A 57671-nucleotide genomic window follows, 5' to 3' on the forward strand; every position below is an offset into this window, starting at 1 on the left:
ATGAATTCCAAAGAGTAGCTTTGGCTCACGAAAATTTAGAATTTTCACTCTATCATAATGATGAGGTGATTTTTAACCTTAGAAAAGGGAGCCAAATGCAGAGAATTGTAGATATTTTCGGTAGAAAATTGCATCCACTTTTGGTTCCTATCAAAGAAGATTTAGGTTGGGTAAAACTCAACGGTTTTGTAGGAAAACCAGAAGCGGCTAAAAAATCTAGAGGCGAACAGTTTTTCTTTGTCAATGGAAGATATTTTAGAAGTCCGTACTTAAACAGAGCGGTTCAGGAAGCTTTTGAAGGACTGTTGCAAAGCAATTACAGCCCGAGTTTTTTCTTGTATTTGGAACTTGACCCAGAAAAAATAGATGTCAACATACATCCGCAAAAAACAGAGGTAAAATTTGAAGATGAGAACCTTATTTTTGCATTGATTCGTTCTACGATTAAGAAATCTTTGGGAATTTATAATGTAGCACCAAGTCTAGATTTTGAGCGAAATGAACAAATGGATTCATTTTTTCCACCAAAAGTAGATGCTGCGAAAAGTTATAACGCTCCAGGAATTCATATCGATAGAAATTTTAATCCGTTTAAAGACCAAATTCCTTCTAAAATTAATGATACAGCGATGGTAAATCTTACCGAAATGTATCAACAAGAATCATCAGCTTTGCCATCTAAAATTAACCTTTTTGATGATGAAGACGAGGATTTAGAAGAAGATTTGCTCAGATTGCCAAATGGTTATTGGCTTTTTAATAAAGACCACAGAACGTTGATGCTCGATTTGGGAAGAATTCACCAAATTGTCTTAGCAGAAAACCGTAAAAATGTTTCTAAAAGTAAGAAAAGTCAAAGTTTGCTGTTTTCTTTAGAATATCATTTAAATGAAATTGAGAAAAATAAGTTTCGTTCGATAAAAAAATACTTGCCAGATTTAGGTTTCGATATTGTTTTGGCACAAGATAATGTACTGAGAATAAATGCAGTACCCGAAGATGTGAAAGAATCTCAAGTGATTAAATTTTTAGAAAATCTCTTCGAAATTTTAGAATATAAAACCGAAGAAGAATTTTTAGAAAATTATGATAGTCAGTGGATTAGAACCAATGCGAAATCTAAGTTTGATTTTCTGTATAAAGCTGAAGTGGAACAAATTTTGAAGGATTTCATTAAGTTAGGTTTCCCAGAGTTTACACCAAACGGAAACAGGACCTATGTAGAAGTGCCTACAGAAGAATTGAAAAATAAATTTTAACACACCAAAACAATATGTTTCAAAATATAACACCCATCACCAAAAATATTATCATCCTGAATGTGATTGTTTTCATTCTAGCGATGCTTATTCCGCAATCTTATCATTATTTAGCGGCTTTTTTCCCAACATCTCCTTATTTTAAATCTTGGCAAATCATCACACACATGTTTATGCACGGAGGTTTTATGCATATTGCTTTTAATATGTTGACTTTCGCGAGTTTCGGACCAGTTTTAGAGCGATTTTTAGGAGAAAAGAAATTTGTTATTTTATATTTTCTTTCTGGTTTAGGTGCTTTCGTTTTGTTTAATCTTTGGGAATATTATCAGTTATACCAAGATGCTCAACCGCTTATTGTAGAAGGTTTACAGTTTTCGGATATTTTAAAGGGTGATTTTGAAAAATTTCCAGTAAGATTAGAAGGAAATGCACAGAATATCGTAAACATACTTTCTACACCGATGGTTGGAGCTTCTGGAGCTATTTTCGGAGTAATTGCTGCATTTTCTTTGCTCTATCCAAATGCGGAAATGTTCATTATGTTTATTCCGTTTCCGATTAAAGCAAAGGTTTTATTTCCTATTACTATTATAGTTTCTCTATATCTAGGTTTTTCTGGAAGTGGAGGAAATATTGCACATTTCGCACATATCGGTGGCGCTTTAGTAGGCTATATTTTAGTGAAAGTTTGGGGTAGAAACAGATATAGAATTAATTAATCAGTGGGGATTTTTAGAAGTATTTTTACCGTTGCTCATGTAGTAATTGTGTTGCTTTTAGGAGCAACCATGCTTAATGCTTATATCCCTCCAAAAGTATTTCCTTTACTCAATTTATTATCATTGGCATTTCCTTTTTTAATGATTGCCAATCTATTACTCTGCGTTTTCTGGATTTTTTCTTGGCGTAAAAGAGCCTTTGTTTTTTTGCTGATTTCCACATTATTTTTAACTCCAGTAAGAAGATGGATTAATTATTCTGAGCCAAAGAGTGAGAAGGCAGATTTTAAAGTTCTTACCTTTAATAATAAGTATAATGATTATGGTTTAGAAGAAGTAAAAAATTATATTAAATCTTTTAATGCTGATGTAATATTTTTACAAGAATCAGGTTATTCAGGGTTAGGAAATTCTGATTTTGAGGAAATGAAATATTCACTTCATAATAGAAGAATTAGTTTTTTTTCTAAATATCAAATTGTAGAACAAGACACCATTCCACTAATAGATAAAGGGAAATCTGTATATGCAGATGTAATAATAAAAGGAAAAAGAATACGCTTCATAAATGTTTATTTAGAGCCATTTCAGTTGCATAAATCTATGGTAAAGCCTACCGAAGATTTTGAGGAGAACGGAACAAAAGCCAAAAGTCTCGTGCGTAGATTTATGCCAATTTTCAAAAAACACGAAGAGCAAGTACAAATTTTGAAAAGTTTTATAGAGAAATCTCCTTATCCTGTTATTTTGGCTGGTGATTTTAACTCGGTTCCTAATTCGTATGAGTATTACACTATTTCGGGAGTTTTGAAAGACTGTTTTTTAGAATCTGGGAAAGGATTTGGAACAAGTTTCCATGACTATAAAATTCCTATCAGAATAGATTATGTATTTTCTTCGGAGAATTTAAAATCTACCTATTACCAAGTTGACCGAAGTCAAAAACTGTCAGACCATTACCCCGTTTTAGTGAAATTTAGTTTAAAGGATTAAAGCATGAAGAAATTAACCTTTTTATTAACCAGTTTTATGTTACTTTCTTGTTGGAAAAACAACAAAGAAGAAGAGCAATTTTATGCAGAAGACAATTCTCCTATTGATACTACTTTGGTAGATTCTGTAGTGGGGCAAACTTCTTTTTCTGCAATTAATTCGGCAATTGAAGATGCTAAAAAAGCGCCTGTTTTAAAACAAGATACCACTAAAAGTCCCGAACAGAAATTGGCAGAGGAAAAGAAAAAAATAGAACAAAAAAAGAAATCAGAGCTAGAGAAAAAATTGGCTGAACAAAACGCTGCTAAAAATGCGGAAAAAGAAAAAGCTCAGCAAGAAAAAAAAGTAAATGAATTAGTTACTCCAGAATAAGAATAGTAATTCTCTAAAATTTCAAGTTCTTTAAAAAAACAAAAAGTCTCAATTTCATGAGACTTTTTTTGATGTGATGTGAAAATTAACCCTAAAATTTATTTTAGATATATGATTTTGTTGAAGGTGTTTTCGCCTTTTTCTACACTGATTACATACGCATCAGCATTTTCTGGGTTTAAATCAAATTGTACAACCAATTCGCCATTATTTGGAGTTAAGGTTTGGTTATAATAAACCGTATTCGTGAAATCTTGAACAGAAACTGTTACTCCATCAGTTAATTTAGGCATCACTAATTTTACATGATTGCCTTCAATAGTGTATTCTGGTTTGAAAATTTCAGAAACTGGTGTCTTCTCAATTGAAGCATTAGTTTCGTCAATAGTAATTTTATATTTTTCGATTTTAGAATCAGATTCCGCTACTAAATAATACGTTCCAGCAGGAAAGTTTTTCAAGTCATACGTTCTAGAAACCTCATCTTGTTTTCTTACTTTTTCAGCAAAAAGTTCTCCTTGCTTGTCATTGTAAACATATAGCGCTACATTTTTTGCATTCGTCATCTGAAAGCTTAGTTTTTTAGCATTGATGTTGTCAATAGAGATAGAGAAATCTTTGTCATTGGCCATTACATTTGCCGAAATAAATAGAAATCCTATAAGGAAGCTGAATTTTAATAAATTTTTCATAATTATAATTGTTAGTGTGTTAGTCAATTAAGTACAGTGCAAATCTAGACTTGAATTTTGGGTTATTTTACAAGATAATTTTCTTATATGTGTTCTATTTTAACATTAATACAAAATTAACATTCACTTAAAGATAAAATAGTATATTTGTAAATCGAAATAGAACAAAATGAAGCAGACAAGTCCTACATATGAAGCAGTTAACCCCAATATTGGCAGTAGTTTTTCTTGTTTCAAATTCCTTCAAAATGAAAATTTAAAATCTAATTTTTGGCACTACCACCCAGAAATAGAATTGGTTTTTGTAGGTGGAGGTTCAGGAAAAAGACAAATAGGAAGCACCATTTCTTATTTTACTAAAGGAGATTTGGTTTTAATAGGCAGTAATTTACCGCATTGCGGTTTAACCAATGAAAATACCAGAAATGAGTATGAAATTGTAGTTCAGTTTTTGCCTGATTTTTTAGGAGCTCACATCTGGAAAACTCCTGAAATGAAGAAAATCACGAATTTATTAGATGCTTCAAAAGGTGGAATTGTGTTTGGTGAATCGGTTAAAAAGTCTTTAGAAAGTAAAATTTTAGAAATGTATGAGGCAACTTCACTGGACAAGTTGATTAAATTTTTAGAAATTTTAAATGTTCTTGCCAATACCGAAGATTTCAAAATTCTAAATGCTGGAAATTTCTATATTCAAACTCAAGTGGAAGATAATGAGAGAATTAACCTCATTTTCAATCACGTGAAAAATAAATTTAAAGAGCAGATTACTTTAGAAGAAGTGGCCAATCTCGCCAATATGACGGAGCCTTCTTTTTGCAGGTATTTTAAAAAAATTACCAATAAAACGTTTACACAATTCGTAAATGAATATCGCATCATTCACTCTATGAAATTGTTGGCAGAGAAACCATTGAGTATTAATGAGATATGTTACGAAAGCGGATTTAATAATTTCAGTTATTTCAATAAAACTTTTAAAGAATATACGCAGAAAAGTCCTTCTCAATATCGAAAAGAGTTTAAAAATATTATTGAATAAAACTTTTAAAAGCTATAAAAAACTCCCGAAAATCATTTTCGGGAGTTTTTATTTATATCAAATTATATTTGAAATTTTTAAAATTTACATCAGCATTCTTTGAGCCTTTTTTACCCCTTCTACTAAAGCATCTACTTCTTCTAAAGTGTTATACACCGCAAAACTCGCTCTCACCGTTCCTGCAATCTTGAAAAATTCCATAATAGGCTGAGTACAATGATGCCCCGTTCTTACAGCAATTCCCAGTTTATCCAGAATCATTCCTACATCCGAAGCAATTCCTATTCCTTCTAAATTAAAAGAAACTACGCTGGTTCTATTCGCTTTTTCACCGTAAATTTTGAGACCATCTATTTCTAGAAGTCTTTTTTGGGCATAATTTAGCAGTTCATTTTCATGATTTCTGATATTTTCTACGCCTACTTTTTTCATAAAATCTATGGCGGCTCCTATTGCAATATTTCCGCCAACATTTGGTGTTCCCGCTTCGAATTTAAAGGGAAGTGCAGCATAAGTGGTTTTCTCAAAACTACAAGTAGCAATCATCTCACCACCGCCATGAAAAGGCGCTAATTTTTCTAAAATTTCTTCCTTTCCGTAGAGAATTCCAACTCCCATTGGTGCGTACATTTTGTGACCAGAAAATGCAAAAAAATCACAGTCTAATTTCTGAACATCAATCTCGAAATGTGGTACAGATTGCGCTCCGTCAATCATCATGAGTGCAGAAGAATTTTTTCTCACTTTTGTGATGATCTCTTCAATAGGATTGATGATTCCTAATGCGTTAGAAACATGATTTACAGATACGATTTTTGTTTTTTCTGAAAGGTTTTTGTCTAAAAAATCGAGTTGAAGGATTCCGTTTTCGTTCATCGGAATTACTTTCAATTTTGCTCCCGTTCTTTCGCAAAGCATTTGCCAAGGAACAATATTGGAGTGATGTTCTAAATAACCGATGATGATTTCGTCATCTTTTTTTAAGAAATTAGAATTTCCCAAAGCATAAGCAACCAAGTTGATGCTTTCGGTGGTTCCTCTGGTGAAAATCACCTCATAATCATGCTTTGCATTAATGAAATGTTGTACTTTTTTTCTGGAATTTTCCATTTCTTCTGTTGCCAATTGAGACAAAGTGTGAATTCCTCTGTGTACATTGGCATTGATTTCTTCGTAATATCTTTTCCATGTTTCAAGTACAGAAACTGGCTTTTGAGAAGAAGCTGCATTGTCTAAATAAACCAATGGTTTACCATTAACTTCCTGCTGAAGAATAGGAAACTGATTGCGTATTTCTTTTATATTAAACATTGTAAATTTTCTTTAAACCGCAAAAGCAACAAATTTTTTATTTTTAAGTTTTTACAAAAGAAGAAAAAGCGAATTGAATTTCACTTTTTTTACTTTTGAATTGCTTGTTTTCAATATTTTCTTTTGTCTCTTTTGTGGTAAATCATTTAAGTAAAAAATAAAACCACTCTAAAACTTGTTTAGAATGGTTCAAAATTACGGAATTAATTATTAAAAATTCTAATAATTTCTTCTATTGCTTTAATTGGCAAACGTTTTCACAGCATTTTCGGCTAAAAACGCAGCTTGTACAGAACGGCCTTTATCGTCTTTGGCTTCATTGTTAAACTTGCCAGTTCTCACCACGACCATATTTTTTTCAGGAATTACAATGATTAATTGGCTGGTAAATCCCCAGAAATGATAATATTTATAAGGCGCGTCATTATTAATCCAAATTCCCAAACCATAGATTCCGCCAGAATTTTTAGTTGGCGTAATCATTTTTTGAATGTAGCTAGAATCAATCAGTTGTTTTCCGTTCCAATTTCCTTTTTGGAGCATCAATTGTCCTAATTTTGCATAATCACGAGGAATAGCATTGATACAACAGAACGTTTTTTCCATTTTATTGTCTTCATCTATATTCCAATAAGCGTCTGATTCCATTCCCAGAGGTTTCCAAAGTTTTTGAGAAGCATACGCAGAAAGCGGAATATTTACAGCCTTTCTAATCGCAAATCCCAATAATTGTGTAGCACCCGATTGATATTCGAATCTGCTTCCAGGTTTTGCCTCAAATTGAGGAGATTTTAAGAGTGCTTCTGCCATGTTTTTACCGTAATAAATTCTAGGATTTTGTAAAAACGGATTTCTGTAATCTTCATCCCAATAATAGCCAGCTTCCATTGCGGCTAAATCTCTTAAGGTTAACTCGTTACCGTGTTCTACTTCGTTAAAATTAGGATAAAAATCTGCAAATTTTTGATTTTCTGATTGTATTTTGTGGTCTTCTATTGCCAATCCCATCAATAAAACGGTGATGGCTTTTGCAATAGAAAAAGAATTGGTTTGCGTGGTAGGTTTGTACTCTCCGAAGTATTCTTCATGGACTAATTTTCCATCTTTTATGACCAAAAATGAAGCAGAATTGGTAGATTTTAAATTATCAACGATGTTTTTCGGTAAAGAAATTTTATTGTATAAAGAATCTTTTTGCCAAGGTTGTGCAACTCCTTTTTCTATATTTCTAGACGGGAAATCTACACCATCATCTATGGTAGCACTGGTTTCTCCTTTGAGATATGTAAGTGCGATAGCATTAAAAAGATGTTGATAATTAAAAGCATAAGCCAGCGCAATAACTGCTGCTATAAAAAGTAGAATTCCAAAAAAGAGGTTCTTTAGCGTTTTCATAAATCATTTTTTTCAAATTTAAAAAATATTTCGAAGCAAAATTATTTTCACCATAAATATGATAAAACTCAGTGATATAAATCATTTTGGGCGTTATACTGAAAATAATATCTTAGCCACCATAACAAACAAAAAAAATAACAATGAGAAAATTACTATTTTTAGCTGGGTTATTATTTACCGTAAGCTTAAGTGCCCAAAATTGGCAAGTTAGATTAAGAGGTGTAGCTGTTCAGCCAAACGAAAAATCTGAAGTAAGCGCAATTGGAGGAGATGTTAATATTTCTAATTCATTTATTCCAGAATTGGATTTCACTTATTTCTTTAACAAAAACTTTGCTGCGGAATTAATCTTAGGAACTACAAAACACGATGTAGTAGATGAAAAATCTGCTCTAGGAGATGTAGACTTAGGAAGTGTTTGGTTATTGCCTCCAACTCTTACTTTACAGTATCATTTTTATCCAACTAAAACTTTAAAACCTTATCTTGGTGCTGGTCTTAATTATACTATTTTTTATAGTGTAGATGAAGGTTCTGTTGTAAAAGGATTAGATTATGACAATGCTGTAGGTTTTGCTCTACAAGGCGGTTTAGACTATATGTTAAACGATAAATATTTTCTAAACTTTGACATTAAAAAACTATTTTTAAAAACAGATGTTAATGTAGATGCTACTAATCTTGCATCTGGTTTAAAAATTCCAGCAGAAGTAAACATCGATCCTCTTTTAATTGGCTTTGGTGTAGGAATGAAATTCTAATATTTCGCTATAAACTAAATTATGAAAAAATCCCGAAGAATTTTCTTCGGGATTTTTGATAATTATCAATCCTTAAAGGTTTTTAAAACCTTTAAGGATTCTATATTTTAGAAAGCAAAGTTCTAAAGTTCACTTTTTCATCAATAATTCTTCTTAAATCTTCTACTTTCACACGCTCTTGTTTCATGGTGTCTCTTTCTCTTAAAGTTACCGTTCCATCTGCTAAAGAATCGTGGTCAACAGTAATACAGAAAGGTGTTCCGATAGCATCTTGTCTTCTGTAACGTTTACCAATGCTGTCTTTTTCTTCAGAAATTACATTGAAATCATATTTTAAATCATTGAAGATTTTTTCTGCAAATTCTGGCAATCCATCTTTTTTCACCAAAGGCAAAATCGCTGCTTTTACAGGTGCTAAAGCTGGCGGAAGTGATAAAACTGTTCTTTCTGAACCATCTTCTAAAACTTCATCTTTCAGACAATTAGAGAATAAAGCCAAGAACATTCTGTCTAAACCAATAGAAGTTTCTACTACGTAAGGAACATAGCTTTCATTTCTTTCTGGGTCGAAATATTGTAGTTTTCTACCAGAATGTTGCTCGTGTGCAGATAAATCGAAGTCAGTTCTTGAGTGAATTCCTTCTAATTCTTTAAAACCAAATGGGAATTTAAATTCAATATCAGCAGCAGCATTCGCATAGTGCGCCAGTTTTTCGTGGTCATGGAATTTATAATTTTCTTGTCCTAAACCAAGTGCAAGATGCCAGTTCAGACGTTTTTGTTTCCATTCTTCGTAGAATTTCAATTCTGTTCCTGGTGGAACGAAAAATTGCATTTCCATTTGTTCAAACTCTCTCATTCTGAAGATAAATTGTCTTGCAACAATCTCATTTCTAAATGCTTTACCAATCTGTGCAATCCCGAAAGGTAATTTATGACGAGAAGTTTTTTGTACGTTTAAGAAATTTACAAAAATTCCTTGAGCGGTTTCCGGACGAAGATATAAATCCATTGCATTTTCCGCAGAAGCTCCTAATTTAGTCCCGAACATAAGGTTGAATTGTCTTACATCCGTCCAGTTTTTAGAACCCGTGTCAGGATCAGCAATTTCTAATTCTTCAATGAGTGCTTTTACATCTGTTAAATCATTGTTTTCCAGAGATTTTGCCATTCTTGCAAGAATGGTTTTTTGTTTTTCTCTGTATTCTAAAACTCTAGGATTGGTAGCCTCAAACTGTGCTTTATCAAAAGCATCACCAAATCTTTTTGCCGCTTTTTCGATTTCTTTTTGCGCTTTATCTTCTAGTTTTGCACAGTAATCTTCAATTAAAACATCTGCACGAAAACGCTTTTTAGAATCTTTATTGTCAATCAATGGGTCGTTAAAAGCATCCACGTGTCCAGAAGCCTTCCAAGTAGTTGGGTGCATCAGGATTGCAGAATCCAATCCCACAATATTCTCGTTCAGTTGCACCATTGCTTTCCACCAATATTGCTTGATGTTATTTTTCAGTTCTGCACCATTTTGTCCATAATCGTAAACCGCCGAAAGTCCGTCATAAATTTCAGAACTCGGGAAAATAAAACCATATTCTTTTGCGTGAGAAACTACCTTCTTGAAAACGTCTTCTTGTTTTGCCATAACTTTTGAATTGAATTGCAAAAATAGGGAATTTATAGCAATTTTCTACATTTTTAAGGAGCAAGACATTTCGTAAATTTATAGAAACACAGTCCTGCTTTCCGTTGCAATTCCTCGTTCCATTACTTAACCCAAAGCTTACTGCGGGATTCCACTGCAATCAGAGCTAAAAACACCTTTCAGTTTTTCATTCACTGAAAAATCTGCAAAATCAGCGAGAACTGTCTTCATCATAAATTTTCAAAAATCTTTGCACACTTTGCGACATTGCGTGAAAAAAACTTTAAAATATTTCTTCCACTAAAATCTGCATCATCTGCAAAATCAGCGAGAACTTTCTTCATCATAAACTTTCAAAAACCTTCGCGTACTTAGCGAAATACTTAGCGACTTTGCGTGAAAACAAAATACAAACACAACTCTTAAAATCAGCGTTCTATACAAAAGAAAAAAAACACTAAATTTGTAAAACCTTTTTTCAAAAATGTACAAATCATTTCTTCGTCCGATTTTTTTCAAATTTGATCCTGAAAAAGTCCATCATTTTACCTTTTTTATCCTTAAAAACTTAGGTTTTTTAACCAAATTATTTTTCCCAAAACCCATTGAAGACAAACGTCTCGAACGAGAATTATTCGGCTTGAAATTCAAAAATCCAGTAGGTTTAGCTGCTGGTTTTGACAAAAATGCAGTGCTGTTTAATGAATTAGCAGATTTAGGATTCGGATTTGTAGAAATAGGAACCGTAACACCAAAAGCACAATCTGGTAATCCGAAAAAACGTCTTTTCAGATTGATAGAAGACGGCGGAATTATCAACAGAATGGGTTTTAACAATGAAGGTTTAGCAAAAATTGTAGAAAATCTTAAAAAATCTCCTCACAAAGTAATCATTGGCGGAAATATTGGTAAAAACACAAACACTTTACCCGAAAATTACACCGCAGATTATGTAGAATGTTTCCGAGGTTTGCACGATTTTGTAGATTATTTTGTACTGAATGTGAGTTGCCCAAATGTTTCTAGTCACGCCAAGTTAGAAGACGCAGATTATTTAAAGGAACTGATTACAGAAATTCAGAAAGTGAATGCTGAATATGCTCATCCAAAACCTGTTCTTCTGAAAATCGCTCCAGATCTCAATAAAATTCAGCTAGATGAAATTGTAGAATTGGTAGCAGAAACCAAAATTGATGGCGTAATTGCAACCAACACTTCTATTTCAAGAGAAAATTTAAAAACCTCAAAAGAAACTTTAGAAAAAATAGGAAATGGCGGACTTTCAGGGAAACCTATTCGCGAAAAAAGTACAGAAGTCATCAGATATTTGGCTGAAAAGTCTAACAAATCTTTCCCAATCATTGGAGTTGGCGGAATTCACAGTGCTGAAGATGCTTTAGAGAAATTAGAAGCAGGCGCAAGTTTGGTGCAAATTTACACGGGTTTTATTTATGAAGGAGCAGAGTTGATTAATAAAATTAATGAGAAAATTTTACAGTCCGAAGTTTGAAGTCCGAAGTCCGAAGTTTTTTCGCGCCGTCTTTGCGAGTAATTAAGTATAACGAACTGATGAAACAATCTTTTTCTTAAATTTGAAAAAAACTATAAAAATGATTTCAGAATTAAGCATTAATGAATTTCATAGAACGTTAAATGAAATGACTGTTGAAGGAACGCCTTCTTATAAAGGAAGTTTTTTTGCTTTTTTCACCATAAATTTTTCTAACAAACCTTTTTACGGATATGTTTCTAAAAGTGAATTTGCAATTAGCAAGAATTCAAATATTAAATTAGTCCCTTTTACAATTCGCGGAAATTATAAAAAAAACGGAGATAAAACAGAAGTTGATTATGAAATCCAACCCATTAAATTTGGAAATTATTGGATTAAATTTATGCCAATTTCAGTGCTTTTAATTTCTATTTTTTTGTTTTTGCTAAACATTAACAATAAAGATTTTGTAAATTCTCAATTAATTATTTTTATTTTATTTACATTGTTTTTTTCAATCTTTGCAAATGTAGATTTGTATTTAAAGAAAAAAAACTTTGAAAAGTTATTCTTGAAAACCTTGAAAATCAATAACATTTAATTTTTTCTCACAATCATTTAATCTTCGGACTTCTGTCTCCCAACTTCTAAATCAACTGCGCAATACTGTAAATCAACAAACCAACCAATCCACCAACCAAAGTCCCGTTAATTCTAATAAATTGTAAGTCTTTCCCAACTTCTAATTCTAGTTTTTCGGAGAGTTCTTTTCCTTGCCAGTTTCCTACAGTATCTGCAATTAAATCCCCAAATTTATTGGTGTTTCGCAAGATGTATTTATAAGCAGTAACTCTTACCCAATGGTCAATTTTATGCTGTAGTTTTTCGTCAGTTCTTAGGTTTTCCGAAAATTCTGCAATGTTTTTGTGGAGATAATTTTTGAGCGAAGAATGTTCTTGTATCAATTCTTCCGTCAATATTTTTTTCAAAGAAACCCAAATATCATGGGAATATTGATGAATTTTTTCTGGTTGCAGAAAATCATCTTTTATCGCATTGAGTTCTTGTTCGTATTGAGGATTGATTTTGATTTCATAAGAAAAATCAAATAATTTTTGGGTGATTTCTTTTCTCAAAGCGTGGTTTGGGTCTTGCTCTACTTCTTCAAAATATTTAGAAAGTCCAGAAGTGATTTTCTCTGCAATTTTATCATCTACAAAACTCGGAATAAGAGAAAAACTCTCTTTTTTCACACGTTCTCTCACCATTTCGTGGTGTTCCAGAATATAGTTTTTGATTTGTGCAGAAAGACTGGTAATGAGTTTTTGGTGGTCATTTTTTTCGAGAAGATATTCCATTCCATTTCCTAGAATTTGGTTGATTTTAAAATCTCCCGTCATTTCTTTTGCTTTTTTGCTGATGAAATTTACCACAGCGTCATCTTCTAATTTTTGAAGAATATCTAACACAATTTCTGATAAATTTTTCACCAAAATATTCGAATTTTTCTTTTTTTGAAGCCATTCTCCAATGAAATGAGAAATCTTCAAATTCTGTATGTAAGGTCTTATATTTTGCGGCGAAAGAAAATTATTAACCACGAAATTTCCCAGATTATCACCGATTCTCTCCTTGGATTGTTCAATTAAATTGGTGTGCGGAATTTTTAAACCAAGTGGATGATGAAAAAGTGCTGTCACCGCGAACCAATCTGCTAAAGCTCCTACCATCGCTGCTTCAGAAAAGGCTTTCACATAACCTACCCAATGTCCGAAATTTTGATATTTCTGAAGATAAGTCATCGTCAAAAAAATACAAGTCATCAAAACAAAAAGTCCTGTTGCGAGCATTTTATGATTTCTGAGTTGGCGTTTTTTTATTTCTTCATTCATCTCAATAATGATTATCGAAATTTTTTATAAAGATACGAATCCTAAAAATTGTTTTCTTTCTATTTTTACCAAACTTTATTATAAAATTAAAATAACAACAAGCCAAGAGTTTAATTTAATGAACTTAATTTCTTAATGTTAAAATTTTACCATTAAGAATACGTTAAGGTGTTAAGGAAATTAAGTTTTCCGAAAATCAAAGATTTTCTTATGAATAAAATTTTAAAAATATTATTTTGCTTGTTATTTCTGCAAAGTTGTTCACAAACACAAAAACCAAAATCAATGGAAAATCAAAGCGTTAAAAACCCATATTATTCTAGAACAGATAAAACGAAACTGAATGTTTCTAATGAAGAATGGAAAAAAATTCTTCCTACGGATTTATATTATGTAGCGAGAGAAGCAGATACAGAGCGTCCTTTTACAGGCAAGTACAATGATTTCGATGAAATAGGAGAATATTATTGTGCAGTTTGCGGAAATCATTTATTCAGAAGTTCTTCTAAGTTTGCATCAACTTGTGGATGGCCAAGTTTCTTCGAAGCAGATAAAGAAGGCGTTTCTTACAAGAGAGATTCATCTCATGGAATGGAAAGAATAGAAGTGCTTTGCAAGCGTTGTGATTCGCATCTTGGTCATGTTTTTAATGACGGTCCAGAACCTACAGGAATGCGCTATTGTATGAACTCTGTGAGTTTAGATTTTCAAAGAGATTCTGAGAAAAAATAGAATTTCTATAATTTTAGTTTCTTTATATTATGTTAAATAGAGTTAAATAAAAGTTAATTAATTTTAATTTAATTTGTTGGTTTATAGTGTTTTGTATTTTTGCCCGACTAAAAATACCAAAACCAAAATCGATGAAGAAATTACTATTACTACTCACGGCAATTTTGATGATTGCCACGTCATTTTATAAAAAAACAAACGCAGAAGCTCATTCTAAAAAACCGGTGCCGACCAAAGCTGAAAAGAATTCTGTTGCTTTAACAGAATTCAGCGAAGCTGAAACTTTATACCATGCTATAGAATTCAATAACTCCAATAAACTTGAATTAGATGTTTTTGAAAAAGCAATTTTAGGTTTCAATAATTTAAAAAAAGCTGGGAAAATAGATGAAGACAGTCATCTTTTAACTGTTTGTGACTTTTCGCTTTCATCAACTCAAAAAAGACTTTGGGTAATTGATTTAAATGAAAAAAAAATATTGTTTAACTCTTTGGTAGCCCACGGAAAAAACACGGGTGAAGAATTTGCCAGAAAATTTTCGAATACAGAAAGTTCATTGCAAAGTAGCCTTGGTTTTTACGTTACAGAATCTACTTATAACGGAAGTAATGGGTTTTCACTAAAGCTTCACGGAATGGATAAAGGCTTTAATGACCGAGCTTTACAACGTGCAATAGTGATGCATGGAGCAGATTATGTGAGCGAAGATTTTATAAAATCTCAGCGTAGAATTGGTAGAAGTTGGGGTTGTCCAGCTGTTCCTACAGCGCTAGCAAAACCAATTATCAATACGATTAAAGATAAAAACGTAATATTTATTTATTATCCAGACGAAAATTATCTTTCATCTTCAGTGTGGCTAAATGCTTAGTAATTGATATAAAAGAAAAAGGATTTCAAAATTTTGAAATCCTTTTTTATTTGTTTAAAAATTTACATCAAATCCTACATAAAAATTGGCAGGCATAATGGGCGCATAAACCATTCCTCCGTCAAAATAATTTCCGAAAGGATTTTGTGCATCTACAATCGGATTTTTTTGTCGAGTTCCAGTCAGGTTTTCCCCACCGAAATACGCTCTGATGTTTTTATTGAAATTGTGAGCAATCTGTGCATTCCAAGTCATGTAAGCATCAGAAAATTCTGGCAACTGTAAATTCGTTGGATTAGAAGCTGTATTCGGAATTCTCTGTTTTCCCACGTATTGAACGGTTGTATCAAAGGTCCAAAAAGCATCTTTTCCTTCTTTTTTAGTGCTATAAGCTGCGTTGAAAAACCCTCTGTTTTTAGCCATGAAAGGAATTTCTTTTCTTCCGTCAGCAAAATCTGCTTGTACATCATAGTACTTATACGCTACTCTGAAATCTAGATTTTTTGCTACGCTAAAGTCTAATTGCGTTTGCAGTGAATTGGCAAATGATTTTCCATCCAAATTATAGAAAACGATTTTCTGTGGATTTTCTAAATCTACTAAAACTTGATTTTGGAAATCTGTTCTAAAGAAATCTGTAATCCAACTTGCTTTTTTGCCAAAAAGTTTGAAATCTTGTTGTAGGCTTGCTCCATAATTCCAAGCGATTTCTGGTTTTAGACCGTATATTTTCCCTCCGTTTTGTGAAATTTCTACACTTCTGTTTGATGCAAAAAACTGTTGGTTTTCTGCAAAAATATTGGCCGTTCTAAAGCCTTTTCCAGCAGAAAGTCTCAAAATGGTTTTTGGCGAAAAGTCATATTTGAAATTAATTCTCGGCGTGAATTGTGTTCCCGCTAAATTGTGAAAATCTACACGCGAACCCGCTACTAAAGTGTATTTAAGTCCCGTTAAAGTATATTCGAAAAACAATCCAGGAACGGTTTCTGTTCTTTGGAAATTTTGAGCTAAATAATCTTCGTTATAGTCATCATATAAAAAACTTGCTCCTGTTTTATATTTATGATTGGTATTTCCAAAAATTGACTCAAAAATCAAGTTAGAATAATAGGTTTTCTGTTCTCCAAAATAATTTCTAAGACCAAAAAAGCTATTTTGTTTATGATAAGTAAATTGGTTCATCAAACCGATGCTTTGGTAAGGTTTTCCTTTGAAAATGTAACCTGTTTTGTTCCAAACCTGAAAACGATTGATGTCAATATTCACTCCATATTTGTTCTGTGAAATTTGCGGAAGTTTGTCATCAAAACCAACTTGTCCTGCAATTCTTTTGTCTACCAAATATTGAATTCCAAAATGTGAACCAAAGCCATAGTTTTCTAAATCATTGTAATCCAATAAATAAGCTGCATTAATTTGGTTTCCTTTTGGTCTGTCAAGAAAGGTGTCATTGTTATCATCCATTTCGCCCACGGTTGCATTTCCGTGCAATAAAATAGATTGTCCCCATTTTCCATTCAATTTAGAAGTAGAAACAATGTTCGCTTCGTATCTTCCGTTAAAATCAGCAAAAAGATTTACAGAATTTTCTGGTTCTTTATTGAATTTTACAAATTCTGTATTGATTTGTCCTGTAATGCTTTCGTAGCCATTGACTACGGTACTTCCTCCCTTTGTTAATTGAATCCCTGAAATCCAACGACCGGGAATGAAATTCAAACCATAAGCTGAAGCTAATCCTCTAATTTCGGGCAAAAGTTCTTTGGTTAAAGCGGTGTATTTTTGATCTAAACCGAGCATTTTCAACTGTTTGGTTCCAGTAACAGCGTTCGAAAAAGAAACATCTACTGTTGCATTGGTTTCGAAACTTTCAGAAAGATTACAACACGCTGCTTTCAATAATTCTTTTGAATTAATATTGAAAACCAAACCCGCTTCTTTTTTATTGAGTGCAGTTGCTTCTTGATATTTGGTAAGTTTTACACCTTCTATAGTTTTCTCTTTTTCCGTGTGATGAGAATGATCTTCGGAATGACTTTCAGAAGATTCTGCGTGTTCAGAATTTTTAGCAGCGATAGCCTCTTCAAAACTCGCGGCTCTATCATAATGACAACATTCTGGTAAAGCGGTATAAGTATTTTCGTCTGTTTTATACTTTTCGTTATCATGGCCTACATCTGCAATATTTTTCAGAAGTTTATCCAAAGAAGTTTTAGAAATATCAAATTCTACTTCTAAGGTTTGGGTTTCTGCGGTCCAAGTTGCAGTTTTAGCACCAGATTTTAGCGCTGTTTTTTCTATTCTGTCTTTGCACATTCCACATTCGCCTTTTACTAAAGCTTTTTCTTTGGTGATTTGTGAAAAGGTAATTTGGAATACGAATAAAAGGAGTAAAGTCAGAAGACTTTTCTGTATGTTTTTCATTTTTAATAAGTTAAATAAATTTTGTTGAAATAATTTTTCAGAATAAGCCACAATTTTGGCTGTACAAATTTTATTTAACCTATTTTAGGCGGTTGCCAAATCGCAATAGAAAGTTGAGATAAATAAGGCGCTAAGTAGAAATTTTCTACTTTATTAGAAATAGCGTGAGAAGAAATTTCGCCTAGAGATTTGTCCGTTTCTTCACCTAAGAAAACTACACTTAATGAGCAAGAAGTACATTTTGCACAATTGCTATTACAAGATTGTGATTTTTTGGAAGTATCGTGACAAGGACTAGATTTTTTAGATGAGCTGCAGCAATCTTTGTCTGATTTTTCTGTTGTACAACAAGCTGTTTCTGTATTTTGAGCAAAAATCATCTGATTCGGAACGATGAACATTCCCAATGCGAAAATCATTACAATTATTTTTAAATGCTTTGCCATTTATTGAGCAAAATTATAAAAAAAAACTTTGCCAAAATACATTTGTTGAGTTTTTGACAAAGTTTAACTTTTTTGTGATTAATTTTTTTCGAGTGGATTATTGTTGGCTTTCGCTTCTTCTTTTAGCCTTTCTTCCATCATTTTTCTTCTCTCGGCTTCATTTTGTGGGTTTTGGTTTCCTCCCATTCTCATTGCAAATCCGCCACCTTGATTTTGAAAGAATGACATCGGGTCTTTGTTGAATTTTTCTTGCTGTTTTAAGAATTCGCTTCTTTTCACTTTAATATTATTGCCAAATCTGCTTTCGAAATTAGGAAGTTCAGCAATTTTTTTGGTTTCTTTCAAGTCAAAAGAATAATCTCCTTTTTCGTCTTCCACTTTTACGATTAATCCTGGCAATCCAGAAAATTTATAAGGGCCATCTATAAAAGGAAGATCTTGAGTAAACCAAACAAACCATTTTCTACCTGCAAAAGTAGTTTCTGCCTTTTGAGTTTCATATTCACCGATTTTTACGGTTTCTGGTAAGATTTTCCAAGTAAAAGTTCTGTCTTCATCGTACCAATATTGGTCTCTTGCGATTCTGTCTTTATAAGAAATGGTTTTGGTAGCGTGATTTTTTTCTATGGAATAAGTGATTGCGGTTCTGAATTGCTCCATAGAATTTCTGTCAAAATTGAAATTTCTGGTTTCCATCGCTTGACGAATGGTAGAATCTCTTTTCATCCTTTTTTCACCATAGAAAATAGATTTTTCTGTAGAGATGTCTAAGTAAGCATTTTCTATTTTAGGAGCTGCAGTAGAATCTGTTTTCATAGAAACTTGATACACAAAACGTGTATTTTGTGAAAAACTGAATGCTGAAATGAGTCCTAAAAATAAAATTCCTATTTTTTTCATGTATAAATTTTCTTTTTGATGATTAAATTTCCCCAAAGTTAAAATTTATCTATGAAATACATAGACAAATATTTCGCCACAAATTTGATATTGATTTGAAATGTAGTATTTTTGCAATCTAAAATCATTCTAAATAAAAATAATGATTAAAGTATCAGATTTAGCAAAAGAAAAAGCATCTCAATTGATGAAAGAAGAAGGCTTCAACCCAGAAACCGACTATATAAGAGTTGGCGTAAAGAGTGGAGGTTGTTCTGGATTAGAGTATGTTTTGAAATTCGACAATGAAAAAACAGAAGCTGACCAAGTTTTTGAAGACAATGGGGTAAAAATTGTGGTAGATAAAAAATCATTCTTATATCTTGTTGGAACCACTTTAGAATATTCTGGTGGTCTGAATGGAAAGGGTTTCGTTTTTAATAATCCAAATGCTGCAAGAACTTGCGGTTGTGGAGAAAGTTTTAGTTTATAAGTATGGCAAAATATACAGAAGATGATTTGAGGGAAGACCTCAAAACCAAAGAATACGAAGCTGGTTTTTATACAGATATCGAGTACGAAGATTTTCCAACGGGATTGTCCGAAGAAATTGTGCGCATGATTTCTGCAAAGAAAAACGAGCCAAGTTGGATGACCGAATGGCGTTTAGAATCTTTCAGAATTTGGCAAAAAATGGAAGAGCCAGATTGGGCGAATATTCAATATGAAAAACCAGATTTTCAGGCGATTAAATATTACGCTGCCCCAAAAGTAAAACCAGAATTGGAAAGCTTAGATGAGGTAGACCCAGAATTGCTGAAAACTTTCGAAAAGTTGGGAATCAATATCGAAGAACAAAAGCGTTTAGCAGGAGTTGCAGTAGATATTGTAATGGATTCTGTTTCAGTGAAAACCACTTTCCAAGCGACTTTGAAAGAAAAAGGAATTATTTTCTGCTCTATTTCTGAAGCGATTAAGGAATATCCTGAGTTGGTTCAAAAATATATTGGTAAAGTTGTTCCGAGAGGAGATAATTTCTATGCAGCTTTAAACTCTGCTGTATTTTCAGACGGAAGTTTCTGCTACATTCCAAAAGGTGTAAAATGTCCGATGGAACTTTCAACTTATTTCCGTATTAATCAAGCAGGAACTGGTCAGTTCGAGAGAACTTTGGTGATTGCCGATGAAGGTAGTTACGTTTCTTATTTGGAAGGTTGTACTGCTCCTGCAAGAGATGAAAACCAATTGCACGCTGCTGTGGTAGAATTAATTGCGATGGATAATGCAGAAATTAAATATTCTACCGTTCAAAACTGGTTTCCTGGTGATGAAAACGGAAAAGGAGGGGTTTATAACTTTGTGACCAAGAGAGGTTTATGCGAAAAAAATGCTAAAATTTCTTGGACTCAAGTAGAAACAGGTTCTGCGGTAACTTGGAAATATCCTTCTTGTATTTTGAAAGGAGATAATTCTGTGGGTGAATTTTATTCGATTGCAGTGACCAATAATCACCAGTATGCAGATACAGGAACAAAGATGATTCACATTGGTAAAAACACGAAATCTACCATTATTTCTAAAGGAATTTCGGCAGGGAAATCTAATAATTCTTATCGTGGTTTGGTTAAGGTAATGCCTTCTGCAAAAGGAGCGAGAAACTTTTCACAATGTGATTCTCTTTTGATGGGAAATGAATGTGGAGCGCACACTTTTCCATACATCGAAATCAAAGATCCAACAGCACAATTAGAACACGAAGCTACGACTTCTAAAATTGGTGAAGACCAGATTTTCTACTGTAACCAAAGAGGAATTGATACAGAAAAGGCAATTGCATTAATTGTAAATGGTTTCAGTAAAGAAGTTTTGAACAAATTACCAATGGAATTTGCGATTGAAGCACAGAAATTATTAGAAATTTCATTAGAAGGTTCTGTAGGATAATTTTTAAATAAGAAAATATACAAAATGTTAAAAATAAATAACTTACACGCCAAAATTGAAGAGGGCGTAGAAATTCTGAAAGGAATTAATTTAGAAATAAAACCGGGTGAGGTTCACGCAATTATGGGCCCAAATGGTGCTGGTAAATCTACTCTTTCTTCTGTAATTGCAGGAAAAGAAGATTACGAAGTAACTGATGGAGAAATTCTTTTCGAAGGAGAAAACATCATAGAAGACGCTCCTGAAGAAAGAGCGCATAAAGGGATTTTCCTTTCTTTCCAATATCCTGTGGAAATTCCGGGAGTTACGGTAACTAATTTCATCAAAGCAGCGCTTAATGAAACCAGAAAAGCAAATGGTTTAGAAGACATGCCTGCTAAAGAAATGTTGGCCTTAGTTCGTGAAAAATCAGAATTATTAGGAATTAAAAAAGATTTCCTTTCTCGTTCTCTTAATGAAGGTTTTTCTGGTGGTGAGAAAAAGAGAAATGAAATTTTCCAAATGATGATGCTTAATCCTAAATTGGCTATTCTTGATGAAACCGATTCTGGATTAGATATTGACGCGTTGAGAATCGTAGCTGATGGTGTAAATGCTTTCAAAAATGAAGGAAATGCAGTGCTATTAATTACGCACTACCAAAGATTATTAAACTACATTCAGCCAGATTTTGTACATGTTTTAGCAGATGGTAAAATCATTAAAACGGGTGATAAATCTCTCGCGTTAGAACTCGAAGAAAAAGGATACGATTGGCTCGTAAAATAATGAAAATTGTAAATTGAAATGAGTTTATTCGAACAAATAGAACTTCAAAAATCTTCACTTTCTGGGAGCAAACTTCAAGCTTTAGAACAATTCTTGAGCAAAGGTTTTCCGACTAAGAAAGACGAAGAATATAAATATACCCATCTGAAGGAAATTGTAGAAAAAGATTACAATTTTTCTGCTTCAGAGCACCATTCTATCAGCAAAAAACAATTGGATGAACTTCACCTTGGCGAAGAACATTTCGATTTTATTGTTTTTGTGAATGGAAAATTACACAAAGAATTATCGAATATTTCTGTAGAAAATGCTGAGTTTTTAACCTTGAATTTTGCACTTTCTCACGAATCTTATTCAGAAATAATTAAAAAACACTTCAATACGATTGCTAATCAAGATTTAGCTTTTTGTAATCTTAATGAAGCGCTTCATGAAAATGGTTTCTTCCTTCACGTTCCGAAAAATGTGGTGATAGAAAAGCCAATTCATGTGTTTTATATTTCTCAAAGTCAAGAACAGAACACTTTTTATAATACCAGAAATTTATTGGTGGTAGAAGAAGGTGCGAAAGTAGAAGTGATAGAATCTCATCATAATTTTGATGAAACTTACGTGTTTACCAACTCTGTAACCGAAATTTTTGCAGGTAAAAACGCAAAAGCAGATTGGCATAAATTACAGAATGATAGCGATACTTCTTATTTGGTAGACCACACTTTTGCGAAGCAAGAAAGAGATTCTTTGGCAACCGTAAATACATTTTCTTTCGGAGGAAAATTGGTGAGAAACAATCTAGATTTTATTCATAATGGAGAAAACATCAACTCGTTTATGAACGGAATTACCATTATTGGTGGGGAACAACTAGTTGACCATCACACAGCGGTTCATCACAACCAACCGAATTGTGAATCTTATCAGAATTACAAAGGTGTTTTCAAAGATAAAGCGCATGGCGTTTTTAACGGTAAAGTTTTTGTAGATAAAATCGCTCAAAAAACCAATGCTTATCAGCAAAACAATAATATTTTGTTAGACGAAGGTGCTACAATTGATACGAAACCTCAGTTAGAAATTTTCGCAGATGATGTAAAATGTTCTCACGGTTGTACGGTTGGTCAGCTGAATGAAGATGCTTTATTTTATCTAAGAGCAAGAGGAATTTCTAAAAAAGAAGCACAAGCATTGTTATTGTACGCTTTTGCGAATGATGCGATGCAAAATATTGATATTGAGCCTTTAAAATTGAAAATTTCTAAACTTTTAGCTGAAAAATTAGAAGTAGAAATTGCTTTTGAAGATTTAGATTAAAATTCATATTTTCGTTGAGAAATGAATTTAGAGCAAGTCCATTTACATCTTCAAGCGTATAAAGAAAGTGACCAAATTTTAGATGCAGCCAAGTATCTGATTAGAAATTTTGACTTAGAACATGAGAATTTTGCAGGTTTTGGGTTTAGAGAAGAACTGAAAGATGATGGACTTTTATTAACTGCAGAAGGAGAAATAGGAGAAAAGCAAATTGTAAAAATTCCTAGAAATTTGTTTGATTTTGATATCAAATTGGTTTTAAATATGGTGGCTCACGAAATGCTTCATGTTCGTCAAAAAGACCCAAATTCTCTAGTGGAAGATAAAAATGAAAGAGAATTTCAAGCGTATTATGAAATGCTTTTTCACAAAGTTTTTCCGCAAATTCCAGAGCTTTCGCCCTTTTATATTAAACAATTTGGCGAGAAAGCTTTAGAGTATTACAGAAGAATGGGAGAAGGTTCTGAATTGCAGCAGAAATATGCCGAACAGAAAAAAGAAGTAGAAGATTTAATAACTTCTCAACCATAAAAAACCAAAAAAACTAAAACCAACCAAAATGATAAAAAATATTCCGATAGAAAAAGTGCTTTTTCTGGATATAGAAACCGTTCCGCAAGTAAGTAATTTTGCAGAACTTTCTGAAACCGAACAAAAACTTTGGGACAAAAAAACTGCAAGACAAAGAGAAGAAGATATTTCTGCTGCAGATTTTTATGGAGATAGAGCCGGAATAATGGCAGAATTTGGAAAAATTATCTGCATTTCTATTGGAATTTATGATAAAAACAATAAAATTCTCATCAGAAGTTTTGCAGGAGATCATGAAGAAGAATTATTAAAAGAATTTGGAGAAATTTTCAATCGCCCGAAATTGCAAAACGTGATTTTGTGTGCACACAACGGAAAAGAATTTGATTTTCCGTGGATTGCTAGAAGATTTCTCATCAATGGAATGCAACCGCCAGTTCCGTTCCAGATGTTTGGAAAAAAACCTTGGGAAATCCCGCATCTTGATACGATGGAATTGTGGAAATTTGGTGATTGGAAAAGTTTTATTTCTTTGGAATTAATGGCGCATATTTTTGGCGTTCCTACTCCCAAAGATGATATAGATGGTTCTATGGTTTCGTCTATCTATTATATAGAAAAAGACTTGCCAAGAATTGTAAAATATTGCGAAAAAGATGTCTTAACTTTGGCCAATATCTTTCGCAAAATGAGACAAGAAGATTTATTAGAAAGAAGAGAAGATTAAATCTCAAATGTATTAAGAATTATGAAATATACAGACGAACAAATTGCAGATATAGGTGAAAATATCATTAAAGCCTTAAAAACCGTTTTCGATCCAGAAATTCCTGTAGATATCTACGAATTGGGATTGGTTTATGATGTGCAAATTTCTGAAGATGGAGATGTAAAAGTGGTGATGACTCTTACTACGCCGAATTGTCCTGTAGCAGAATCTCTACCTCAAGAAGTAAAAGAAAAAGTAGCAGGAGTAGAAAATGTAAAATCTGTAGATTTAGAATTGACTTTTGAGCCAAGTTGGAACAAAGACATGATGAGTGAAGAAGCAAAATTTGAATTGGGAATTCTTTTCTAGTTCCAACTCAATTCTCGTATAAAAAATGAAAACACCAATTAATTGGTGTTTTTTTATGTTTTAAATTTAAAAATATTTAGACTTCTTTCGCTATTTCCTTTCCATCTCTTCGGCTCCATTCACTCCAAGAACCTACGTATAAATTCGGAATGGGGAACCCAGCATAGTCTAAAGCCAAAATGGTATGACAAGCCGTAACACCAGAACCACAGTGAATGATTAATTTTTTTGTCATGCTGAGCGGAGTCGAAGTATTTGCCAATAATTGTTGATATTTTTCTTTTAGAATTTCAGGAGGAAGAAACTCGCCATTTTCGTCTAAATTTTCAGAAAAAGGAATGTTAATCGCACCAGGAATATGTCCTGCTACTAAATCTATTGGTTCACTTTCTCCACGGTATCTGTATGCATCTCTCACATCAATCACAGTAGCGGAATTTTCTGAAATTTCTTTTTCTACCTCTTCCAAAGTTGAGGTGGGCCAACTCCAGTTTTCTTTCAAGATAAAAGAAGTTTTTTCAAAAATTTCTTCCCCATATTTTAAAGGAATTCCTGCTTTTTCTGCCGTTTGAAATCCACCACTCAAAACCTGAATTTTTTCAATTCCAAAAGATTTTAACATCCACCAACAACGAGCCGCCGCATTTGCACCGTTAGAAGTGTCATAAACCACAATGTGAGAATCTTCAGAAATTCCTAAATTTTGCAGAGTCTCTGCAAATTTTGAAATCTTTGGCAAAGGATGCCTTCCTCCGAAAGCTGCATCTTCAACAATTTCTGCTAAATCTTTGTCAAGGTCGATAAACCTAGCGCCTTTGATGTGATTTTGCAGGTAATTTTCACGGGCCTCTTTTCCCGTTCTCGCATCAAGAATCACTAAGTTTTCTTGATTTAGAATCTCTGAAAGTTCAGTTGCGGTGATGATGGGTTTCATTGAAAGAATATTATATATGAAATTAAGAAAATGTGTATTAATAGCAGCAAACTTGGAATTAATATTGACAGTTTTTTATTGCCTCTTTTTTTGAAGAAATTATAGGTTGATATTATTACCATCACTGGAATTACAAACACAGAGAAGATAACAATGATGAAAGTAACTAAGCCTAAACTTGCTAAAATTGGACTTTCTTCAAAGGCTTCTATCATTATATTTTATTTAAAATTTAAAAATATCTTTCGCTCTATTCCAAGCTGCTTCAAAATTAAGAAGATTCAGTTTGTGGTCTATTTTTTCAGAAGCCATAAAATTAATGACTTGTTCTGTTGGCATATTTCCTACCAAATCATCTTTTGCATAAGGACAACCGCCAATTCCTTTAATCGCAGAATCAAATCTTCTGCAACCTTGGTCATAAGCCGCTTTCAGTTTTACGTATGAATCTTCGTATTTATTATGAAAATGCGCCCCGAAATGAATATCAGGAAACTGCGCAGGAATTTTTTCAAACAATTGCGAAATTCGCTCTACGTTCCCAGTTCCTGTAGTGTCTGAAAGCAAAATATTTTTGATGCCGATTTCTGCAAATCTTTTCGCCCAAAATTCTACATCTTGCCATTTCCAGATTTCGCCATAAGGATTTCCGAAAGCCATAGAAAAATAAAGGTTCAATTCTCTATTTTCAGATTGTACTAACTCCCAAATTTTCACAATTTCTTTATACGCTTCTTCTTGGTTTTTATTGGTATTTCTGTACTGAAAAGTTTCAGAAATAGAAAAAGGAAAGCCTAAAATATCAATGTTTTCATGCTTCAAGGCTCGTTCAGCGCCAGAATTATTGGCAACGATGACAGAAATTTTGGTGTTATTTTTTTTCTGAATTTCTGGGATTACGTCTTTAGTATCTGCCATTTGAGGAATGGCTTTTGGCGACACGAAACTTCCACAATCGAGTACATCAAAGCCTACTTCCATCAATGCATTAATGTAATCAATCTTTTTTTGAGTGGGAATAAACTCTCCCCAACCTTGCATGGCGTCTCGTGGACATTCAGTTAAAAACATTTCTAATTTTTAGATTTTATTTCTTGCCTAAAAATACGATTTTTTTGACCAAAAGAAAATGGAAAGTCAATTTTATGAAAACCCTTGATTCTGTGTGCCAAACTGCGCCCCAGATTGAGCGGCATGTTTGAGCTCTTTTTTCTAAAAATTTTGAAAAGATGGCTTAGAAGATGAATTTTTAGAAAAAAAGCGAGTAGCGAAAGCTGGAATTTGGCGCCAAATATTTTTTAAGAAACATCCATCATCTAAAATCCATCATCCCGTCAAAAATCTGTAAATTTGTGAGAAATAAAAATTAAGAAATGCAGACAATAGAATTCAATCACGAATGGAAAATGCGTCTTCTGAACCGTTTTCTGACTTATGTAAAAATATATTCAACCAGTGATGCAGAAAGCGAAACGACGCCTTCTTCTCCACAGCAATGGGACATTGCGAAATACATCTTCCAAGAATTGCAAGATTTAGGACTTACTGATGTTTCTATGGACGAAAATGGTTACATCATGGCGTATGTTCCTTCTAATATTTCTGAAAATGAGCCAACTGTAGGATTTATCGCACATTATGATACTTCACCAGATTTTAACGGGAAAGATGTAAATCCACAAATTTGGGAAGATTACAACGGTGGAGATTTGGTGCTCAACAAAGAAACGGGCTTCACGCTTTCTTCTGAAAAATTCCCAAGTCTGAAAAAATATGTAGGAAAAACATTGATTACTACAGACGGAACTTCGCTTCTTGGAGCTGATGACAAAGCGGGAGTTGCAGAAATTGTAACTGCAGCAGAATATCTTTTAGCGCATCCAGACATTAAACACGGAAGAATTGCGATTGGTTTTACTCCAGACGAAGAAATCGGAAGAGGAGCTCACAAATTTGATGTAGCGAAATTCGGGGCAGAATATGCTTATACAATGGACGGAAGTGAAGTAGGCGAATTAGAATACGAAAACTTCAATGCAGCAGGAGCAGTGGTGAAAATCAATGGGCTTTCTGTTCACCCTGGTTATGCTTTTGGTCAAATGAAAAATGCAGGACTTCTTGCAGTGGAATTTGCACTAATGTTACCTGCTAATGAAACTCCAGCTACCACAAAAGGTTTTGAAGGATTTTATCATTTAACAGATTTCAAAGGAGATGTTTCTGAAGCTAAATTGCAATACATTATCCGTGACCACGATGCTGATAAATTTGAAAATCGTAAAAAATTCATCACCGAAAAAGTAGCAGAATTTAATGCAAAACATGGTGAAAATACTGCCGAAATAGAAATTAAAGAGCAGTACAGAAATATGAAACAGCAATTTGAAGGCAAAATGCACATTGTAGAAATTGCAGAACAAGCGATGAAAGACGCCAACATAGAGCCGAAAATTAAAGCAATTAGAGGTGGAACTGATGGTGCACAATTGTCTTACATGGGATTGCCTTGCCCAAATATTTTTGCAGGTGGAGAAAATTTCCACGGACCGTATGAGTATGTGGCGCTAGAATCAATGGAAAAAGCTGTGAAAGTAATTGTGAATATCGCGAAAGCGAAGAAATAAATAAACACAATCCTTCAAGGATTCTAAATCCTTGAAGGATTAAAATTTAAAACTTTGTTAATCACCAATTAACACTGCCAGATTAATTTTACAAAAACTATTTATGGCAAAACAAAAACGCGAAGTAGAAGTAGTTGTTTTATCAGACATTCATTTGGGAACGTATGGTTGTCATGCTAAAGAATTGGTGGCATATCTCAAAAGTGTTTCTCCGAAAGTGTTAATTCTCAATGGTGATGTTATCGACGGTTGGGCTTTTTCTAAAAGGTATTTCCCAAATTCTCACATGGCAGTTTTGAGTGAGTTTTTCAAAATGATGAAAAAAGGAACTCAGGTAATTTACATTACAGGAAACCACGATGAATTTTTAAGAAAATACACCGATTTATCGATGGGAAATCTTTTTCTTACCGATAAATATTTATTAGAAATTGAAGGCGAAAAACATTGGATTTTTCACGGAGATGTTTTTGATCATACTACTTCAGGTTCTGCAAAATTTATTGCCAAATTAGGTGGAATGGGTTATGATTGGTTGATTTTGGTGAATAGAGCTATCAATTGGATTTTAGAAAAATTTGGGAAAGGAAAAGTTTCGCTTTCTAAAAAAGTAAAAAATTCGGTAAAAAAAGCGGTGAAATTTATTGGAGATTTTGAGAAAAAAGCCACTGAAATTGCTATTGACAATAATTACGACTACGTAATTTGCGGACATATTCATCAACCGGCAGATAAAATTTGGACAACGGAAAAAGGAAGTGTTCATTACCTGAATTCTGGCGACTGGGTTGAAAATCTCTCTTGGTTAGAATACAATCATGGAGAATGGAGTTTAAAATTCTTTAACGAAAAAGATTTTGAAAAACCTATTATTGAGAAAAATGATATTTCTGTCAATATGGAAGAGCTCATTCATCCAAAAGTTTTTGCAGAATTTGCAACTCAAAAAGTTTAAATTAATTCTCGCAGATTTAGCAAATCTAGCAGATGATTATTTGATAATCTGCTTAATCCGTAAAATCTGCGAGAGATTTTCCTTAGAAATTTATTTTTTCAAAAAAGCATCCCAACCTTGCGCGGTAATTTGAGCCAGTTCGTTGCTTCCTCGTAAAACCATAAAATTACCTTGTTCCAAATCTACAGCATGACCAATCACCGTAAAATCTGGATGATTTCTTAGTTTTTCGTAATCATTTGGAGAAATGGTGAACAATAATTCATAATCTTCACCGCCGCTTAATGCACACATTGCAGGATTCAGGTTAAATTCATCTGCAGTAGTAATCGTAAGTGTGTCTAGAGGAATTTTTTCTTCATACAATCTGAAACCTACTTTGCTTTGATCAGAAAGATGCAGTATTTCCGAAGCCAAACCATCAGAAACATCAATCATAGAAGTCGGTTTTATATCGAGTTCTTCTAAAGTTTTCTTGATGTCTGTTCTTGCTTCAGGTTTTAATTGACGTTCCAAAATATAATCGTAGCCTTCCATTTCGGGTTGCATATTTGGATTGGTGAGATAAACAGCATGTTCTCTTTCCAAAATTTGTAAACCCATATAAGCGCCACCTAAATCTCCGGTAACTACTAATAAATCATTGGTATTAGCACCATTTCTGGTCACTAAATTTTCAGAATTTTCTAATCCAATTGCAGTAATCGTAATTATCAAACCAGACGTAGAACTGGTAGTATCTCCACCTACTAAATCTACATTGTATTTTTCGCAAGCTCTGTAAATTCCATCGTAAATTTCATCAAGAGCTTCCACGGGAAATCTGTTAGAAACCGCCATAGAAACTAAAATCTGTGTAGGAACAGCGTTCATTGCGGTAATGTCGCTTAGATTTACAACAACTGCTTTGTATCCCAAATGCTTCAATGGAACATAGCCCAAATTAAAATGCACTCCTTCTGCTAAAACATCAGACGTAATCACTACTTTTTTCCCTTCAGGATTTATGATTGCTGCATCATCACCAATAGAACGTTCGGTGGAAGAATTCTTAATCGGAAAATTTTTGGTAAGGCGTTTAATCAATCCAAATTCTCCTAATTCAGAAATTGGCGTTAATTGAGGTTTTTTATCTTCTAACATAATTGTAAAGCGTAAAATGAGCCAAACATTTTGACTCTTAATTTTTTAAAATTTAACGATTTAAATCCATTAAACTCGCATCTATATTTTCCGGACGGAAAGGCAATGCTTTAATGTCTTCTCTAGAAAGCAGTTTAGTATTTTCGGTCTTAAACTGATTCATCACCACCAAAATATCATCTGGTGGAGTAGTGGTTTTTCTCAGCATCATATCTATCCAAACTCCCGTTGCTTCTGCAGTTGCACAATGTGTACCGTCTGGTAAATAGAACTTGTGTGTGAACTGATAAATGCTTGCATCTTCAGAACTTCCAGAAATTTCTAGCGAAACAATCACTTCTTGATCCGCATAAATTTCCTTAAAAAAAGAATATCTTTCGTGCAAAATTACGGGGCCAATTCCCCATCTGTTGAGTTGAGCAACACCCATTTTGTGTTTTGTCATAAAAGCCATTCTCGTTTGCGCACAATATTGCACATAAGAAGAGTTGGCTAAATGTCTGTTGGCATCTATATCGCTCCAGCGAACTTCGTGTTTATGGTAGTAAATCATAAATTTTTATTTTTTATGGCGCCAAATTCCTCGTTCCGTTCCCGCTTCCCGAAAAAATATTTTTTACATTCTTTAAAAAATATTTTTTCGGGAGAGCTCCACTCAACTCGGGGCGCAATTCCGTTATAAAATCACTTATTTTTCAAGATTCAAAATTACGTAATAATCGTGGTTTAGAAAAATTTATCGCAAAGGCGCAATGTTTTATTTATTTTTGCAAAGAATTAAGACGCTATTTTTTCAATTTTCATCTTTGATGAAAAACTTGCGCCTTAAAAAGCAATTTATTTTTAAAAATTAAATTTTGCGCCTTTGCGTGAAAAAAAATATGCAAAACAAGCAAAAAATCACCATCATTGGAGGAGGCGCTGCAGGATTTTTCTGTGCAGCAAACCTTGATGCAGAAAAATACTATGTTACTATTTTAGAACAAAATAATGAAACCCTTCAAAAAGTAAAAATTTCTGGAGGTGGAAGATGTAATGTAACTCACGCCTGCTTTGATCCTCGTGAATTGGTGAAATTTTATCCTAGAGGAAGCAAAGAATTATTGAGTGTTTTCAGTAAATTTCAACCAGGAGATACGATGGATTGGTTTGCTCAACGAAATGTTTCGTTGAAGATAGAAAATGACAACAGAATCTTCCCAGAAAGTAATTCCTCTCAAACCATTATGGATTGTTTTTTGAAAGAAGTTCAAACTAAAAACTTTGAAATCAAAACACAATCAGTCGTTTTAGAAATTCAGAAATTAGAAAAAGGATATAAAATCATCACCAAAGAAGGAGAAATCTTCACCGATTATGTGATTTACACCACAGGAAGTTCGCCGAAATCTTTGAAAATGATTGAAAATTTAGGGCATAAAATTGTTTCGCCAGTTCCGTCATTGTTTACTTTTAATATCAAAAATGATGTGCTGAATGATTTAATGGGAACGAGTTTTCCTCATGCAGAAGTTTCTATTCCAAAATTGAAAATGGAAGAATTTGGACCACTTCTCATTACGCATTGGGGACTTTCTGGGCCAGCAATTCTGAAACTTTCAGCATGGAAAGCGAGAGAACTCGCCGATCTGAAATACAATTTTGAAATTAAAGTAAATTTCATAGGCGTAGACAAAGAACAAGCGGAAGAAGTTTTCAAAAATTACAGAGAAGAAAATCCCAAGAAAACTATTGGGAATGCGAAAGTTTTTGAAATTACCACTCGCTTTTGGCATAGAATTCTTTGGTTGTCTAAAGTAGATTTAGAAAAAAATATTTCGCACATCACGAAGCAAGAACTCCAAAAAATTCTAGAAAATCTCTGCGAAAATACAATGCAAGTCAAAGGAAAATCTACCTTTAAAGACGAATTTGTAACAGCAGGTGGAGCGGATTTAAAAGAAATTAACTTCAAAACGATGGAATCTAAAATTTTAGAAAATTTCTATATTGCAGGGGAAGTTCTGAATATTGACGCGGTAACTGGTGGTTTTAATTTCCAAGCATGTTGGAGCGAAGCATGGCTGATTGCGCAGGATTTGAATGCTAAAAATTAAAAACTCATTCCCTCGATTTTCAATTCTACTTTTGCATAAGTATCAACTACCGTTGTAATATGTTCATCAGAAATTAAGAATTCTGTAGGTTTAAAATCCATTACCTTTCCCGAAAGTTTAAATCCTTTTTGGTATTCTTTATTGAAACTTTCTTCAATAGATCTTTTTGATGCTTTTTCGAGGTCTAAAAACGGAATTCCGTAGTCTTGTTCAATCATTTTCACGATTTTTCCTTCAAAAAGTGAAGTAATCGCTTTGTGAAAAATATTTTTGGTTTTCAGTTTAAAATCAGATTTGGTGAATCCTATTTTATGTTTTTGGGCGTCATAAACGAGTTTTCCTTTGATATAAGAAATGCCATTTACTTTTCCCGAAGTTTGAATTTCGATGACTACATTTTCGTTTTCTGCATAGACTTTTATGTCTTCTACTTTAATTTTTGATTTTCCTTCGTTAAAAGGAAATTCTTTGCCTTGAAATTGTTTTTGGGCAATCGCTGTAGCTTCAGAAAAAGGAATATTCGTGGTGGTTTTGAGCAGAAATTCTCTACCCAGATTTTGAGCCGGAGTAAAATAAGGAACCGCATTCACCAAAGGATTTTTCGAAGGTTTGCTTCCCACAAAAGTTTCCGAGAACAAATCAATGGAAACTGTAGTTTTCATCTTGTCAAGGTAAATTTCTAAAGGCGACATTTTTACGGTTTGCGGAGTGATTTTCAGCCAAGTGTTGTATTCATCAGAAATCTTCATAGGTTCAGAAAAATTATTCCACACTTTGAGAATATACGGTTGAAGATTCATTTTTTGTTGGATTTGCGCATCAATCACAGTGGTAAAATCCTTTTGTTGTTTCACCAGAATTTTTTCAATGACGCTGGCTAAAGGAAATTTTATTTTCCCAAAATCTAAGACTGGTTTTTCTCGCCAAACAAAACCAGCGGTAGAAGTAGTGGTTTTTACTTGCCAATTTTGTAGAAATTCTACGGATGAAATAAAATTCATCACCACTCTGAATTGGGTTTCTTGGTAAGAATATAAACCCAAAGTTCCGATACCTTTTTCTGCCCAGATTTTAAGCGGAACCGAAAATAGTAATCTATTATTGGTTAATGCTTTCATCGTGATTTCGCCATCTTTTTCTACTTTGGTTTTCAGTTGGTCATTATCATTATTTTCATAGGATTGGTCTTCGTAAAGTGTTCCTGTAATGGATTGATTCGTTAATCTTTGGATTTCTGAAATCGGCAAAGAAATGGGCACGGAAATGCTAGAAGGAATCTTAGGAAATTGATAAGTTTCAGTTTGTGAAAATCCAAAAATGGATAAAAATATGAATAGAAGTGATAGTCTCATTTTAAAATCTTATGGAAAGTAAAAATACAAAAAGAACCCATTGCATAGCACAAAATATCAATCCAAGAAAAAGAATTTCCGAGAATAATCATGGTAATTTTATTGTCTTGAAAGCCTAATAATTCTGCAAAATGAAAATATTGAGCAAATTCTATGACACAAGCAAATAAGAAAACCCCAATGTTGAGAAGCATTTTGTTTTTAATATCAAGGAAAGTTAGCATAAAAGTATAAATAAGAATTACCACTAAAACATCGCCAAAATAAGCCCTTAACCAAATAATATCTTTGAAAATAGTAGCGATGGAAGCCTCTGCTAGAAATAGAAATATAGTTGTTAAGAAATATTTGTAATTAAAAATCATATTATTGTATCTTTGATAAAAACTTTATATGAATAAGTTTATTATACTTTTCACTCTTATTTTTAGTGGCTTTGTTTTTGGGCAAGTAAAAGACACAATTATTGATGGGAAAAAAGTAAAAATTTATTATAGCAAAGACAAAGATGCTGAATTCCCAGAAGGTTTTGAAGTTTTTAAAAAATTAATAATGGAAAACTTTGATACCTCAAAAGTAAAATATAAAAAGAAAGGTAGAATTTTTACAGTAATTGTTTTCGTAGTTCAAAAAGATGGTTCTTTAGGTGATTTTTCCGTTTCTGGTGAGAATAAACAATTCAATAAAGAAGCTTTAAACGCAATAAAAAAAGTTGATGTTAAATGGGCACCAGCTTTAATTAATAATCTTCCAGCAAGGCAAAGATTTAAAGTTCCTCTTTATTTGACGTTTGACTAATCAATACATTAAAACCTTACTTCCCAATCATCTTTTTAATCGCATTCAACTTCATTAACGCTTCAATTGGTGTTAAAGTATTGATGTCAATTTTCGTGAGTTCTTCTCTGATGTTTTCCAAAACAGGATCATCGAGTTGGAAGAAAGAAAGTTGAAGGTTTTCTTCGGTTACCCGTTTTATTTTTTCGGTGGAACCACTTTGAGAGCGAGAATCTTCCAACGTTTTCAGAATTTCAGAAGCTCTGTTTACTACTTTTGAAGGCATTCCTGCCAATTTTGCTACGTGAATCCCGAAACTGTGTTCACTTCCACCAGAAACTAATTTTCGGAGAAAAATAATATTGCCTTTATTCTCCTGAATGGTCACGTGGAAATTTTTAATTCTTTCAAAATTCACGCTCATTTCATTGAGTTCGTGGTAATGCGTTGCAAAAAGTGTTTTCGGTTGAGTAGAATGCTGATGAAGATATTCTGCAATCGCCCAAGCAATGGAAACCCCGTCATAAGTAGAAGTTCCACGGCCGATTTCATCTAGTAAAATCAAACTTCTCTCCGAAATATTATTCAAAATATTGGCAGCTTCGTTCATTTCTACCATAAAAGTTGATTCCCCAGCAGAAATATTATCGGTAGCGCCAACTCTGGTAAAAATTTTATCTAAAATGCCAATTTCGGCATGTTTTGCAGGGACGAAACTTCCGATTTGCGCCAATAAACAAATAATAGCAGTTTGTCTCAAAATCGCAGATTTACCCGCCATGTTTGGACCCGTTACCATGATGATTTGTTGAGCATCTTTATCTAGAAAAACATCATTCGGAATATATTTTTCGCCTAAAGGAAGTGATTTTTCAATAATGGGATGTCTTCCTTCTTTAATATCAATCGCAAAAGTTTCGTTGAGAACGGGTTTGGTATAATTTTCTGAAATTGCTAATTCAGAAAGTGAAACCGCACAATCTAACTGCGCAATTAAGTTAGAATTTTCTTGAATTTGGTCAATGTACATCATCACATTTTCGCAAACCTGACGATACAATTGGTGTTCAATTTGTGAAATTTTTTCTTCTGCGCCGAGAATTTGAGTTTCGTATTCCTTCAATTCTTCGGTAATATAACGTTCTGCATTTACCAAAGTTTGTTTACGAATCCAATCTTCTGGAACTTTGTCTTTATGTGTATTTCTAACCTCAATGTAGTAACCAAAAACATTATTGAAATCAATTTTCAGGGAAGAAATTCCTGTTCTTTCGATTTCTCTTTGGCACATTTCATCCAAAAAACCTTTCCCTTTGCTTTGAAGATTTCTCAATCTATCGAGTTCTTCCGAAACTTCAGATTTGATGACATTTCCTTTGTTGAGGTTTACCGGAAGTTCTTCATTCAAATGATTCAGAAGATAAGAAATGAGTTCTTCTAAATTGTTCAGAGGTTCTAGCCAAGCCAAAACATCGTGATGAGAACTCAATAATTCTCTGATTTTCTGAATATTGATTAAACTCTGACGAAGGTAACCGAGTTCTTTCGGTGAAATTTTTTCGGCAGCCAATTTTCCAACCAATCGGTCTAAATCTGAAATTCCTTTTAATAAATCTAGGATTTCAAATTTCAAAGAATCCTCATTGTTGAAAAATTCAATCAGAGAAAGTCTTCGGTTGATTTCGTTCACAGATTTCAGCGGTAAAATCAATCTTCTGCGAAGCAATCTTCCTCCCATTGCTGTGGAAGTTTTATCAATGATATCGAGCAAAGATTTCCCTTGAAAATTACTAGAATGTACAATTTCTAAATTTCTCAAAGTGAAATTATCCATCATTAAATAATCATCTTGCGGAATGCTTTGTATTTTGGTAATGTGCTGTAAAAGAGCGTGATGCGTGTCTTCGACTAAATAAGCGAAAATCGCTCCTGCTGCGGTAATCCCCAATTTTTGTTCATCAATCCCGAAACCTTTTAGAGATTTGGTTTTAAAATGGGAATTCAGTTTTTCGTAAGCAAAATTATATTGATACGCCCAATCTTCTAACTTAAAACAGTTTTTATTTTTAAGTTGAGAAGGAATTTCGGCGGTTCTTTGGTAAATAATTTCAGCAGGATCAAAAGTGTGAACAATGTGCAGTAATTTCTCTAAATTTCCTTCTGCAACCAGAAATTCACCCGTAGAAACATCTACTAGCGCAATCCCAAATTTCTCTTTTTCTTTGTGAAGAGAAAGCAAGAAATTATTTTTTTTGGAATTCAAAACCTGCTCGTTAAACGTAACACCGGGAGTTACCAATTCTGTAACGCCACGTTTCACGATACCTTTCACCATTTTTGGGTCTTCCAATTGGTCGCAAATCGCAACACGCATTCCGGCTCTTACCAATTTTGGCAAGTAAGAATCTACAGAATGATGCGGAAAACCTGCTAACTCAATATGACCTTCTCCATTGGCTCTTTTGGTAAGAACAATTCCTAAAATCTGAGAAGTTTTTATGGCATCTTGCCCGAAAGTTTCGTAGAAATCTCCCACTCTGAAAAGCAACAAAGCATCTGGATATTTCGCTTTGATGGTATTGTACTGAGTCATTAACGGAGTTTCTTTTTTTGCCATATGATTTATTCTTTAACGCAAAGGCGCAAGATATTGTTAAAACTATTTTTTACAAAATTACTGTTTTTACGTCGCAAAGATTCATCAGAGATGAATGATTTTGTTCAAAAAAATAAAATTTTGTCAGAGACAAAATCATTGCGACTTAAAAGCATACTGAAAATCAAAATTTATATTGCGTCCTTGCGTTGGAAAACCTTAATTTTGCCCAAAAATACGAAAATGCGCCCTACCAAAAAACTGAAATTAGAAGAATTAGGAAGAATAGATGTAGAAACCTTCAAAAAGACAGAGAAAATTCCGTTGGTGGTGATTTTAGATAATGTAAGAAGTATGCATAATGTAGGGGCGGCTTTCCGAACTGCTGATGCTTTTTTGGTGGAGAAAATTATTCTTTGTGGCATTACTCCGAAACCTCCTCACAGAGAAATTCACAAAGCAGCATTAGGCGCAACTGAAAGTGTAGATTGGCAATTTTATGAGAGTGTAAAAGAAGCCGTCATAGATTTAAAAACGTTAGGTTACGAAGTTATTGGAATTGAACAAACTACTAATTCTGTGATGATTACAGATTTTAATATTGATAGAACTAAAAAATATGCTTTGGTTTTAGGTAATGAAGTAGAAGGAATTTCTGATGAGATTTTAACAGATTTAGATGAATGTCTAGAAATTCCACAGTTGGGAACCAAGCATTCCCTTAATGTTTCGGTTTGCGGTGGAATCGTAATGTGGGAATTTTTCAAAGGATTGAAATAAAATGGATTGATGAATTTTTAAGGTAAGTCTTTAAATTATTTAAAAATTCAAAATTATTTTTTATAAAAAGTGTTGATTTAATAAAATAATCTCTATTTTTATAATATTAAATCACTCTGTTATGAAAAAACTTTACGCTCTTTTCTTGCTGATATTTTCAGTATTCGTCTTTTCTCAAAGTTGTGGCATCAATAGTTATGGTTTTGTGAAATGGACTTCCAATAAAACGTACACCGCTTCTATTATCGTTAAAAATGATTACAAAACCACGGTGAGAGTAAAATATGACGATATTATGGTGCAATATGAAGCTGATTATGATGTGCAACATTTAGATGATGTAATTCTGAAAATTGAAGGAACGGGAACGCCAGTTTTTTTGAAAGGGAAAAGCAGTTATAATCCTGACACTTTTATTTTTAGAATTTCTCAAGAGGGAAATATCATTTCAGGAACTACTTATGATAGCTCTCAAGTGAGAAATAAATTAGAAATTTTAGATTCTGATAATTTGGATAATAATCTGGCACTTCTAGAAAAGTTTTATACTGAAAAAGATGCTGATTATCCTGAAATAGTGAAATCGTTATTGTATTTTGATTACACCAACAAAAAGAAGAAAAAATAAGTTCAACTTATCCGCATAAGAAATCCCGATAATTTTCGGGATTTTATTTTTTTTTATTTTAAAAGTTGGTCGAAAGTATTTCCTTGTCTTATATCACCAGAATTATAACCTTTCATGAACCATTCCACACGTTGTTTCGAGCTACCATGAGTAAAAGCTTCTTGGTTTACATAACCTGCCGTTCTTTTTTGAATATTATCATCGCCTACTGCAGCTGCAGCTTCCATAGCACTCTGGATATCTTGAGAATCCAGAAATTTTTCTCTGTTATCGGTTTGTTTTGCCCATAAACCTGCGTAGAAATCTGCTTGTAATTCTGTAGCTACTGAAGTTCTATTCATTTCACCCTCAGAATATTGTCCACTTCTGCGCATTTTATCTACCTGTTGAGTAGTTCCTAAAATCGTCTGGATGTGATGCCCAATTTCATGAGCTAAAACATAGGCCACCGTAAATTCTGTAACTCGAGCGCCAAATTTCTGTTGCATTTCCCCAAAGAAACTCATATCCATGTAAACCGTTTCATCTGCAGGGCAATAAAATGGTCCCATCGCAGCTTGTGCAGTTCCGCAACCAGATTGCGTTACATTTTCGAAGAGTACAATTTTCGGTTCTCTGTATTGCATTCCGTTTTCTGAGAAAATTTTAGTCCAAGTTTGGTTATTTTCTGCAGAAAGCATTCTTACAAATTCTTTTACCTGAAGTTCTTCAGCAGTGAGTTCTCTTTGTTCTGTTTGAGGAGCGTTTCCAACACCGTTACTTAAAATAGCAGAAGGATCACCTCCCAAGAAAAATATAATTGCAGCAATGATTAAGGTTCCTAGTCCACCACCAACTAGCATTCCGCCACCACCAGAACCTCTTCTATCATCTACGTTATCTGCTCTATCGTTTGTCCATTTCATAATTTTAATATTTAAAATTTAATGATGGATAAATGTAATAAAAAATTATTTGTCGAGCATTTTATTTTTTAGCCAAAAGCTTGTACTTTGATAATTTGAAATGGTTTGATCTACCAAATCTTTTCTAGGATTGTCTTGTAAAAGATTTTCGGTGTAATAAATGTTAAACTCAGTTGAGGTATTGGTATTAGGTTTTTGAACTAATTGATATTGCTTAATATTTTTGGTAGGAGAAATCACGGTAAGGTAATTGTCTTTTATAAATCCTAAATCCTGATAAGTTGCAATATAGGCTCTAGGAACGAAATTTTTAGAAAATACATCTTGACCTAAAAATTTAGATTGATATTTGAAGTTCAATAATCCCAAAACAGTAGGCATTACATCTATCTGAGAAGTAACTTGTGAGAATTTCTGTGGCGCCACAAATTCTGGTGCGTAAATCATCGCCGGAATTCTATATTTATCCATCGGAAGTTCTGTTTTACCAGCACTAGATGAACAATGGTCTGCTACAATCACGAAAACGGTATTTTTGAACCAAGGCTGTTTTTGAGCCATTTCAAAAAATTTCATGATAGAATAATCGGTGTATTTTACGCCACCTTTTCTAGATTTAGAATCTGCCGGAATGTCTATTTTTCCTTCTGGATAAGTAAAAGGTCTGTGGTTAGAAACCGTCATCCAATGATGGAAGAAAGGTTTACCAGCTTTATAATCTTTGTTCATTTCGCTGATGGCTTTTTTGGCCATATCTTCGTCACAAACTCCCCAAACATTAGCAAAAGTGATTTCTTCTGGCGTAAAATTATCTCTATCTACAATTTCGTAGCCATTTCCTCCATAGAAATCTTTCATATTGTCAAAATAGCTGTAACCACCGTATAAATATTTAACGCTGTAACCTTTTGACTTAAATACGCTTCCTGTGGTAAATTTATTTTTGTTTTCTTTTTCTCTTTTAATTACACTTTCTCCAGCGGTTGGCGGAATACAAAGCGTTAATGCTTCTAAACCTCTTACCGTTCTGTTTCCTGTTGCGTATAAATTGGTGAAAAATAAACTTTTTTGTGCCAACTGGTCTAAGAAAGGAGTTACACTTTCTTCGTAACCGTAAGCTTTCATGTAAGCTGCAGACAAACTTTCTATAGAAATGAGAACCACATTTTTTTGTAATTCTGGTTTCTCTGAAGTGATAGGTCTGCTTAAAGTTGTGGTTCCTAAAGGAATCAGAGTGTTTTTTTCTGCGGTTTTTTGGTCAACAGTAGGATAGAAGGTGAAAAAATCTAACGTATTATTACTGAAAGCTTCGTAGAATTTTACCATTCCGTTGGCTGCGATTTCCTGTTGGAAAATATTTCCTTTTTTAAGGTTAATTTTCTCTGCAAAGCTTAAACTAATTCCCAATAAAACAGCAAAAACACCTAATAAAGTAAACTTTTGAACTAAATTAGGTAATTGTAGAAGGCTGTCTTTGGTTTTTTTGTAAATCCACCAAGTTGCCAATCCTGTTACTACGAAAATAGCAGTAAACAGAGGAATGATAGGATAACTTTCCATAATATTTCCTATAACTTCGGTGGTGTAGATAAGATAGTCTACCGCGATAAAATTATAACGAACCCCAAATTCATTGTAGAAGAAATATTCTGAAACGGCATTGAAGATAATCAAAAGCACGTACAAGAATAGCGTGGTAAAGTATAAACTATTTCTGATTTTAAGCCTTTGTTTTGGTAGAAACAGCATCAATGCAAAAAATAAAATTTTAAGTCCCAGAAATGCCAAAACAATTTTCACAACGCCACCTCCATATTGTTTGAAAATATTATTCGGGGTAGCTAAAATGTATATAAAAGCAAGAACCAGAACTCCTAGGATGATTTGTCCGTAAGGTTTTTGATATTTACTGTTTGACAGGAATAAAAAATAAAGCGCTAAAAAGCTACTGGCAATTGTAAATACCAAAATGTCATTCACTAATCCTAGTGAAGTAACCTTTAGTACTTCTGCAAAAGAAAAATCTGCAGTCGTAATCGGGTGGAATACAAATACTAACCTTAATAAAAAGGAAACGATAAGGTAAAAAATTCCTAAATAGAGAAAAGGTTTTACTTTTTGAAGATACATTTTAATACAATTTTGAGATTTGTGTGTAGAATTTGATTATTTATTCAAATTTCTTCTGAATTCAATCATTCTAAGAGCAGTAACCGCCGCTTCTACGCCTTTGTTTCCAAGGTTTCCGCCGCTTCTTGCTAAAGATTGTTCCTTATTATCATTTGTCAAAACACAGAAAATAGCCGGAACATCTGTCATTACATTACAATCTTTAATTCCTTGAGCTACAGCGCTGCAAACGTAATCAAAATGTGGAGTTTCTCCTCTAATTACATTGCCGATGGCAATTACTGCATCGTGGTTTTCTGCGGCACACAATTGCATGCAAGCGTAGCTTAATTCAAATGCACCAGGAACAGAAAAAATTTCTATATTTTCTTTTTTTACGCCTTCTTTTTCTAGAATTTGTATCGCTGCATCGCGAAGGTTATATGTTACAAAATCATTCCAATCTGAAACAACAATGCCGATTCTAAAAGAATCAGCATTTGAGATTTGTAATGGTTTGTAATCCGAAAGATTTACAGTTGCCATTTTATATTTTTAAAAGTTTTTTACCATTTCTATATAAGCATCAGAAGTACCGCCGTCATAATCTGCATATTTTTCTTCGATGGTTTCGAAGTATTTTTTAGCTTCAGCGTTTTTCTTCATTGCAAGTGCTAGTAAACCAGCTTTTCTTGTAAAGTAATAAGAAGTGTAAGCATCATCAGAAGCAGAAGCAGCTTTATCTAAAAGAGAAAGAGCATCTTCATTTTTGTTAAGATTTGCTTGAGCATCTCCCATTGCTCCATATTTTAGAGCCATTAAGATTTTATTATCAGAAGAAAACTTATCTAATAAATCGTAAGCTTCTTGGTATTTACCTTCTTTGAATTTTAGTAAACCTGCATTGTAAGCAGAAAGTTTACCTGCATCAGTGCTAGTAAATTGCTCATAAGTACCTTTGAATCCTGGATTTGCAGCAGATTTTCCACCTAGTGCGATGTCATCTTTTCCTTCTGAAAGGTTTTTTTGAGCAGCCAGATAGCTCAGTGTAGCTTCTTCATTTTTAGGATTAGCGATGAATTGCTGATAAGCAAAGTATCCTAAAACTGCTAATACTACAGCACCGAAAATAATCCCGATTTGTTTAGCGTATTTTTCAATGAACATCTCTGTTTTGAGCGCGGTTTGGTCTAAATCTTGAAAAATTTCTACCGTTTCTTTTCCTTCGTTCTCTAGCTCTTTTTTGCTTTTATGCTTGTCTGTCATAATTTTGAAATTGAAATGCAAAAATAATAGTTTCTATTGTGATATACAATATTTATTTTCAGTGGTTTTCAGTTAGGGTTTTTATGAGAAATATTTGTCTTATTGAGGATACATGTTTTGTAGGTTTTCAATCTGATGAGGTTGCCCAAGAATGAAAATACAACTATTCGGTTCTATGAGTTTACTTTCGTCAGGATTGATGATGTATTCGCCATGAACGTCTTTGTAGCCTACAATTTTACATCCTGTTTTTGGGAAAATTTTTAGTTCTTCTAATTTTTTGCCGATAAAATCTTTTGAAAGTTTATCGGTATAAATTTCTAAAACGTTAATTTTTTTGGTACCTTCTAGCACAATATTGTCAATAAATTCTACCAAATCTGGGGTGATAAGCAGAGAAGCCATGTGTTCGCCGCCAATTTTATCTGGCATAATTACATTTTCGGCACCTGCAGTTTTCAATTTTTTGATGGTGCTGCTGTTAGAAGCTCTACTGATGACTTTAATTTTTGGATTCAATTCTTTGGAACTGATTACGATAAAAAGATTATCTGCATCAGATGGTAAACAAGCGATGATTCCATTTGCCTTTTCTACTCCAGCTTTTATCAAGATTTCATCTTCTACCGCATTTCCGTGGATAAAAATAGTGTTGCGGAACTCATCATCTCTATTTTCTAGCGGTTTTTTGTCAATAATAACAAAAGGTTTTTTGTGGAGAATAAGTTTTCTGGCGGCTTGTCTGCCATTTCTCCCGAAACCACAAATGATGATGTGATTTTCTAAATTTTTCATATTGCGTTTGATGAGATTTTGTTTGTATTCTTTGGCGAAATTTCCGTTAAAGAATTCTAATGCAAGTGCTGTTAAACCATAAAGCACAGCTCCCACACCGAAAAGCATTAAAAAAATAGTAATGATTTTTCCTAAATCTGAGAAATTATCAGGCACTCCAAAACCTACGGTTGTGAGCGTCATAATGCTGTACCAAACCGCGTCTAGAAATCTCATTTTCTCAGAATACATAAGCGCTAATGCTCCCAATAAGACAAAAATGAGAATGGAGACAACTAAAATTAATATTCTTTTATATAATGCAGAAAACCTATTCATTATCCATGAATTCTTGTATAAATTTACAAAAATTACAGTTATGATTGACGATTTGAAAAAAAAATATTACAATGTTTTTCAGCATCAAAAATATGAGCTGAAAATTGCAAAATGGAGAAAAAAATAATTAAAATTAGTAGTTCAAAATACTGTACACTTCTGCGTCAAACTGTTTCAGTTTATCTTCGCCGTGTAAATCTTTAAGACCAATTAAAAAACTGAACTGTGTTACTTTTGCGCCCTGTTTTTCAACCAATTTAGCGGCAGCTTCAGTTGTTCCGCCAGTTGCTAATAAATCATCGTGAATTAATACTCTTTGATTAGGTTGAATTTGGTTCGTGCGCATTTCTATTTCGGCAGTTCCGTATTCTAAATCGTATTTTTCTGAAATAAATGGAGGAGGAAGTTTTCCTTTTTTTCTAATTAAAATAAATGGAACTTCTAGGGCAACAGCAATTGCAATTCCGAAGAGGTAGCCTCTGCTTTCTATTCCGCACACTACATCTACTTTTCCTCTGCTGAATTCTACTAAATCTGCAATTACGTCTTCGTATAATTTAGGATTTAAGAAAATGGGCGTAATGTCTTTGAATTGTATTCCTTCGATTGGGAAATCTGGAATATTCTGAATTGTGCTTTCTAATCTAGCGATTAAATCTTGCGTTGCCATTTTATTGGATTTTAATTTATTTTTTTTGAGAAGAATTAATTTTGTAGCTGGTAATTTTCCAACCTGTTTCTGTAGCTTTTAATCCATAAGAAACATCAAGTGAAGTTGCGTTTCCAGATTTATCTGTTACAGTATACGTTGCATTTACACTTGCAGTGTTATTGGCATTCGCTTTAGTAGAAACGTTGGTTACATCTACACTTTTTACCGTTCCAAAACCAGATGTAGGATTGGCAAATGTTTCATAAGAACCCCAATTCGGGTTTTCTGACTGACTGTAAGCTGCTTTTAAGTTCTGACTGTTTAAGTTGCTTAAGAAATTCACAACTGTATTTTTTGGATCGCCAATTACTTTTGGAGAATCTGTTCCCGTAGCATTTTCTTCTGGAGTTCCTTCAAGATTTTCTGGATTTTCTGAGCTTTGAGGCATCAAAAGAGCGTTAGGATTTACATCTACACCCATTTTGGTCATTTGAATGGTTTTCTTAGACGTTTTTACAGTAACTTTTATGTCAATTTTATTATCTATTACTTTCTCTTGAGGAAGAGAAGAAAATCTCATATAAAACCCTTTGAATTGATTGTTTTGCATTAAATTTTTAGAAGTCAAAAGTTTTACTCCTTGACTAGAAACTTCTAAAGTGGTTTCTAAGGCTGCATTTTCGAAATCTACTTTATTTCCTGCAGCATCTAATAATCTTGGAACGATTTGTAAAGCTTTTGGCCCTAAAACACTATCTACAGAGACTTCACTGGTTGTAATTTGCAAAGAATTTGCGGTAATATCATTTACATCTGTTTCAGACGGCATGATATTTTGAAAGATATTCATTTCACCTAATGAAGGAGGAGCTGTACTCGCCCAGTTGATGCCATTTTCTTGTGCTACTTTGTCTGCCATTGCAAAAATTTCTGGCACTTTTTTTCCTTCTAGAAGTTTGCCAAGAGCTTTTAGTTCTTCGATATCACCTTCTGCATCTACACCAAAGGTTTTTAGAATATAAAGAGCTTCATTAAACTTAATTTGTTTAATAGTGGGAAGCGAAGAAGACATGTCATTGATACTTTCTTGGAAGGCTTTTGTACTACTTGCATCTACAGCATCTTTTTTACAACCAATTAAAAAAAGCAATGAAAATATGCTTAGAAAAAGGAAACGTTTCATAAAATGAATATTTATATACAAAAATAAAAAAATCCCAACAATAAGTTGGGATTTATATGATGTTTCTTTCTGAAATTAGAAAGGATATTCAAAAATCTTAGATTCTTTTACTAGAGGATTTCCTTCAGGAATCAATTTAAGTTTAGATAATGCAGACATTACTACTAAAACGAATAAACCTACCATGAATAAGAATGCACCTACTACTAATAAGAATGTGTATGCATTATTCCAGAAAGGTCCTACTGTTCCTGGCATAATCATGTTGAAGAAATCTAACCAGTGACCTAGAATTACTAGAACAGCCATTGTAGTTACTACTTTGTAATTTCTCTTGATGCTAGAACTTACTAATACCAATAGTGGTAATAAGAAGTTGATGATAAGCATTGGTAAGAAAGTGTACTTGTAGTAAGCAAATCTGTCAAAGAAATATCTTACTTCTTCTGGGATGTTTGCGTACCAGTAAAGCATGAATTGGTCAAAGAATAAATAAGTCCATAATAATGAAGTAGCAAATAAGAATTTAGCTAAATCATGTAAGTGGTTATCATTAAACTGTGGTAAAAGCCCTTTTTTCTTTAAGTAAACTGCAACAATAATAATTACTGCAACAGCACTTGATAAAGTAGATACCATAGAATACCAAATATAAAGTGTAGAATACCAGTGAGGGTCAATAGACATTAAGAAATCCCAAGCCCAAGCTGCAGAAGCAAATCCGAAGAAAGCGATGTAACCTACACTCCAGTTGTATAATGCTTTGTAATCTTTTCTATCTTTAGTTTCATCTAATCTCTTAGAAACTTTCTTAATTTTCCAAACGAAGAAAGAAGCTCCAATTACGTAGATAAGAACTCTCACTACATAAAAAGGAATGTTTAAGAATTTAGATTTTTCGTAAAGGATAACATCAAAGTTTGGAGAATTAGGATTTGTTAAATCCGGATCCATCCAGTGATATAAATGAGCAATTCCACCTACGTTTAGGAAAGTTAAGATTAATAAAACAATCCCACCTACTGGAATGAATGAAGCTACCGCTTCCATTACTCTTGTTACGATTACAGACCAACCAGCGTGAGCTGCATGCTGAATTGATAAAAAGAATAAAGCACAAGCAGAGATTCCGAAGAATAACATAGCAGCAGTTAATAAAGCCGAGAACGGTGTATTATGAATCTGATGCGTAGCATGTTCTAAGTGTGCAGCATTATCTTGAGGTCCTACTAATTCTGAAGAGTTCATTGGGGTATGATGTTCTGTACCATGGTGTACATTATCCATCATTGTCTGAATTGCAGACTCATTTAACCCATGATTTAACATGTAGCCAATACCGAATAGTACCAATCCAACAACTATCAGTATAATAGAATACAATTTTAATTTTGGTGAAAAACTATACATTTTTTTCTGTTTTTATTATTTAGTATTGGTTTGAGTTGTAGTTGCATCAGCAGTGGCTACAGGAGCTACAGCATCAGCTTTGAAAGCGCTCATTACATACATTGCTACTCTCCATCTATCAGCAGGAGCTAATTGACCAGCGTAAGATCCCATTAAGTTTCTTCCGTTTACAATTACATAATGAGTAGAACCTACTGTAATCTGTCTGTCTTTGTAATTAGGAACACCAGAATATGCACCACTTTGTACAATTGGACCTTGTCCATCACCTCCCACACCGTGACAAGCTGCACAAGTCATTTCGTATAATTTTTTACCTCTTGCTAAATCTTTTTCTTTATTTTTAGGATCTAGAGGAGAAACGGTAACACTTTTTGACTCTTCATAAAATGCAGTATATTCTTCTACATTTTTAGGAGTTTTATCTTCTGGTAAAATTCCTTCCTTGTCTTGAGGAACCGTACCTTCTACAGGAGAAAGTAGAGTAGAGCCGTAGTTATTTACAAAAGCTGGGATTTCGTTTTCTTTGCTTACATAATGTCCATCTGCTTTACTAGCAGTTTTTAACATTGGGTCATAAGCTACAGGAAAATACATATCCGGAAAGTAAACTAATGGCGGATTATCTTTGGGTCCACAAGAATTCAGCGCGATAACTGAGATTCCCAAGATGGTTGTTATTTTTAAAATATTTTTCATATTACGCATCTTTTACAGTTATTTCTTCTACACCTGTTTCAATCAGCATCTGTTTAATGGTTTCTACATCTTCAGACACAAACTCCATCATAAACTTATCATCCGTAGTTCTAGGATCTGGATTCTGAGGAGCAGCTCCAGGATACATTTTATTTCTTACTAAGAAAGTAAGAGACATCATGTGTGCAGCACAGAATACCATTAATTCAAACATTGGAACTACAAAAGCAGGCATGTTATGAGCCCACCAAAAAGCTGGTTTACCACCGATGTTTTGTGGCCAGTCATGATTCATCATATACCAAGTTGCTAAAGCACCAATGGTAACACCATAACAAGCATAAATGAAAGCTGCGTCTGAAATTCTAGTTTTCTTAAGACCTAAAGCTTTATCTAGCCCGTGAACTGGGAATGGAGTATACACTTCGGTAATTTCAATACCTTTATCTCTGAAAGCTTTAACGCCGTTCATTAAATCGTCGTCATCGCCATAAAGTCCATATATTCTTTTAGTGGTGCTCATCTCCTTCTTTTGCTTTATAAGTTTCACCTGAAATTTTCAAAATAGTCTTCAATTCAGCCTGTGCAATTACAGGGAATGTTCTAGCGTACAATAGGAATAATACTCCGAAGAAACCAATTGTTCCTAAATAAACTCCTACGTCTATAATCGTTGGCTTAAACATCGTCCAAGAACCTGGTAAGTAGTCTCTAGAAAGGTTGATAACAATGATGTCAAATCTTTCAAACCACATACCGATGTTGATGATTAATGCTACGAAGAAAGTCCAAATAATATTTGTTCTTAATTTTTTGAACCAGAAAGAAGCAGGAACAACTAAGTTACAGATAATTAGCGCCCAGAATGCCCACCAGTAAGGACCAGTAGCAGCACCTGGAGATAAATATGTAAAGTCTTCATATCTACTTCCTGAGTACCAACCGATGAAGTATTCTACAGCATAAGCTACTGTTACCATACCACCTGTTACGATGATTACGATATTCATAATTTCGATATGATACATGGTAATATAATCTTCTAAGTGTGCTACTTTTCTAGCAACCAATAGAAGGGTTTGTACCATTGCGAATCCTGAGAAAATCGCACCTGCTACGAAGTAAGGAGGGTAGATGGTAGAGTGCCATCCTTTGATTACTGAAGTTGCGAAGTCAAATGATACCGTGGTGTGTACTGAGAATACAAGTGGTGTTGCTAAACCAGCTAATACAAGAGATAACTCTTCGAATCTTTGCCAGTGTTTTGCTTTACCACCCCAACCGAATGCTAGGAATGTATAAATCTTTTTAGTCCAAGGCGTTTTTGCTCTATCTCTAATCATCGCAAAGTCTGGGATTAATCCCATGAACCAGAATACAGTAGATACAGAGAAGTAAGTAGAGATTGCAAATACGTCCCAAAGTAGTGGAGAGTTAAAGTTAGTCCAAAGAGAACCAAATTGGTTTGGTAAAGGGAATACCCAATATCCTACCCAAACTCTACCCATGTGAATTACTGGGAAGATTGCTGCCTGTACAACTGCAAAAATCGTCATCGCTTCTGCAGAACGGTTTACAGACATTCTCCATCTTTGTCTAAATAATAACAATACTGCAGAGATTAAGGTTCCTGCGTGACCAATACCTACCCACCAAACGAAGTTAGTAATATCCCAACCCCAGTTAATAGTTTTGTTTAGTCCCCAAGCTCCGATACCGGTACCAATGGTGTAAGCAATACATCCAAAACCGTATACAAATAGAACTAGAGCTGCCCAAAAAGAAATCCACCAGAGTTTTCCGGCTCTTTCTTCGATAGGTCTTGCAATATCTTCGGTGATATCGTGATAAGTCTTGTGACCAATAATTAGCGGTTCCCTAATAGGGGCTTCGTAATGTCCTGACATTTTTTACCTATTTATATTATTTAAACGTTGTTTTCTTTTCTGTTTCTCACTTTTGTATGGTAGAATACGTTTGGTTTAGTACCCACTTCTTCTAGCAATACATATTTTCTCTTGTCATTGAATAATGCTCTTACTTCTGATGATTTATCATTCATATCACCGAATTTAAGTGCTCCTGTAGAACAAGCCTGTGAACAAGCTGTTTTAAGTTCTCCATCTTCAATTCTTCTGCCTTCTTTTTTAGCTTCTAGAATTGTAGCTTGAGTCATTTGGATACACATAGAACATTTTTCCATTACCCCTCTAGTTCTTACTACAACATCTGGATTTAGAACCATTCTTCCTAAATCGTTGTTCATGTTGAAGTCAAACTTATCATTCAAGTTATAAGTAAACCAATTGAATCTTCTTACTTTGTAAGGACAGTTATTTGCACAATATCTTGTACCGATACATCTGTTGTAAGCCATTTGGTTTTGACCTTGCTTACCGTGAGAAGTTGCAGCAACAGGACATACTGTTTCACAAGGTGCGTGATTACAGTGCTGACACATTACTGGTTGGAAAATCACATCAGGACTTTCGTTTGGTTCAATTAATATATCATAAAGGTTAGGAACATTTAATCCCTTGTCTAAACCTTCTTTTACTTCAATTTTTTCTTTAGCAGAGTAATATCTATCGATTCTTAGCCAAGCCATATCTCTAGACATTCTTACCTCTTCTTTACCTACTACAGGTACGTTGTTTTCTGCTTGACAAGCAATGATACAAGCTCCACAACCGATACATGAGTTAAGGTCTACAGAAAGATTAAAGTGAGGACCATCTGTATCATCGAAAGCATCCCAAAGATCTACTTTGCCCATTGGTAAAGTTCCTTGTAATGTTTCCATTGTTAATGGTTTATTCCACTTGTTTACGTCTTCGTTTAAGTAAGTGTCTAATGTTACTTCTTTAGCGATTTCGTAACGACCCATTAATGTATTTTGAAGCTGTACACCTGCAAATTCGTGATCATCTGCTCCTGATTTTTCAATAGAAACATTAGATACTACAGTGTTATATCCATCAAATAAAGGATAAGCGTTTACACCTGTTTCAGCTACTTTACCTGAGTCTTTTTTACCATAACCTAAAGCAAGACCTAATGAACCTTCTGCTTGACCTGGCTGAATGAAAACAGGAACGTTTTCTAATTTCACACCATTTACAGTAAGATTTACCACAGTACCATCTAACTGCATTCTCGCATTTAATTCATTTTCGATACCAAATTCTTTAGCGTCTGCTGGAGAAATAGTAAGGTAGTTATCCCAAGCCATTCTCGTAATTGGATCTGGTAACTCTTGTAGCCAAGGGTTATTGGCTTGAGTACCGTCTCCCATTGCAGTGGTGGTATAAAGTACAAGTTCTAATTTAGAAGCTTTGAAACCTTGTAATTCAGACACCGCTTTTGCAGCATCTCCACCTGTGTAAGATAGAGTTCCTGTAATGTTTCCTGCATTAAAACCGTTATAAAGAGCTTGGTTAAATGAAGTTCCATTAAGAATTGTTGCAGCATTGGCTTTTAAATATTCATAATAGTTAGGAGTAAATCCTTTTCCATTCATCCAAACAAGAAGTGATTCTTCAATTTGTCTAGATTTGAATATTTTTTGGATCGTAGGTTGCATTAATGAATAAGCACCAGTTTGAGGAGCAATATCACCCCAAGACTCTAACCAGTGTGCTGCTGGAATGACTACTTTTGCTGCTTGAGCAATTTCATTTTTCTTATCAGCTACAGCAACTACAGTTCCTACTTTGCTTAATGATTTTTTGAATTCTGCACCTTTTGCGTGAGAATAGATTGGGTTTACGTTGTTAGCAACTAAAACACCAACTTGACCAGCATTTACCCAAGTTAAAAACTCGTTAAATCTAGCGTTGTCATATTCTTTTAATAGGTTAGCTTTTCCAGTGAAAGCTACAGAACCTAATTTTTGATTGATTAAGTGTGCCAGAACATAAGAAGCTTTAGAACCGTCAGCAAAAACTACCGCTTTGTTTCCTTTAGCTTGTAATTCTTTAGCAATTTCAGAAGCTACTTTATCAGAAGTACCGCCTCCTACGATTGCGTTATAAACTTCTACTAAAGTTTTATTTACAGCAGAAGGTTTTTGCTTAATTCTCGTATCAGCGTTAGCACCAGTAAGAGACATGTTAGATTCTACTTGAATATGTCTAAGCATGTTAGCTCCTGGTTTTCTAGCAGCTGCGTATGATGTTTCTAAGCTATTTGCGTTATAATCTCCTAAGAAATCTGCTTGGAAAGAAACCACTAATTCAGTAGCTGATAAGTCGTAAACTGGTAATGCTCTATTACCGAAAACTTCTTGAGCAGCGTCTAATGCAGCAGCATACGTGTAAGCATCGTAAGTTACTAATTCTGCATTAGGATATTTAGTTTTAAACTCTCCGAATAATTTCTTGAATGTAGGAGAAGGATATGAATGAGAAAGAACTACAATTTTCTTGTTTTCAGCTTGAGCTTTAGTTAGTGCTTCTAGCACTACAGCGTCTACTTTGTCGAAAGTTTCGTCTTTACCGTCTAGTTTTGGTTGCTTAATTTTATCATTATCATATAATGACAATACACTTGCTTGAGCTCTAGCGTTTGTTTTACCTAGATCATTTGCAGTTTTATTCGGTTCAATTTTAATGGGTCTACCTTCTCTAGTTTTTACTAAAACACTAGCAAAGTCGAACCCGTCAAAATAGGTAGATGCATAATAATTAGGAATTCCTGGGATAATACTGTGTGGTTTTACCACGTAAGGAATTGTTTTGATTACTGGAGCTTCACACGCTGCAAGAGTAACCGCAGCCGTAGAGAAGCCTAATAATTTTAAGAAATCCCTTCTAGAAGTCCCAGAATTGTTCATTTTTTCTGCATCACCCAAGAACTCATCTACAGGAATTTCGTTTTGAAATTCTTTTTGAGCCAATTTCGCATTAAGCGATTGGTCTTTAAGTTCGTGAATACTTCTGAATTGTATTTTATTTGAAGCCATTTATACTTCTAATTTTCTGTTATTAATAATGACATTTACCACACTCTAAACCACCAATAGCGTCTACGGTCATTTTAGTTTCTCCACCGTATTGTTTTTTCAACTTGTCGTGAAGTTTTTGGTAGTATTCTTTGTTATAACCGTTTGTCATGTCTACTTCTGTAGTTCTGTGACAATCAATACACCATCCCATTGTAAAGTTATTTGCCATTTGTACTTTGTCCATTTCTTGAACTTGACCGTGACAAGCTTTACATACTACGTCTACTTTTTTAGCTTTGATGATGGTTTGTTCACCAGCTACCACGTGTTGTGCGTGATTGAAGTATACGAAATCTGGCATATTGTGAATTCTCACCCACTCGATTGGTTTGGTTTTTCCAGTGTAAGACTGTGAACCTTCATCCCAACCAGCAGCTTCGTAGATTTTCTTAATCTCTGCAGTATAGAATTCTCTAGATTTTCCTTCTTCTATGTATTTTCCTTTGTATTCTGAAATACCTTTGTGGCAATTCATACAAACGTTTACAGAAGGAATCTCTGATACTTTACCATACTTAGCACTTGAGTGACATAATTGACAATCGATTTTATTCTCACCAGCGTGAATTTTGTGAGAGAAGTAAATAGGTTGCTCTGGTTGATAGCCCTTGTATACACCTACCCACATTAACCAATTCCAAATTCCGTAAAGTGCTAATAAGGCTAATAATCCCATTAATGCTTTACCTAGCGTATTGTACTTCTCGTAGAATTCGCCAATTGAGTTGATTCTTGTAGCGTCTAGAGCAGAAATTTCTCCAGATTTTCTGTGTAAATTTACGAGTTGGGTTAATCTGAAGAGTAACCAAAGAAGTAATCCTCCAACTGCGGCTAAAGAAATTAGAAGAGCAGATGAATTATTTTTTTCATCTTGAGCAGCTTTGATGGCTTCTGGTGAATTCACATCAGTTTCTGCTGCAGTAGGCTCTGCTTTTGGCGGATTAGTGGTGTATTCTAGAAGATCTGCAATATCCTGATCTGTAAGATTAGGGAATTGAGTCATCTCTACTTTGTTGAATTTTTCGAAGACTTCATTCGCATACTTATCGCCAGAAGCTCTAAGTGCTTTGTTATCTTTAATCCATTTTTGGAACCAATCTACACCTAAATTTTGTTCCTTTTTTAATCTGTCTACTACGCCTCCTAAAGCTGGACCCACCATTTGTTTGTCTAACGCGTGACACGCAGAACAATTGGTCTTAAAAAGGGTTTCTCCCTTCTTAGCGTCACCTTTAAGATCTTGAGCGTAAATAGAAGCACTGGTTGTTAAGAGCAAACTACATGCTAACAACACTCTCTTGTAATGCTTTCTCCAACTAATCATTTAAATAATCTTGGGTTAATACTATTGAGTTTACATTCAATTCCGCAAAAATAATACTTTAACACAATATTAACAGAAGGTTTGTATGTATTTTATCAATTTTTTTTAATTTATAATTGTTCTAAATAAGAAAGATTGGTATAATTTTTATTTGTATTAACTTTGTCAAAAATAATTTTAATGAAAAACGTAATAAAAATACTATCATTATTAACTTTTTTAAGTTTTAATATCTCTAATGCTCAGGTAGTTGAGAAAAAAGAAACGCATAATGGAACAGAGTTAAAACTTTCTATGGATAGCAGGGTAAATGAGCTTTTAACGGATTTAGAAGGGAAATGTGATAAGATTAAAGAGGAAGAAGCAAACAAAAATGAGTCTCCGAAAGTAGAAATTTCGACGAAACCTAAAACAAATGCTGAAATCTGTAGAGATAATCCAAGAATTTTAGGTTACAAAATTCAGGTGGCGGTTGTAAAAAGTAATGAGGAAGCCAACAAGGTTAAATCTTATTTCCGTACGAAATTCCCAAATATGAAAGCAGAAACTGATGCTTCATTAAGACCGAATTATAAGGTTTTGGTAGGAAGCTATTTCAGTAAGCAATCTGCAAGTGGTGATTTAGCAAGAATTAGAAGTTATTTCCCTGCTGCAATTGCCGTACAATACAGAGTTTTCTGTGTAGAAGCAAAATAATTTTCACACATTAGCATAACAAAAAATCCACCAAATTTTGGTGGATTTTTTTATTTAATTTTTTACTAAAAGTCTGAAACCTTCTCCGTGCACGTTGATGATTTCTAATCCTTCATCATCTTTTAGGAGTTTTCTCAGTTTAGCAATGTACACGTCCATACTTCTTGCCGTGAAATAATTTTCTTTTTTCCAGATTTTTCTTAATGCTAAATCTCTTGGCATAAAATCATTTCTGTGTAGGCAAAGAAGTTTTAGTAATTCGTTTTCTTTTGGCGAAAGTTTATATTCATTATCGCCTACTCGCAATTGTCTTAGAACAGAGTCGAAAAATACGTTAGAGATTTTAAATTGCTCTTGTTCTTCGTCTTCTACTACTGCACTTCTTTGTAAAATAGCTTTGATTTTGTATAAAAGTAATTCGGTGTCAAATGGCTTTGTGATGTAATCATCTGCCCCGATTTGATAGCCTTTTAAAACGTCTTCACGTTGGTTTCTTGCCGTTAAAAATATAATGGGAGTGTTTTTATCAATTTTTCTCACGTCTTCAGCTAGTGAAAAGCCGTCCTTTTTAGGCATCATGACATCAAAAATACAAATGTCAAATTCCTTTTCTGTAAATTCTTTTAACCCTAATTCTCCGTCTGTAGCAAGGGTTACATCAAAGTTGTTAATGCTTAAATAATCTTTAAGTACCGCTCCGAAACTTTGGTCGTCTTCTACTAATAAGATTCTGTTACTCATAATATTTGGTGTTTTTATTTGTTGTTATTTCATCGGCAGTTTGATGGTAAATGTGCTGCCTTTATCTTTTTCTGATTCTACAATCACTTGACCGTTATGCAGTTCTACAATTTTCTTCACGTAAGACAATCCTAAACCTTGTCCTTTTACATTGTGAATATTCCCGGTTTCTTCTCTGAAAAATTTTTCGAAAATTTTGGTTCTGTTATGTTGTTCCATTCCCATTCCTTTATCAGAAATCGCAATGACGTAAAATCCAGGTTCATTTCTGGTAGTAATTCTAATTTCTGGGGTTTCTGGCGAATATTTATTCGCGTTGTCCAGTAAATTAACCAAAGCGTTAGAAAGGTGAAATTCATCTACTTTTACATGATAATGTTCCGCTTTGAATTCTTCGGTTAATGTTCCGCCTCTTTCTTCTACAATAAGTCTGAATGATTGAGAAATTTGCTTGATGAGTTCTCTTACATTGGTTTCTTTTAAGAAGAGTTTTACTTCGTTTCTCTCTAATTTTGACATGTTGAGAACGTTTTCTACCTGTTTTTTCATTCTCAAGTTTTCTTGCTTGATGAGTTGAGAATAATATTTTACCTTTTCTGGATTGGTAGAGATTTTATCATTAGCTAAAGCATCTGTCGCTACGGAAATCGTAGCTAAAGGTGTTTTGAATTCATGAGACATGTTATTGATGAAATCAGTTTTTACTTCTGAGATTTTTTTCTGTTTCATCATATAATTAATCGAGATGATGTAGATTCCTAAAATCGTCAATAATGACATGAAAGTTCCTAGTAGCATTGGCAAATTATTCATTGCCAAAGACGCATCTTTTCTTGGGAAAACTAGCGAAAGCGTAAAAAGCGTTCGGTCTTTATTGTCTGTAAAAAGTGGAAAATTATAATTGGTTTTGTCTCGCTGATCTAAATAAGTGTTATTAGAAATCTGAGTCAATTTATTGTTTTTGTCTAAAATTCCATAGCCGAATTTAGAGTTTATTCCGTTGTTTTTCAGTTCTTTAGTAAGAACTGAGTCTAGCATTTTTGGATTGACTCTTTGGTTGATAGGCAGGTTAGAAGCATTAAATTTCGCAAATTCTGTCAAAGTAAACTGTCCGCTACTGATGTCTTGACTCTGAACCGAAGAAATAATCTGAGGAGTGCTTTCGTTTTTTTTAATGCTGTATAAACCTTCGTCTTTGTAAAGTTTTATTTTGGTAATGCTGTCTCCCTTTTTAGAAATCGGAATATTTTGTTTTTCAATAATGGTTTTATTGAAAGTTAGCGTGGTTTTGTTTGCAGAATCCTGCGTTTGCTGGATTTGGAAAAGAGTAGGACTTTTAGCGTTATTAGCTAAAGTTTTGTCGAAATTTTTAAATTTTTCGTTGTATTTCTGAATTTCTAATTCTTCAATTTTTTTACTTGAGCTTTCTAGCGCAGTGTACACTTTATTAGAAAAATCTTGCTCTAGTGCGGTGTAATATTCTTTAAGCCAATAAAATTGCAATGACACGAAAACAACAAGTGAAATCGTCATAAATACGGAGATTATTGGGATAAATTTATTATTCATTTTCGCCTAAAAGTTTTGTTAAAATTAGAAATTTAACACAAATTAAACAAAAAAATCACAGTATTTTTATATGATTTTTCTTAAAAACGAGAATTTTAACAAATTATTGTGAATTAATTTCCCTTTTGTAGAAATTTTTTAAGAAATTTCTAACAAGTCTTCGTCTATAAAATATTGAATAATGGCTTTTTTCATGAGCAGTTGTTGCTCATTCGGTTTAAGTTCTGGGAGTTCTTCTAATTGCTTGTACATTGGCCAACCGTCATCATCATAATCTTCGAATTCATAAAATCCGAAAGGTTCTAGCAATCTGCAAACTGCAATGTGAATAAGATTCACCTTGTCATCTTTAGAATATTTTTGTTTCCCACTGCCTAATTCTTGGATTCCTATCAAAAACAAGAGTGTTTCAATAGGCGGATTTTTCTCCGTTTGAAAATTTTCAACGAAAAATTTTTCTACATCTTTCCAAACTTCTATTTCGTTAATTTCTTCCATTGTTTTCTAATTTTAATAAAAATGCATATTCTAGAGCGTCTTCTTTCAGGCTTTC

General features: G+C 33.6%; 56 protein-coding genes (2 of these 56 cut by a window edge). 24 read left to right on the forward strand and 32 right to left on the reverse strand.

Annotated features, from left to right (window positions below):
- The 4 genes in view from mutL to QO190_RS01415 are tightly spaced (at most 14 nt apart) and all read left to right on the forward strand, a layout consistent with a single transcriptional unit that may run on beyond the window.
- Nucleotides 1-1259, forward strand: the 3' portion of a protein-coding gene (gene mutL / locus QO190_RS01400; RefSeq protein ID WP_371460931.1) for a DNA mismatch repair endonuclease MutL. 520 nt of this gene lie to the left of the window's left edge; the window shows 1259 of its 1779 coding nt (coding positions 521-1779); its start codon lies off the left edge, out of view; the stop codon is at nt 1257-1259.
- 14 nt (nt 1260-1273) lie between these two features.
- Nucleotides 1274-1981, forward strand: a complete 708-nt coding sequence (locus QO190_RS01405; protein WP_371460932.1) for a rhomboid family intramembrane serine protease — start codon at nt 1274-1276, stop codon at nt 1979-1981.
- A 3-nt stretch (nt 1982-1984) separates the two neighbouring features.
- Nucleotides 1985-2974, forward strand: coding sequence for an endonuclease/exonuclease/phosphatase family protein (locus QO190_RS01410; protein ID WP_371460933.1), 990 nt, complete (start codon nt 1985-1987; stop codon nt 2972-2974).
- A gap of 3 nt (nt 2975-2977) precedes the next feature.
- Nucleotides 2978-3346, forward strand: a complete 369-nt coding sequence (locus QO190_RS01415; protein ID WP_371460934.1) for a hypothetical protein — start codon at nt 2978-2980, stop codon at nt 3344-3346.
- 98 nt (nt 3347-3444) lie between these two features.
- Here the strand turns inward: QO190_RS01415 and QO190_RS01420 are convergent, their stop codons facing one another.
- Nucleotides 3445-4038, reverse strand: a complete 594-nt coding sequence (locus QO190_RS01420; protein ID WP_371460935.1) for a hypothetical protein — start codon at nt 4036-4038, stop codon at nt 3445-3447.
- A gap of 169 nt (nt 4039-4207) precedes the next feature.
- On the opposite strand from QO190_RS01420, the gene QO190_RS01425 reads away from it, so the two are divergent.
- Complete coding sequence (locus tag QO190_RS01425) at nt 4208-5080, forward strand: AraC family transcriptional regulator (protein WP_069799721.1); 873 nt, start codon at nt 4208-4210, stop codon at nt 5078-5080.
- A gap of 84 nt (nt 5081-5164) precedes the next feature.
- On the opposite strand, the gene QO190_RS01430 is transcribed toward QO190_RS01425, so the two are convergent.
- Entirely contained in the window at nt 5165-6391 is a 1227-nt protein-coding gene (locus QO190_RS01430) for an aminotransferase class V-fold PLP-dependent enzyme (RefSeq protein WP_371460937.1), read from the reverse strand.
- A 240-nt stretch (nt 6392-6631) separates the two neighbouring features.
- Complete coding sequence (locus QO190_RS01435) at nt 6632-7786, reverse strand: serine hydrolase domain-containing protein (protein WP_371460939.1); 1155 nt, start codon at nt 7784-7786, stop codon at nt 6632-6634.
- A gap of 143 nt (nt 7787-7929) precedes the next feature.
- Between QO190_RS01435 and QO190_RS01440 the strand changes: the two genes are divergently transcribed.
- Nucleotides 7930-8550 (forward strand): OmpW family protein, encoded by a 621-nt coding sequence (locus QO190_RS01440; protein ID WP_371460940.1) that lies wholly within the window; start codon nt 7930-7932, stop codon nt 8548-8550.
- 100 nt (nt 8551-8650) lie between these two features.
- On the opposite strand, the gene QO190_RS01445 is transcribed toward QO190_RS01440, so the two are convergent.
- Nucleotides 8651-10192 carry a glycine--tRNA ligase gene (locus QO190_RS01445; protein WP_371460941.1) on the reverse strand — a complete coding sequence of 514 codons (1542 nt, stop codon included), beginning with the start codon at nt 10190-10192 and terminating at the stop codon, nt 8651-8653.
- 484 nt (nt 10193-10676) lie between these two features.
- On the opposite strand from QO190_RS01445, the gene QO190_RS01450 reads away from it, so the two are divergent.
- Together QO190_RS01450 and QO190_RS01455 are read left to right on the forward strand one after the other, a co-directional pair.
- Nucleotides 10677-11702, forward strand: coding sequence for a quinone-dependent dihydroorotate dehydrogenase (locus QO190_RS01450; RefSeq protein WP_371460943.1), 1026 nt, complete (start codon nt 10677-10679; stop codon nt 11700-11702).
- A gap of 100 nt (nt 11703-11802) precedes the next feature.
- Nucleotides 11803-12285: a hypothetical protein gene (locus tag QO190_RS01455; RefSeq protein ID WP_371460944.1), complete on the forward strand. Its 483-nt coding sequence runs from the start codon at nt 11803-11805 to the stop codon at nt 12283-12285.
- 46 nt (nt 12286-12331) lie between these two features.
- Here QO190_RS01455 and QO190_RS01460 read toward each other — a convergent pair whose 3' ends face one another.
- Nucleotides 12332-13576, reverse strand: coding sequence for a DUF445 domain-containing protein (locus QO190_RS01460; protein ID WP_371460945.1), 1245 nt, complete (start codon nt 13574-13576; stop codon nt 12332-12334).
- Nucleotides 13577-13861: 285 nt separating this feature from the next.
- Here QO190_RS01460 and msrB point away from each other — a divergent pair, with 285 nt between their 5' ends.
- Both msrB and QO190_RS01470 read left to right on the forward strand, forming a co-directional pair.
- A complete protein-coding gene (gene msrB, locus QO190_RS01465; RefSeq protein ID WP_371460947.1) occupies nt 13862-14308 on the forward strand; it encodes a peptide-methionine (R)-S-oxide reductase MsrB in 447 nt (148 codons plus the stop codon).
- 131 nt (nt 14309-14439) lie between these two features.
- Complete coding sequence (locus tag QO190_RS01470; RefSeq protein ID WP_371460948.1) at nt 14440-15180, forward strand: murein L,D-transpeptidase catalytic domain family protein; 741 nt, start codon at nt 14440-14442, stop codon at nt 15178-15180.
- Nucleotides 15181-15234: 54 nt separating this feature from the next.
- Here the strand turns inward: QO190_RS01470 and QO190_RS01475 are convergent, their stop codons facing one another.
- From QO190_RS01475 to QO190_RS01485, 3 genes are all read right to left on the reverse strand, one after another.
- Entirely contained in the window at nt 15235-17604 is a 2370-nt protein-coding gene (locus tag QO190_RS01475) for a TonB-dependent receptor domain-containing protein (protein ID WP_371460949.1), read from the reverse strand.
- Between the two features lie 74 nt (nt 17605-17678).
- Complete coding sequence (locus tag QO190_RS01480; protein WP_371460950.1) at nt 17679-18023, reverse strand: hypothetical protein; 345 nt, start codon at nt 18021-18023, stop codon at nt 17679-17681.
- A 105-nt stretch (nt 18024-18128) separates the two neighbouring features.
- The gene (locus QO190_RS01485) at nt 18129-18950 is read right to left on the reverse strand and encodes a GLPGLI family protein (RefSeq protein ID WP_371460951.1); all 822 of its coding nucleotides are present in this window, start codon (nt 18948-18950) and stop codon (nt 18129-18131) included.
- A gap of 142 nt (nt 18951-19092) precedes the next feature.
- On the opposite strand from QO190_RS01485, the gene QO190_RS01490 reads away from it, so the two are divergent.
- From QO190_RS01490 to QO190_RS01520, 7 genes are read left to right on the forward strand one after another with little or no spacing between them, the layout of a single operon-like run.
- Nucleotides 19093-19422 carry an iron-sulfur cluster assembly accessory protein gene (locus QO190_RS01490; protein ID WP_104793113.1) on the forward strand — a complete coding sequence of 110 codons (330 nt, stop codon included), beginning with the start codon at nt 19093-19095 and terminating at the stop codon, nt 19420-19422.
- Nucleotides 19423-19424: 2 nt separating this feature from the next.
- Nucleotides 19425-20873, forward strand: a complete 1449-nt coding sequence (gene sufB / locus QO190_RS01495) for a Fe-S cluster assembly protein SufB (protein ID WP_371460952.1) — start codon at nt 19425-19427, stop codon at nt 20871-20873.
- Nucleotides 20874-20897: 24 nt separating this feature from the next.
- Nucleotides 20898-21641 (forward strand): Fe-S cluster assembly ATPase SufC, encoded by a 744-nt coding sequence (sufC, locus tag QO190_RS01500; RefSeq protein WP_371460953.1) that lies wholly within the window; start codon nt 20898-20900, stop codon nt 21639-21641.
- An 18-nt stretch (nt 21642-21659) separates the two neighbouring features.
- Entirely contained in the window at nt 21660-22952 is a 1293-nt protein-coding gene (gene sufD, locus QO190_RS01505) for a Fe-S cluster assembly protein SufD (protein ID WP_371460954.1), read from the forward strand.
- Nucleotides 22953-22973: 21 nt separating this feature from the next.
- Complete coding sequence (locus QO190_RS01510; protein ID WP_371460956.1) at nt 22974-23483, forward strand: hypothetical protein; 510 nt, start codon at nt 22974-22976, stop codon at nt 23481-23483.
- A 28-nt stretch (nt 23484-23511) separates the two neighbouring features.
- Nucleotides 23512-24210, forward strand: coding sequence for a 3'-5' exonuclease (locus QO190_RS01515; RefSeq protein WP_371460958.1), 699 nt, complete (start codon nt 23512-23514; stop codon nt 24208-24210).
- Between the two features lie 21 nt (nt 24211-24231).
- Nucleotides 24232-24561 carry an SUF system Fe-S cluster assembly protein gene (locus QO190_RS01520; RefSeq protein ID WP_104793118.1) on the forward strand — a complete coding sequence of 110 codons (330 nt, stop codon included), beginning with the start codon at nt 24232-24234 and terminating at the stop codon, nt 24559-24561.
- 76 nt (nt 24562-24637) lie between these two features.
- Here the strand turns inward: QO190_RS01520 and QO190_RS01525 are convergent, their stop codons facing one another.
- Together QO190_RS01525 and QO190_RS01530 are read right to left on the reverse strand one after the other, a co-directional pair.
- A complete protein-coding gene (locus QO190_RS01525; protein ID WP_371460960.1) occupies nt 24638-25495 on the reverse strand; it encodes a sulfurtransferase in 858 nt (285 codons plus the stop codon).
- Nucleotides 25496-25720: 225 nt separating this feature from the next.
- The gene (locus QO190_RS01530) at nt 25721-26566 is read right to left on the reverse strand and encodes a hydroxymethylglutaryl-CoA lyase (protein ID WP_371460962.1); all 846 of its coding nucleotides are present in this window, start codon (nt 26564-26566) and stop codon (nt 25721-25723) included.
- 302 nt (nt 26567-26868) lie between these two features.
- Between QO190_RS01530 and pepT the strand changes: the two genes are divergently transcribed.
- Nucleotides 26869-28119, forward strand: a complete 1251-nt coding sequence (gene pepT / locus QO190_RS01535) for a peptidase T (RefSeq protein ID WP_371460964.1) — start codon at nt 26869-26871, stop codon at nt 28117-28119.
- A 103-nt stretch (nt 28120-28222) separates the two neighbouring features.
- Entirely contained in the window at nt 28223-29074 is an 852-nt protein-coding gene (locus QO190_RS01540) for a UDP-2,3-diacylglucosamine diphosphatase (RefSeq protein WP_371460967.1), read from the forward strand.
- Nucleotides 29075-29164: 90 nt separating this feature from the next.
- On the opposite strand, the gene thiL is transcribed toward QO190_RS01540, so the two are convergent.
- Both thiL and QO190_RS01550 read right to left on the reverse strand, forming a co-directional pair.
- Complete coding sequence (gene thiL, locus QO190_RS01545; RefSeq protein ID WP_371460969.1) at nt 29165-30217, reverse strand: thiamine-phosphate kinase; 1053 nt, start codon at nt 30215-30217, stop codon at nt 29165-29167.
- Between the two features lie 52 nt (nt 30218-30269).
- Nucleotides 30270-30770, reverse strand: a complete 501-nt coding sequence (locus tag QO190_RS01550; RefSeq protein ID WP_371460971.1) for an acyl-CoA thioesterase — start codon at nt 30768-30770, stop codon at nt 30270-30272.
- 328 nt (nt 30771-31098) lie between these two features.
- Between QO190_RS01550 and QO190_RS01555 the strand changes: the two genes are divergently transcribed.
- A complete protein-coding gene (locus QO190_RS01555) occupies nt 31099-32313 on the forward strand; it encodes an NAD(P)/FAD-dependent oxidoreductase (RefSeq protein ID WP_371460973.1) in 1215 nt (404 codons plus the stop codon).
- On the opposite strand, the gene QO190_RS01560 is transcribed toward QO190_RS01555, so the two are convergent.
- Both QO190_RS01560 and QO190_RS01565 read right to left on the reverse strand, forming a co-directional pair.
- Nucleotides 32310-33665, reverse strand: coding sequence for a DUF4403 family protein (locus QO190_RS01560; protein ID WP_371460975.1), 1356 nt, complete (start codon nt 33663-33665; stop codon nt 32310-32312). The two genes, QO190_RS01555 and QO190_RS01560, sit on opposite strands and share 4 nt — an antisense overlap.
- On the reverse strand, nt 33662-34030 hold the full coding sequence (locus tag QO190_RS01565) for a DUF2809 domain-containing protein (protein WP_371460977.1): 369 nt from the start codon (nt 34028-34030) through the stop codon (nt 33662-33664). Before QO190_RS01565 ends, QO190_RS01560 begins: the two co-directional genes overlap by 4 nt.
- Before the next feature lie 28 nt (nt 34031-34058).
- On the opposite strand from QO190_RS01565, the gene QO190_RS01570 reads away from it, so the two are divergent.
- A complete protein-coding gene (locus tag QO190_RS01570; protein ID WP_371460979.1) occupies nt 34059-34463 on the forward strand; it encodes an energy transducer TonB in 405 nt (134 codons plus the stop codon).
- A 16-nt stretch (nt 34464-34479) separates the two neighbouring features.
- Here QO190_RS01570 and mutS read toward each other — a convergent pair whose 3' ends face one another.
- The gene (gene mutS, locus QO190_RS01575) at nt 34480-37059 is read right to left on the reverse strand and encodes a DNA mismatch repair protein MutS (protein WP_371460982.1); all 2580 of its coding nucleotides are present in this window, start codon (nt 37057-37059) and stop codon (nt 34480-34482) included.
- A 222-nt stretch (nt 37060-37281) separates the two neighbouring features.
- Here mutS and QO190_RS01580 point away from each other — a divergent pair, with 222 nt between their 5' ends.
- Entirely contained in the window at nt 37282-37818 is a 537-nt protein-coding gene (locus QO190_RS01580) for an RNA methyltransferase (RefSeq protein ID WP_371460984.1), read from the forward strand.
- Between the two features lie 121 nt (nt 37819-37939).
- The gene (locus QO190_RS01585; RefSeq protein WP_371460986.1) at nt 37940-38446 is read left to right on the forward strand and encodes a hypothetical protein; all 507 of its coding nucleotides are present in this window, start codon (nt 37940-37942) and stop codon (nt 38444-38446) included.
- A gap of 53 nt (nt 38447-38499) precedes the next feature.
- Here QO190_RS01585 and QO190_RS01590 read toward each other — a convergent pair whose 3' ends face one another.
- The 13 genes from QO190_RS01590 to QO190_RS01650 all read right to left on the reverse strand — a co-directional run bounded on the left by QO190_RS01590 (nt 38500) and on the right by QO190_RS01650 (nt 54112).
- Entirely contained in the window at nt 38500-39351 is an 852-nt protein-coding gene (locus tag QO190_RS01590) for a neutral zinc metallopeptidase (protein WP_371460987.1), read from the reverse strand.
- Between the two features lie 45 nt (nt 39352-39396).
- Nucleotides 39397-41481 carry an LTA synthase family protein gene (locus QO190_RS01595; RefSeq protein WP_371460989.1) on the reverse strand — a complete coding sequence of 695 codons (2085 nt, stop codon included), beginning with the start codon at nt 41479-41481 and terminating at the stop codon, nt 39397-39399.
- A 36-nt stretch (nt 41482-41517) separates the two neighbouring features.
- Nucleotides 41518-42006, reverse strand: coding sequence for a 6,7-dimethyl-8-ribityllumazine synthase (gene ribH / locus QO190_RS01600; RefSeq protein WP_371460990.1), 489 nt, complete (start codon nt 42004-42006; stop codon nt 41518-41520).
- 9 nt (nt 42007-42015) lie between these two features.
- The gene (locus tag QO190_RS01605) at nt 42016-42726 is read right to left on the reverse strand and encodes a hypothetical protein (RefSeq protein ID WP_104793134.1); all 711 of its coding nucleotides are present in this window, start codon (nt 42724-42726) and stop codon (nt 42016-42018) included.
- Between the two features lie 99 nt (nt 42727-42825).
- A complete protein-coding gene (locus QO190_RS01610; RefSeq protein WP_371481236.1) occupies nt 42826-43839 on the reverse strand; it encodes a TrkA family potassium uptake protein in 1014 nt (337 codons plus the stop codon).
- Nucleotides 43840-43972: 133 nt separating this feature from the next.
- Nucleotides 43973-44509: an adenine phosphoribosyltransferase gene (locus QO190_RS01615; protein ID WP_104793136.1), complete on the reverse strand. Its 537-nt coding sequence runs from the start codon at nt 44507-44509 to the stop codon at nt 43973-43975.
- A gap of 16 nt (nt 44510-44525) precedes the next feature.
- Nucleotides 44526-45674, reverse strand: a complete 1149-nt coding sequence (locus QO190_RS01620) for a hypothetical protein (RefSeq protein ID WP_371460993.1) — start codon at nt 45672-45674, stop codon at nt 44526-44528.
- Nucleotides 45675-45749: 75 nt separating this feature from the next.
- Entirely contained in the window at nt 45750-47084 is a 1335-nt protein-coding gene (locus QO190_RS01625; RefSeq protein ID WP_371460994.1) for a quinol:cytochrome C oxidoreductase, read from the reverse strand.
- A 15-nt stretch (nt 47085-47099) separates the two neighbouring features.
- Nucleotides 47100-47792 carry a cytochrome c gene (locus QO190_RS01630; protein ID WP_371460995.1) on the reverse strand — a complete coding sequence of 231 codons (693 nt, stop codon included), beginning with the start codon at nt 47790-47792 and terminating at the stop codon, nt 47100-47102.
- Entirely contained in the window at nt 47785-48306 is a 522-nt protein-coding gene (locus QO190_RS01635) for a DUF3341 domain-containing protein (protein ID WP_371460996.1), read from the reverse strand. Before QO190_RS01635 ends, QO190_RS01630 begins: the two co-directional genes overlap by 8 nt.
- Nucleotides 48293-49690: an NrfD/PsrC family molybdoenzyme membrane anchor subunit gene (gene nrfD / locus QO190_RS01640; protein WP_069800010.1), complete on the reverse strand. Its 1398-nt coding sequence runs from the start codon at nt 49688-49690 to the stop codon at nt 48293-48295. The genes QO190_RS01635 and nrfD overlap by 14 nt, the downstream gene beginning before the upstream one ends.
- 20 nt (nt 49691-49710) lie before the next feature.
- A complete protein-coding gene (locus QO190_RS01645; RefSeq protein WP_371460998.1) occupies nt 49711-52746 on the reverse strand; it encodes a TAT-variant-translocated molybdopterin oxidoreductase in 3036 nt (1011 codons plus the stop codon).
- 22 nt (nt 52747-52768) lie between these two features.
- Nucleotides 52769-54112, reverse strand: a complete 1344-nt coding sequence (locus tag QO190_RS01650; RefSeq protein WP_371461000.1) for a c-type cytochrome — start codon at nt 54110-54112, stop codon at nt 52769-52771.
- Nucleotides 54113-54292: 180 nt separating this feature from the next.
- Between QO190_RS01650 and QO190_RS01655 the strand changes: the two genes are divergently transcribed.
- A complete protein-coding gene (locus tag QO190_RS01655; protein ID WP_371461001.1) occupies nt 54293-54808 on the forward strand; it encodes an SPOR domain-containing protein in 516 nt (171 codons plus the stop codon).
- A 54-nt stretch (nt 54809-54862) separates the two neighbouring features.
- On the opposite strand, the gene QO190_RS01660 is transcribed toward QO190_RS01655, so the two are convergent.
- The 4 genes from QO190_RS01660 to QO190_RS01675 all read right to left on the reverse strand — a co-directional run.
- Entirely contained in the window at nt 54863-55549 is a 687-nt protein-coding gene (locus tag QO190_RS01660; protein ID WP_274780419.1) for a response regulator transcription factor, read from the reverse strand.
- Between the two features lie 24 nt (nt 55550-55573).
- On the reverse strand, nt 55574-57118 hold the full coding sequence (locus QO190_RS01665; protein ID WP_371461002.1) for a sensor histidine kinase: 1545 nt from the start codon (nt 57116-57118) through the stop codon (nt 55574-55576).
- Nucleotides 57119-57256: 138 nt separating this feature from the next.
- Complete coding sequence (locus tag QO190_RS01670; protein ID WP_371461003.1) at nt 57257-57616, reverse strand: hypothetical protein; 360 nt, start codon at nt 57614-57616, stop codon at nt 57257-57259.
- On the reverse strand, nt 57603-57671 hold the final stretch of the coding sequence (locus QO190_RS01675; RefSeq protein WP_371461004.1) for a S9 family peptidase. Its footprint extends 1983 nt past the window's final position; the window shows 69 of its 2052 coding nt (coding positions 1984-2052); the start codon falls outside the window, past its right edge; the stop codon is at nt 57603-57605. The genes QO190_RS01670 and QO190_RS01675 overlap by 14 nt, the downstream gene beginning before the upstream one ends.

Origin of the sequence: Cloacibacterium sp. Arc13, assembly GCF_041431305.1 — a bacterium.
GTDB classification, from domain to species: domain Bacteria; phylum Bacteroidota; class Bacteroidia; order Flavobacteriales; family Weeksellaceae; genus Cloacibacterium; species Cloacibacterium caeni_B.

Excerpts from the sequence above, each read along its gene's own strand:
- msrB (WP_371460947.1), top strand. The coding sequence starts at position 13,862 with ATGGAAAATCAAAGCGTTAAAAACCCATATTATTCTAGAACAGATAAA.
- QO190_RS01515 (WP_371460958.1), top strand. The coding sequence starts at position 23,512 with ATGATAAAAAATATTCCGATAGAAAAAGTGCTTTTTCTGGATATAGAA.
- QO190_RS01540 (WP_371460967.1), top strand. The coding sequence starts at position 28,223 with ATGGCAAAACAAAAACGCGAAGTAGAAGTAGTTGTTTTATCAGACATT.
- QO190_RS01450 (WP_371460943.1), top strand. The coding sequence starts at position 10,677 with ATGTACAAATCATTTCTTCGTCCGATTTTTTTCAAATTTGATCCTGAA.
- QO190_RS01405 (WP_371460932.1), top strand. The coding sequence starts at position 1,274 with ATGTTTCAAAATATAACACCCATCACCAAAAATATTATCATCCTGAAT.
- QO190_RS01570 (WP_371460979.1), top strand. The coding sequence starts at position 34,059 with ATGAATAAGTTTATTATACTTTTCACTCTTATTTTTAGTGGCTTTGTT.
- QO190_RS01470 (WP_371460948.1), top strand. The coding sequence starts at position 14,440 with ATGAAGAAATTACTATTACTACTCACGGCAATTTTGATGATTGCCACG.
- QO190_RS01630 (WP_371460995.1), bottom strand. The coding sequence starts at position 47,792 with ATGCGTAATATGAAAAATATTTTAAAAATAACAACCATCTTGGGAATC.
- QO190_RS01625 (WP_371460994.1), bottom strand. The coding sequence starts at position 47,084 with ATGTATAGTTTTTCACCAAAATTAAAATTGTATTCTATTATACTGATA.
- QO190_RS01415 (WP_371460934.1), top strand. The coding sequence starts at position 2,978 with ATGAAGAAATTAACCTTTTTATTAACCAGTTTTATGTTACTTTCTTGT.
- thiL (WP_371460969.1), bottom strand. The coding sequence starts at position 30,217 with ATGTTAGAAGATAAAAAACCTCAATTAACGCCAATTTCTGAATTAGGA.
- pepT (WP_371460964.1), top strand. The coding sequence starts at position 26,869 with ATGCAGACAATAGAATTCAATCACGAATGGAAAATGCGTCTTCTGAAC.
- sufB (WP_371460952.1), top strand. The coding sequence starts at position 19,425 with ATGGCAAAATATACAGAAGATGATTTGAGGGAAGACCTCAAAACCAAA.
- QO190_RS01605 (WP_104793134.1), bottom strand. The coding sequence starts at position 42,726 with ATGACAGACAAGCATAAAAGCAAAAAAGAGCTAGAGAACGAAGGAAAA.
- QO190_RS01580 (WP_371460984.1), top strand. The coding sequence starts at position 37,282 with ATGCGCCCTACCAAAAAACTGAAATTAGAAGAATTAGGAAGAATAGAT.
- QO190_RS01530 (WP_371460962.1), bottom strand. The coding sequence starts at position 26,566 with ATGTTTTTAACTGAATGTCCACGAGACGCCATGCAAGGTTGGGGAGAG.
- QO190_RS01555 (WP_371460973.1), top strand. The coding sequence starts at position 31,099 with ATGCAAAACAAGCAAAAAATCACCATCATTGGAGGAGGCGCTGCAGGA.
- QO190_RS01520 (WP_104793118.1), top strand. The coding sequence starts at position 24,232 with ATGAAATATACAGACGAACAAATTGCAGATATAGGTGAAAATATCATT.
- QO190_RS01435 (WP_371460939.1), bottom strand. The coding sequence starts at position 7,786 with ATGAAAACGCTAAAGAACCTCTTTTTTGGAATTCTACTTTTTATAGCA.
- QO190_RS01610 (WP_371481236.1), bottom strand. The coding sequence starts at position 43,839 with ATGAATAGGTTTTCTGCATTATATAAAAGAATATTAATTTTAGTTGTC.
- mutS (WP_371460982.1), bottom strand. The coding sequence starts at position 37,059 with ATGGCAAAAAAAGAAACTCCGTTAATGACTCAGTACAATACCATCAAA.
- QO190_RS01475 (WP_371460949.1), bottom strand. The coding sequence starts at position 17,604 with ATGAAAAACATACAGAAAAGTCTTCTGACTTTACTCCTTTTATTCGTA.
- QO190_RS01650 (WP_371461000.1), bottom strand. The coding sequence starts at position 54,112 with ATGATTAGTTGGAGAAAGCATTACAAGAGAGTGTTGTTAGCATGTAGT.
- QO190_RS01620 (WP_371460993.1), bottom strand. The coding sequence starts at position 45,674 with ATGAAACGTTTCCTTTTTCTAAGCATATTTTCATTGCTTTTTTTAATT.
- QO190_RS01665 (WP_371461002.1), bottom strand. The coding sequence starts at position 57,118 with ATGAATAATAAATTTATCCCAATAATCTCCGTATTTATGACGATTTCA.
- QO190_RS01430 (WP_371460937.1), bottom strand. The coding sequence starts at position 6,391 with ATGTTTAATATAAAAGAAATACGCAATCAGTTTCCTATTCTTCAGCAG.
- QO190_RS01615 (WP_104793136.1), bottom strand. The coding sequence starts at position 44,509 with ATGGCAACGCAAGATTTAATCGCTAGATTAGAAAGCACAATTCAGAAT.
- QO190_RS01485 (WP_371460951.1), bottom strand. The coding sequence starts at position 18,950 with ATGAAAAAAATAGGAATTTTATTTTTAGGACTCATTTCAGCATTCAGT.
- sufC (WP_371460953.1), top strand. The coding sequence starts at position 20,898 with ATGTTAAAAATAAATAACTTACACGCCAAAATTGAAGAGGGCGTAGAA.
- QO190_RS01550 (WP_371460971.1), bottom strand. The coding sequence starts at position 30,770 with ATGATTTACTACCATAAACACGAAGTTCGCTGGAGCGATATAGATGCC.
- QO190_RS01480 (WP_371460950.1), bottom strand. The coding sequence starts at position 18,023 with ATGATTTTCGCATTGGGAATGTTCATCGTTCCGAATCAGATGATTTTT.
- QO190_RS01670 (WP_371461003.1), bottom strand. The coding sequence starts at position 57,616 with ATGGAAGAAATTAACGAAATAGAAGTTTGGAAAGATGTAGAAAAATTT.
- QO190_RS01595 (WP_371460989.1), bottom strand. The coding sequence starts at position 41,481 with ATGTATCTTCAAAAAGTAAAACCTTTTCTCTATTTAGGAATTTTTTAC.
- QO190_RS01510 (WP_371460956.1), top strand. The coding sequence starts at position 22,974 with ATGAATTTAGAGCAAGTCCATTTACATCTTCAAGCGTATAAAGAAAGT.
- QO190_RS01645 (WP_371460998.1), bottom strand. The coding sequence starts at position 52,746 with ATGGCTTCAAATAAAATACAATTCAGAAGTATTCACGAACTTAAAGAC.
- nrfD (WP_069800010.1), bottom strand. The coding sequence starts at position 49,690 with ATGTCAGGACATTACGAAGCCCCTATTAGGGAACCGCTAATTATTGGT.
- QO190_RS01490 (WP_104793113.1), top strand. The coding sequence starts at position 19,093 with ATGATTAAAGTATCAGATTTAGCAAAAGAAAAAGCATCTCAATTGATG.
- QO190_RS01565 (WP_371460977.1), bottom strand. The coding sequence starts at position 34,030 with ATGATTTTTAATTACAAATATTTCTTAACAACTATATTTCTATTTCTA.
- QO190_RS01455 (WP_371460944.1), top strand. The coding sequence starts at position 11,803 with ATGATTTCAGAATTAAGCATTAATGAATTTCATAGAACGTTAAATGAA.
- QO190_RS01660 (WP_274780419.1), bottom strand. The coding sequence starts at position 55,549 with ATGAGTAACAGAATCTTATTAGTAGAAGACGACCAAAGTTTCGGAGCG.
- QO190_RS01445 (WP_371460941.1), bottom strand. The coding sequence starts at position 10,192 with ATGGCAAAACAAGAAGACGTTTTCAAGAAGGTAGTTTCTCACGCAAAA.
- QO190_RS01525 (WP_371460960.1), bottom strand. The coding sequence starts at position 25,495 with ATGAAACCCATCATCACCGCAACTGAACTTTCAGAGATTCTAAATCAA.
- QO190_RS01425 (WP_069799721.1), top strand. The coding sequence starts at position 4,208 with ATGAAGCAGACAAGTCCTACATATGAAGCAGTTAACCCCAATATTGGC.
- QO190_RS01585 (WP_371460986.1), top strand. The coding sequence starts at position 37,940 with ATGAAAAAACTTTACGCTCTTTTCTTGCTGATATTTTCAGTATTCGTC.
- QO190_RS01420 (WP_371460935.1), bottom strand. The coding sequence starts at position 4,038 with ATGAAAAATTTATTAAAATTCAGCTTCCTTATAGGATTTCTATTTATT.
- ribH (WP_371460990.1), bottom strand. The coding sequence starts at position 42,006 with ATGGCAACTGTAAATCTTTCGGATTACAAACCATTACAAATCTCAAAT.
- QO190_RS01590 (WP_371460987.1), bottom strand. The coding sequence starts at position 39,351 with ATGAAATGGACAAACGATAGAGCAGATAACGTAGATGATAGAAGAGGT.
- QO190_RS01460 (WP_371460945.1), bottom strand. The coding sequence starts at position 13,576 with ATGAATGAAGAAATAAAAAAACGCCAACTCAGAAATCATAAAATGCTC.
- QO190_RS01560 (WP_371460975.1), bottom strand. The coding sequence starts at position 33,665 with ATGAGACTATCACTTCTATTCATATTTTTATCCATTTTTGGATTTTCA.
- QO190_RS01440 (WP_371460940.1), top strand. The coding sequence starts at position 7,930 with ATGAGAAAATTACTATTTTTAGCTGGGTTATTATTTACCGTAAGCTTA.
- QO190_RS01635 (WP_371460996.1), bottom strand. The coding sequence starts at position 48,306 with ATGAGCACCACTAAAAGAATATATGGACTTTATGGCGATGACGACGAT.
- sufD (WP_371460954.1), top strand. The coding sequence starts at position 21,660 with ATGAGTTTATTCGAACAAATAGAACTTCAAAAATCTTCACTTTCTGGG.
- QO190_RS01655 (WP_371461001.1), top strand. The coding sequence starts at position 54,293 with ATGAAAAACGTAATAAAAATACTATCATTATTAACTTTTTTAAGTTTT.